Below are 57671 nucleotides of genomic sequence, written 5' to 3' on the forward strand. Positions count from 1 at the left end.
GCGCCCAGCACTGCGCTTCGCTTTCCGCGAGGGGCAATCACTTCCACACGATTCTCGCGAACCTGCTCCACAGCGCCGACGGTCCCGATCGTCGGATTCGCTCCGTCGGCGGGCAGGAACTGACCCGTACCGGTGACGGTCCAACTGCACTGGCTGTAGTCACCGATCCGCCCAGCCCCGGCCTCGAAAAGTGCATCCTGCACGGCCGATGCATTCTCCACCGGAACCATGACGACCCACTTGTCGAGCGGCTGCGTCGGCTTGGGTTCGATCGGGCGAAGCACGGTCAGGCCCAGAGCCTGCGCCAACGCGTCGGACACTCCGGGGTCGGCCGAGTCCGCATTGGTGTGCGCCGAGAACAGTGCGCATCCCGCCTTGATGAGCTTGTGAACCAACGCACCTTTGGGTGTGTGAGCACCGACGGTGTCCACCCCACGCAGCAGAAGTGGATGGTGAACGACCAGAAGGTCGGCACCGGAGGCGATGGCGTCGTCGACCACTGCCTCGGTCGGATCCACCGCGAAAACCACTCTCGTCACAGCGTCGGCCGGATCGCCGCAGACCAGACCGACCGAGTCCCACGATTCCGCCAGGGCCGGCGGATACGCGGATTCCAGCACGGCTATGACGTCCGCAAGGGTGGGGCCACTCACAAGATCTCCTTCATCGCTTCGATCAGTACCGCAACCTGCTCGGCTGGACGGACGGCCACGCGCAGCCGATCCGGGCCGAGTCCGGGAAAGGTGTCGCACCTGCGGACGGCGATTCCGCGGGCACGCAGGTGCTCTCGCATCGTGGCGCCGTCACGGACATCGATGAGCACGAACGGCCCCGCAGCGGGTTGGTGCACGGCAATCCCGATCTCGGTCAGTCGCCGCGACATGTCTCGGCGGTCCACGGCAATCGCGTCGGCTTTGATCCTCGACTGCTCGACGGCAAACGGTTCGCAGCACGCCGTGATGGCCTCGATCTGCAGACTGCCCAATGGCCAGTGGGCTCGGCCGTGACTGAGTCGAGCCAGAAGATCGGGAGAGCCGATCGCGTATCCACACCGCAATCCGGCGAGCGCCCACGTCTTGGTCAGGCTCCGAAGGACCATTACATCCGCCGACTCGACACCGGCGATGCTCTCCGTTTCGCCGGGGACCGCGTCGCCGAAGGCCTCGTCCACCACCAGGATCCGGCCCGGCTGACGCAATGCCAACACATCGGCCTTGGGGTGAAGCACGGACGTCGGGTTGGTCGGATTGCCCAGAACGACAAGGTCCGCGGATTCGGGTACCTGCGCGGTCCGAAGCTCGAAAGGCGGCTCCAGAATCACTTGAGTCACCGGCACACCGGCCTCTCGCAGTGCCAGTTCCGGCTCGGTGAACGACGGATGGATCAGCGCTGCCGAACGAGCGCCCAGGCGCGGCAGCATCGCGAATCCCTCGGCACCGCCCGAGAGCAACAACACCTCTTCGGGCCGGCGCCCGTGCCGCTGCGCGACCGTTTCGCGAGCCTTCAGTTCCGCTGCGGCCGACGGGTACGAACCAAGCGTCGCCAGCCCTGCGGCCAGCCGATCCCGCAACCACTTCGGCGGGCCGGAGCCTTGAACGTTGACGGCAAAATCGAGTAACCCGGGCTCCGCTTCGACATCGCCGTGATGTCGCAAGCTCTCCAGGTCAAACGTTCCGGTACTCACCCGGTCAGCCTACGGTCGAGCACCGTGCGCGGACATCACCCCTGCCGTCCGGGACAATGAGTGCCGTGACGACACCACCGCTCGACCGCTTTCCCGTAGTTCTGTTCGATCTGGACGGCACCATCACCGATTCCGCTCCCGGCATTCACGGCGGCTTCCGACACGCGTTGGCAACTGTCGGCCATCCGGAGCCGACGGAAGCGATGTTGGCATCGGTGATCGGCCCGCCGATGGTCGATACCTTCAGGTCACTCGGTATGGCCCCGGCGGACGTGGATCGGGCGATCGCCGCGTACATCGAGCGTTACGACGCGACCGGGTGGCAGGAGAACTCGGTGTACGAAGGCATGGACGTCGTCCTGGGTAAGGCTCGCGCGAGCGGCACCCGACTGGCCGTCGCCACCTCCAAGTCGGAGCGATTCGCCATTCGAATCCTCGAGCATTTCGGCCTGGCCGAGCACTTCGAGTTCATCGGCGGCGCGAGTGACGACGGAACTCGTCGGGCGAAACCCGATGTGATCGCGCATTCGCTGACCTCACTCGGGATCACTCCCGTCCTCGCATCCGACGGCGGAACCCCCGACGTTCTCATGATCGGCGACCGTGATCACGACGTGCTCGGCGCCGCGAAGTACGGCATCCCCACCGTCGTCGTCGAATGGGGCTACGGTTCCGCCGAGGAAGCGCGGCAAGCGTTTCGCTCCGTATCGTCGGCATCCGAACTGGGAGGACTTCTCGATGGCCGCCACTGAACCACTCCACGTGACTGAACCACTTCATGTGACGTTTGTGTGCACCGGCAATATCTGCCGGTCACCGATGGCCGAAAAGATCTTGCTCGCGCATCTGGACCGTGAAGGCCTCGCCGACCGAGTCCGTGTCAGCAGTGCAGGTACCGAGGGGTTTCACACCGGTAGCGAGGCCGACGAGCGGACCAACGTCGTGCTCCGAGCGGCCGGATATCCGACGGGCCACAGTGCCGCGCAGGTCAATGCAGATCATCTCGCGGCCGATCTGGTCGTCGCCCTCGACACCGGCCATGAACGTGAGCTTGCTCATCTCGGCGTGCCCACCGAGCGTCGGCGCCTACTGCGATCGTTCGACCCCGAGGCTGACGGAGAATCGGTTCCGGACCCGTACTACGGGGATCAGGAGGACTTCGAACTGGTGCGAGACCAGATCGAAGCAGCCATTCCCGACATACTCGACTGGATCCGCGAGCGGGCCTGAACCCGGAGCAAAATTCACTCCCGTTCGGGCAACGGATACCGTGGACGTGTGCGAAGACTGAAATTCCTGTTGCGGCCCGGTTGGTTGGTACTGGCAGCTGTGGTCGGGCTCTTCGCCTACCTGTGCTTCACCGTGCTCGCCCCATGGCAACTCGGCAAGAACACAAAGACCGAGCACCGCAATGATCTGATCTCGAACTCGATCAACGCGGAGACCGTGCCGATCGGTGACGTCATCGCCGATTCGACGATCGCACCGGACGACGAATGGCGAAACATCACCGCGGCAGGCACCTATCTGCCCGACGCCGACATCCTCGTTCGACTGCAGTCCATCGAGGGCGCACCGTCGTACGAGATCCTGACGCCTTTCCTTCTCGACGACGGCCGCACGATCCTCGTCAATCGCGGATACGTTCGGCCGATCAACGGCGCCGAGGCACCGCCCATCGCCGCGCCGCCGACCGATCCGGTCACTCTCAACGGTCGCGTGCGTCTGTCGGAAGGCACCGCGCCCGGCCGAGTTCCGATGTTCGAGGACGGCGCGAAACAGGTCTACTCGATCGACGCACAACCTATCGGCGAGTTCATCGGAACGGACCTGATCGACGCGTACATCCAACTCGAACCCGACCAGCCCGGCGGCCTGGGGACGATCCCTCTCCCCCAACTCGATGCAGGCCCCTATCTCTCGTACGGGTTCCAATGGCTGGCGTTCGGCATCATGGCGCCGCTCGGACTGGCCTACTTCATTCGCGCGGAGTGGCGCGAACGTCGCAAGGAGAAGGCAGCTCAAGCAGCTGTCGACGGCTTCGCAGCGGACGACGCCGCTACCGAGACGACCCCGGAAGCGCCGGTGTCCGCGCCTGCCTCACACCCCGCCGAACCGGCTCCTACCTTCAGCCGTCGCAAGAAGCCGGAGCCGGAATCAGTGCCGCTGACGGCGCAGGAAGCCAAACTTGCCGATCGATACGGCAATACCCGCTGAAATACCCGCTGACACCACAACTGCACTGATCTGCACCGCCGACGAAAGCCTCGACGCGCGGCGCAGATCGTTCGGCGTCGGCACAGTCCCGCGGCCGAGGACGGGACGCATCTCCACCCCGTGCGCGTACTCGGTCCGACCACCCAACGAAATGCCCAACGCCCCTGCCGCCGACGCTTCCGCGACGCCCGCATTGGGGCTTGGATGAGCCGCTGCGTCGCGTTTCCACGCTGCCAGTGATTCCTGAACCGAGCCGCCTACCACCGGTGCACACGCAGCCGTCAGCGCACCTGTCAGCCGAGCGGGGACGATGTTGACCAGGTCGTCGAACCTCGCCGCAGCCCACCCGAATCTGCGGTATTTCTCGGAGCGGTAGCCGATCATCGCGTCGAGGGTGTTGGCGGCGCGGTAGACGAACAGACCCGGCACGCCCGCAATTGCACCCCAGAACATTGCACCGACGCTTGCATCCGAGGTGTTTTCGGCGACCGACTCCAGCGCTGCACGCGTGAGGCCCTCCTCGCCCAGCACCGAGGGATCGCGTCCACACAGTGAAGGGAGAAGCTCGCGCGCTTTCGTCAGGTCACCATCGACCTGTGACGCCTCCAATCGAGCGGCCATGTCGATGCCGGTGCGTGCAAGCGACGTCCCGCCGAGCACAGCCCAGGTAGCCATCGCTGTCGTACCCGTGACGGCCACCCAACCGGCCCGGCGCGACGCTGTTTCGGCTGCGAGCCCAAGTCCTGCGGTGCCGGCCAAGAGCACGGCGACATGAAGTGTTCCGGCCGCGCGCGAGTCCCGGTAGGACATCTTCTGCAGCGCGATGGCCGCGGTTCCGAAGCCGGCAACCGGATGGAACCGCCCCGGATCGGCGAAGACCCGATCCGCGACGAAGCCGAGGAGAAGCCCGGCAGCTCGCGCATTGAATCGAGACTGGGACGAACGAACCGAAATCTGCACGAGCGTAGTTGTAGCAGCGACGCTCGTTCTCTGGCCAACCGTCACGTGTCTGCACGAGCCGATCTCTACCCGTCCCAGTCGATCGTCAGGTAGATCAAGCGGTGCATTCGGTTGATTTCCCAGACACGGGCAATCCCGGTCGCGAGTGCGTCGCTCTGGGAACGAACCCGGATCGTCTGCCCCGCGAACAACGCAACACTGAGACTGGGCATCTCGGCGATGTGTATGTGCGGACGGGTGGGATGCACGCGCGTCGGGTCGACGGCTACTTCGATCACAGAACTGGACATGCGTCCAGAATGGCGTATTGCGGACAATTCGTTGCCGAAAACGAAAAACCCCGATCTGCATCGACATGCAGATCGGGGTTTGAATTCTTCGGTGGGCGCGGAGGGTTTCGAACCCCCGACCGCTGGTGTGTAAAACCAGAGCTCTACCACTGAGCTACACGCCCGAACTCCCGGTGAGACCCTCACCGGGAGTGCTCTAAGACTCTAGCGCGGCAAGCGCATTTGCCCAAAGTCCGTGGTCACGGGCTTCTCCGGGGCCGTTCATCTCGGCAAAACGAATGATTCCGTCTTTGTCGATGACAAAGGTGCCACGATTCGCGAAGCCCAACTTGTCGTTGAACACCTCGTACTTCTGAGCGACCTCACCGTGCGGCCAGAAGTCCGACAGCAAGGGAAATGTGTATCCCTGCTCGGCCGACCAGATCTTGTGAGTCGGCGAAGCACCGACAGAAATCGCGAGAATGGCGGTGTCGTCGTTCTCGAACTTCGGAAGCTCGTCACGGACCTTGCAGAGTTCCCCCTGACAAGTCCCGGTGAAGGCCAACGGATAGAAGACCAGCAGAACGTTCTTCTTACCGCGGAAATCTGCGAGCGAAACTTCCTGGTTGTTCTGGTCCTTCAAGGTGAAATCCGGTGCCTGGGCACCAACTTCGAGAGGCATGTGCGATTCCTTGGGAAAGTGCGGAAAGGACCGGGTCAGCGCTTGTTGGCCGGACGAGCCTTCGGCTGAACCAGTCGACTTCCCGACCAGTCACCGAGGTTGGCTGCCGATGTCTGCGTCAGGCCGGCAGTCGGCGCCGATTCGGCGATCTCGCTGGGCTCGACGTGTCCGTCGAGACCGGTCTTGGGAGTGAGAACCCACACGAAGCCTTCGTCGGCGAGGGGCCCGATGGCATCCATGAGGGCGTCCACCAGGTCACCGTCCTCGTCGCGCCACCACAGCAGCACGACGTCGATGACCTCGTCGGAATCCTCGTCGAGCATTTCCCCGCCGATGGTTTCCTCAACCGCGGCACGAATGCCGTCGTCGGTATCCTCATCCCAGCCCAGTTCCTGCACCACCATGTCAGTGGTAATCCCGAGTTTCTGAGCGTAGTTCTGGGCATCCGCCGCGGCGACCACGGTGGGGTCCTCCTTTTGTTGATGGTGTGTGGCGACCCCGCACACCTACCGTTTGACGATCAATTAGGGAAAGCGAACATGGTCTGAGGCGTTAGCGCAAGCCGACCACGCCGAAAACTTTCACCAAAGATCGTCTTCTGACACACGGCGAACCTTACGCCTGCGGATTACCGCAGGTCACAGGGATCCACATTCATCGAAGATCGACTTGCGAATCGAATTGCTCGTATCGCTGATCGAATTGATTTCATCGGCCGAATGATCACTCTCGATCACGACAGCAGATGAACGTAGGTTCGCGGCCAATTCGGCGAACAGTCCGGAAAGTTGCGTCGGAAGTTCACTCGAGACCGAGTCGAACCACGAGGCCGTCTCCCTTGCCGAGGAAGCAGCAGCGCTTGCTTCGGCTCTCAGGTCGGTCTCACCATGATTTCCGGCGTCGACGTAGGCATTGAACGCAACCACGTCGTTTTTCGATCGAGAGACCGCTTCCTCACAGATCGCGAACGCCGCATCTGCCGCATCTGCCGCCGCTTTCGACGAGGACGCGGCGGCCATCGAAATACTCACCTCGGATTGGTATGCAGCCACGTGCGCTTCATTGGGTACTGCCGATCCGGTCACCGCCGCCGAACATCCCACGATCACCGACAGTCCCACTGCGATCGATCCGACCGAGACCCACGCCCCGACCCTGCCGTAATTGATTTCTTTGTTTATTTTTTCCCACCCCTTCATACGTTCCGATCGATCCCCCAAGCCTGTGACTACGGGGAACCATCACACCCCTGCGTCACGCCGAAAAACGCTACCCGAGAGTAACCAGAGGCGAGGTGTGCCGGACCGACCGGGATGGTGAAAGATGAGGTACGCGCCATATTCACGATGGAAGTGCGTCGGACCTAACAAGGCCTCGATCACCTATGTAAGGACGCCCCACCACGCGTCCCCAAACCAATGAGGAGCACACGTTGTCTGACCTGATCCAGGGTCCCGCGTCCGGGCAGAACGCCGATTCCGGCGCCGCCGGCGAGTCGGGTTCGCCCGCGTCGAATACGCCGGGGGGAACCGACGGTCGCGTTCGCGTCATTCGCGAAGGTGTTGCGTCGTACCTGCCGGACATCGATCCGGACGAGACCACCGAATGGCTCGAATCATTCGACGGACTTCTGGATCGATCCGGACCCACGCGTGCCCGCTACCTCATGCTCCGCATGCTCGAACGCGCCGGCGAGAAGCACGTCGCACTCCCCGCGCTCACTTCGACCGACTACGTCAACACGATTCCGACCGAAAACGAGCCGTGGTTCCCCGGCGACGAAGAGGTCGAGCGCCGCTATCGCGCCTGGATCCGTTGGAACGCCGCGATCATGGTCCACCGCGCTCAGCGACCGGGCGTCGGCGTCGGCGGTCACATCTCGACCTATGCATCCTCGGCAGCGTTGTACGAGGTCGGCTTCAACCACTTCTTCCGCGGCAAGGACCATCCCGGCGGCGGCGACCACATCTTCATCCAGGGTCACGCCTCCCCCGGCATCTACGCGCGCGCCTTCCTCGAGGGCCGGATCCCCGCGGAACAGCTCGACGGATTCCGCCAGGAGAAGTCGCACGCAGACTTCGGCGGCGCACTGCCGTCCTACCCGCACCCACGGCTGCTTCCCGACTTCTGGGAATTCCCGACGGTCTCGATGGGCCTCGGCCCGATGAACGCCATCTACCAGGCCCGGTTCAACCACTACCTCAACGACCGCGGCATCAAGGACACCACCGATCAACACGTGTGGGCGTTCCTCGGCGACGGCGAAATGGACGAGCCCGAGTCACGCGGCCTCGCTCACGTCGCGGCAACCGAGGGCCTCGACAACCTCACGTTCGTCGTGAACTGCAACCTCCAACGCCTCGACGGCCCGGTCCGCGGCAACGGAAAGATCATCCAGGAACTGGAATCGTTCTTCCGCGGTGCCGGCTGGAACGTCATCAAGGTCGTCTGGGGTCGCGAGTGGGATGCGCTGCTGCACGCCGATCGCGACGGCGCACTGGTCAACCTGATGAACGTGACGCCGGACGGTGACTACCAGACGTACAAGGCCAACGACGGCGCGTTCGTACGCGATCACTTCTTCGGACGTGACCCCCGCACCAAGGAACTGGTCAAGGACCTCACAGACCAGGAAATCTGGAACCTCAAGCGTGGCGGCCACGACTACCGCAAGGTCCACGCCGCCTACGCAGCGGCCATGGCACACAAGGGCCAGCCGACGGTCATCCTGGCGCACACCATCAAGGGCTACACCCTCGGTAAGCACTTCGAGGGCCGCAACGCCACACACCAGATGAAGAAGCTGACGCTGGACGATCTCAAGGCGTTCCGCGACATGCAGCACATCCCGATCTCGGATGCCGAGCTAGAGAAGGATCCGTACCTGCCTCCGTACTACCACCCAGGCGCGGACGCTCCCGAGATCAAGTACATGCTCGACCGTCGTAAAGCACTCGGCGGGTTCCTGCCTTCCCGTAACACCGATGCGGCGCCGCTCAAGCTCCCCGAGGACAAGACGTACGACGTCATCCGCAAGGGTTCGGGCAAGCAGGAAGTCGCCACCACCATGGCGATCGTGCGCATCCTCAAGGAACTGTTGCGCGACAAGGAGATCGGCAAGCGCATCGTACCGATCATCCCGGACGAGGCTCGCACGTTCGGTATGGACTCGTGGTTCCCGTCGCTGAAGATCTACAACCGCAACGGGCAGCTCTACACCTCCGTCGACGCCGAACTCATGCTCGCCTACAAGGAGAGCCCGATCGGCCAGATCCTGCACGAGGGCATCAACGAGGCCGGCTCGACGGCTTCGTTCACCGCAGTCGGCACGTCGTACGCCACCCACGGTGAACCGATGATTCCGCTGTACATCTTCTACTCGATGTTCGGTTTCCAGCGCACCGGCGACGGCCTGTGGGCGGCTGCCGACCAGATGGCTCGGGGATTCGTTCTCGGCGCCACCGCCGGTCGTACAACTCTGACCGGTGAAGGTCTCCAGCACGCCGACGGACACTCGCTGCTCCTGGCATCCACCAACCCCGCAGCTGTCACGTACGACGCCGCGTTCTCGTACGAGTTGGCGCACATCGTCAAGGACGGCTTGCGCCGCATGTACGGCGGCACCGAGGGCGTCGACGGTTTCGGTGGCGAGAACATCTTCTACTACCTGACCATCTACAACGAGCCGTACGTTCAGCCGGCGGAGCCCGAAGGTCTCGACGTCGAGGGCTTGCTCAAGGGCATCTACCTCTACAAGACGTCCGAAGCATCGGGCCCGAAGGCACAGATCCTCGTCTCCGGTGTCGCGATGCCCGAGGGGCTGCGCGCGCAGAAGCTGCTTGCCGACGAATGGGGCGTCTCGGCCGACGTCTGGTCGGTCACGTCCTGGGGTGAGCTGCGCCGCGAAGGCGTCGAGTGCGAACGTCAGGCGCTGCTCAATCCGTCCGAGGATGCTCCGGTTCCCTTCGTCACCACGGCGTTGTCCTCGGCCCAAGGCCCCGTCGTCGCGGCTTCGGACTGGATGCGGGCGGTCTCGGATCAAATCCGTCAGTGGGTTCCCGGCGACTACACCACGCTCGGCACGGACGGGTTCGGGTTCTCCGACACCCGCACTGCAGCGCGTCGCTACTTCAACGTCGATGCCGAGTCCATCGTCGTTGCCGTGCTGATCGGTTTGGCAAAGGAAGGATCGATCGAGCGGTCGAAGGCCGTCGAAGCAGCGAGCCGATACCGCATCGACGACGTGAATGCTGCTCCCGAGCAGACCGGGGACACCGGTAGCGCCTAAGTCGTAGGGCAACAGTCCCAGCGATCGAAAACAGACCTACGCCCATCGCCGCGGGTGTCATCTCGACATCCGCTGCGGCGATGGGCGTAGGTTTTTCTCATGCCCGAACCTGATCCCGAGAAACCCGAAGAGGGCGTACGCCGCACTCGACCACAGTCGTCCGGGTTGCAGGCTGTACTCGCCCGCCGTCGTCAGGTTCGCGATCCACTTCCAGAAGCCTTGCTCCGTCGCGTCAAACAGTTCTCCGGCCGGCTCTCCACCGAGGCCGTGACCGTGATGGAGGAGCAGCTTCCGTTCTTCGACAGTCTCGACGCTTCGCAACGCGCCGACGTTCAACTGTTGGTGCAGACGTCGGTGGTGAATTTCCTGGAATGGCTGCGGCAACTCGACTCGGAGATCAGCTTCGGATACGAGTCGTTTCCGGTCATCCCTCAGGATCTTGCTCGACAGCTCACGCTGCGCCAGACCGTCGACATGGTCCGGGTGGCGATGGAGTTCTTCGAGAAATGGCTGCCGGCTCTCGCCCGCAACGATCAGCAGCTGATCGCGCTGACAGAAGCCGTCCTGCGCTACGGGCGTGAACTCGGTTTCGCAGCAGCGACGGTGTACGCAAGCGCTGCCGAGTCGCGGGGTGCCCTGGACACGCGACTGGAAGCGCTCGTCGTCGACGCCGTCGTGCAGGGAGACACCGGCTCGGACATGCTCTCTCGCGCCGCCACCTTGAACTGGGATGCCACGGCTCCGGCCACCGTCATCGTCGGGTCTCCCCCGCCGGACGAGCGGGTCTCGGTTGCCGGCACCGTCCACGCGACTGCCGCCGCGCACGGGCGCGCTGTTCTCGCCGTGGTGCAGGGTCCGCGACTGGTGATGATCGTCAGCGGCGAGCTGAGCAGTAAGACGGAAGGCAGCCAATTCCTTCAAGACCTGCTCATGAGTTTCGCCGACGAGCCGGTGGTGATCGGCCCGACAACACCCTCGTTGAGCGCAGCGCACTTCAGTGCGTCCGAAGCTCTGGCGGGAATCAAGGCTGTTGCCGGGTGGCGCGGCGCACCTCGTCCCGTTTTCGCGACTGAACTGCTCCCGGAACGGGCACTACTGGGAGACGCCGCTGCCGTGAAGGCTCTTCGCGATTTCCTCGTCGCACCTTTAGCTGAATCCGGCACAGTCTTGACCGATACTTTAGACAGTTATCTCGACTGTGGAGGTGCGGTTGAGACTTGTGCACGTCTTCTGTTTGTTCATCCAAATACCGTTCGGTACCGCTTGAAGCGAATCGCCGAAGTTACCGGCCGGGATCCAACGAATCCACGCGACGCGTATGTACTACGGATCGCCGCTACCGTGGGCCGATTGACACAAATCGATCTCAAATCGAACAATTCGGTTACTTCAGTCACATCTTTAACATCCGGACAAACAAACCTGTAACCCCTGAGCGTCCAATTTCGATGGCCGAGCGCGACGTGGGATTTTGTGGGAACCCTACAAAACACTTCGCCAGAGTTCATCGCGACCGACATCTCGCAGGTCGCTCGCGGCGGTGTTCTCTTAATAAGTGATTTCGTTGCTCGCCCCGGGACAGGGCTCTCAGACACCCGGCATGCTCAGCCCCTGGCTGGCACTGCCCGGAGCACAAGACCGCCTCGAAGTGTGGTCGAAGGCAGCCGGCCTGGACCTCGTCCGACTCGGCACGACCGCGACCGCCGAAGAAATCACCGACACCTCGGTAACCCAGCCCCTCGTCGTTGCCGCTGCTCTGCTGGCATACGAGGAAATCGAATCACGTGGGCTCCTCGGCGCCGACGTCATCGCTGCCGGCCATTCGGTGGGTGAGCTTGCCGCTGCTGCGGTCGCCGGTGTTATCTCCGCTGACGACGCGGTCGCGCTTGCCGCCCTCCGTGGCGCCGAGATGGCCAAGGCTTGTTCGCTCGAGCCCACGGGCATGTCAGCCGTTCTCGGTGGAGACGAAGCCGAAGTGCTCGCACGAATCGAAGAACTCGGGCTGGAAGCAGCCAACCGCAATGCGGCCGGCCAGATCGTGGCGGCCGGACTGCTCACCGCGCTCGAAGAACTCGCAGCAAACGCACCCGAAAAGGCCCGAGTCCGCGCACTACCCGTCGCCGGAGCTTTCCACACCCGCTTCATGGCGCCGGCGCAGGACGCCGTCGCAGCTGCTGCCGCCAAGATCACCCCTTCCGATCCGACGCGCACGCTGCTTTCCAACTCGGATGGCGCACCCGTCTCCTCGGGCGCCGACGCCCTCACCAAGCTTGCCGCGCAGGTAACCCGCCCCGTTCGTTGGGACCTCTGCTCCGCGTCGTTGCGGACAGCAGAAGTCAGCGCGATCGTGGAACTCCCGCCGGCCGGAACCCTCGTCGGAATTGCCAAGCGTGAAATGCGTGGCACACCGACGGTGGCCCTCAAGAACCCGGAGGATATCTCCGCACTGTCCGAGCTGACCTAGCTCGGACGCCCACCCGGCCGATCAGCCCGAACGGCGGCCGGACGTTTCACCCCACCTCAATCGATCAAGAAGGGAGCCACACCAGTGGCCCACACTCAGGAAGAAATCATCGCGGAACTCGGCCAGATCGTGGAGGAGGTCACCGGTATCGAGCCTTCCGAGGTCACCGTTGACAAGTCCTTCGTGGACGACCTCGATATCGACTCCCTGTCCATGGTCGAGATCGCCGTTCAGACCGAAGACAAGTACGGCGTGAAGGTCCCCGACGAGGATCTTGCAGGTCTGCGCACCGTCGGCGACATCGTCGCGTACATCCAGAAGCTCGAAGCCGAAGGCGCCGAAGCCAAGAACGCAGAGTGAGCCGACCGTGACTTCCGCTTCTACCCGCAAAGGGAAATTCCCCGACATCGTCGTCACGAGCCTCGCGACGTCGACCTCGGTGGCTGGTGATGTGGATGGCACGTGGAAGGCGCTACTCGCCGGCGAAAGCGGCATCGGAATCCTCGATGACCCGTTCATCGACGAGTTCGACCTTCCCATTCGCATCGGCGGGCACCTGAAGGTTTCACCGGACGAGGGCTTGTCCCGCGTCGAAATTCGACGGATGAGCTGGGTGGAACGCCTTGCCCTCACGTTGAGTCGCACGGTCTGGAGCAACGCCGGCAGCCCTGAAGTCGATCAGGACCGCCTGGCCGTTGTCATCGGCACCGGACTCGGCGGCGGCGACACGCTCATCGACGCCGTCGACAAGCTCCGTGGCGGCGGATACCGCAAGGTGTCCCCGTTCTCGGTGCAGATGGTCATGCCCAACGGACCGGCCGCAACGGTCGGACTCGAACTCGGGGCCCGCGGTGGCGTCATCACTCCGGTGTCGGCATGTTCATCAGGTTCCGAGGCAATTGCTCACGCTCACCGCATGCTTGTCATGGGTGACGCGGACATGGTTGTGGCTGGTGGAGTCGAGAGCTTCATCGACGCCGTTCCGATCGCGAGCTTCGCCATGATGCGTGCGATGAGCACCAACAACGACAATCCGGCCGCAGCTTCACGTCCTTTCGACAAGGACCGCGACGGATTTGTCTTCGGCGAAGCCGGCGCCTTGATGATCCTCGAAACCGAGGAGCACGCAAAGGCACGCGGGGCAACGATTCACGCCCGCCTGCTTGGTTCCGGAATCACTTCGGACGGGTACCACATCGTGGCACCGCATCCGGAAGGCCTGGGCGCGGCGCGAGCCATGACCCGAGCAATCGAGATGGCCGGACTGACGAAGTCCGACATCAAGCACATCAACGCCCACGCCACTGCGACGCCGATCGGTGACATCGCAGAGGCAAAGGCAATCAACGCAGCGGTCGGCAATCACGCTGCGGTGTACGGCCCGAAATCCGCGCTGGGACACTCGATCGGCGCTGTCGGCGCCCTCGAATCAGTCCTCACGGTTCTGGCAGTGCGTGACGGGATCATCCCGCCCACGCTCAATGTTGACAGCCAGGATCCAGAAATCGATCTCGATGTCGTCAAGGGTGAACCCCGAACCGGCTCTTTCGATTTCGCACTGAACAACTCGTTCGGTTTCGGTGGGCACAATGTCGCGCTCGCCTTCGGTCGGGCCTAGCCCGAACCGCGGTTTGCACCTGTCCGCGGGTGTCGTTGCAACACAACGTCACCCGCGGACAACACCGACCTTTCGTTCCACCCAAGGCTCGTACTGAAGGAGGACGCGATGACCATCCTGGCCCCCGTGACAAAGTCCGAATCATCGACAGACCCGCGCGATCCTCTTGCGCGCCTGGAAAATCTGTTCGACCCCGGCACAACAGTGCCGCTCCACGCCCGTGACAAGTCCGGTGTGCTCGCCGCGTCCGGAAACATCGACGGCGTCCGCACCATCGCATACTGCTCCGACGCCACTGTCATGGGTGGCGCCATGGGCGTCGACGGTTGCAAACACCTCGTCAAAGCCATCGATACCGCTATCGAGGAAGAGTCCCCCATCGTGGGCCTCTGGCACTCCGGTGGCGCGCGTCTGGCTGAAGGCGTCGAGGCGCTCCACGCCGTCGGACTGGTCTTCGAGGCCATGGTCCGCGCGTCGGGTCTCATACCTCAAATTTCCGTCGTGCTCGGCTTTGCCGCTGGCGGAGCCGCGTATGGTCCAGCCCTCACCGATGTCGTGATCATGGCGCCGGAAGGCCGAGTGTTCGTCACCGGGCCGGACGTAGTTCGTAGTGTCACCGGCGAACAGGTCGACATGGTGTCACTCGGCGGTCCGGACACACACACCAAGAAGTCGGGTGTCGCGCACATCGCCGCACACGACGAGGCCGACGCATTGCACCGCGCGCGCCGCCTGGTCTCGATGATGTGCGAGCAGGGCGAATTCGATCAGCGGGCAGCGGAACTCGGCGACAGCGATCTGCGCGCCATGATGCCTGCCTCCGCGAAACGCGCGTACGACGTTCGTCCGATCGTTCACGAAATGCTCGACAACGTCGAAGGCGAGTCGAGTTTCGAAGAACTGCAAGGCAATTACGCTCGGAGCATCGTCACCGGTTTCGGCCGGATGGCCGGACGCACCGTTGGCGTCATTGCGAACAACCCACTGCGACTCGGGGGGTGCCTGAACTCCGAAAGTGCAGAGAAGGCCGCTCGATTCGTGCGACTGTGCAACGCATTCGGCGTGCCGCTCGTGGTCGTCGTCGATGTTCCCGGGTATTTGCCGGGCGTCTCGATGGAGTGGGAAGGCGTTGTCCGACGCGGAGCGAAGTTACTTCACGCCTTCGCCGAGGCAACGGTCCCCCGCGTCACCGTCGTCACTCGAAAGATCTACGGCGGCGCCTACATCGCGATGAACTCGCGAGCACTGGGAGCCACTGCCGTATTCGCTTGGCCCAACTCCGAAGTAGCCGTGATGGGTGCGAAGGCTGCTGTCGGCATCCTGCACAAGCGGGCCCTCGCAGCTGCACCGGACGACGAGCGTGAAGCATTGCACGACCGTCTCGCCGCCGAACACGAGGCGATCGCAGGCGGCGTCGACCGCGCTGTCGAAATCGGCGTCGTCGACGAGGAAATCGACCCGGCGAAGACTCGCAGCATCGTGACCGCTGCCCTCGCGTCTGCACCATCTGTCCGCGCGCGGCACAAGAACATTCCGCTCTGACAACCCGGGACAGCAAGGTGGGCCTCGCCGATACGGCGGGGCCCACCTTTGTCATTCGAGTCTTTGTCGTTCAAGCCGCGAGAGCGCTCAGGGTTCAGGATGGACCTCGGTCAGCTGACACGCCTTCGCAGCCATGTCACTTCGGCACCTTCGCCTGAACTCCGGAAGGGTTCGAGTTCCTCGTCCCACGGTGCGCCTATCGCCCGATCGATCTCCGCGGCGATGTCTCCACCGGAATTCATGATGGACCGCAGTTTCATCTCCCCTACGACGACATCACCGTTCGCACTGGTGGATCCGCGCCACAGGCCCAGACCGGGCACATGGCTGTACCGTTCGCCGTCGACGCCGTGGCTCGGGTCCTCGGTGACCTCGAACCGCAACATCGGCCACGCGCGTAGCGAGTCGACCAGGCGGGCACAGGTTCCGACGGGACCCGTCCAGTCCGTCGTCGCACGCAGAAGCCCGTCGTAGGCAGGCTGTGAGGTCCATCTGAGCTTGGCAGGGCTGTCCAACGTGGCGGACAAAGCCCAATCCACGTGCGGGCACAGCGCCGCGGGCGACGAGTGGATGTAAACCACACCAGTCGTCACGTCCGCGAATTGATTCATTTCGCGCACTCGAGCCTCCTGCTTCGACGAGGGACGTCTTCCCCAACGACCTCTGTCGAGTTCGTGCAGCACGCTCGATTGAACAGTGTGCCTTGTGTTACCCGTGTTGCGCCAGTGGAAGGAGAGAAAATTGTGCTCTACCGCGAAACTTCACCGACCACGCCATCCGACAATTCGGTCCACAAAGGCTTGGCCCAATCACCGAAATCGCGATCGGTAAGCACGACGCACGCAGTATCGATCGTGGGATCGACCCACAGGAACGTCCCGGACTGGCCGAAATGACCGAAGGTAGCGGCCGAGTTCTCGAGACCCGTCCAATGCGGACGCTTGTCGCCCCGAATTTCGAATCCGAGCCCCCAGTCGTTGGGGCGCTGAGAGCCGTAGCCCGGAAGAATTCCGTTGAGCCCCGGGAACTGCACAGTTGTCGCCTCTGCGAACGTCTGCGCCGAGACCAGAGTCGGCGAGAGCAGTTCAGCCGCGAACTTGGCCAAGTCGTCTGCCGATGCCTGCGCACCGTGACCGGCCGGACCGACAAGAGCCGCGCTGGTCATCGCCAATGGCGCGAACACCGCCTCGGCCAGATAGTCGGCAAATTCGATCTCGGTCTCCCGGGAAACCAACTCGGCAAGCACCTCGAACCCCGCACTCGAGTAGATCCGCTTCGACGCCACCGGCGCCTGAACAACACGTTCGGCGAATGCCAATCCCGAAGCATGTGCGAGGAGATGACGAACGGTCGACCCCTCAGGCCCGGCCGGCCCATCCAACTCGACCGCCCCCTCCTCCACTGCCACGAGAATCGCGTAGGCGCACAACAGTTTTGTCACCGAAGCCAGGGGGAAAACATGTGCCTGGTCGCCACTGAAACCACGAATGCGGTCGCCCTCACCGGGATTCTTCCCGGAGAGGACGACCGCTGCCGCATTGTCGACCGGCCACTGCTGGATTACGTCGAGACTGTGAGTACTGGGCACCCGATCAGACTACTGGCACAAGAGTTGCGCTTCCGATCACCAGTCAGCTTCGGTGTAGCGGATGACGCCGCGGATGTTCTTGCCATCCAACATGTCCTGGTAGCCGTCGTTCACGCCTTCGAGCGTGTAGGTCCGAGTCACCATGTCGTCGAGGTTCAGCTTGCCTGCCTTGTACATCGCGAGGAGGTTCGGCACGTCCTGGCGAGCGTTGCCACCGCCGAAAATGTTGCCCTGAAGGTCCTTCTGAAGCATCGACATCAGGAACAGGTTCAGCTTCACATCCATGTCCGTCAGGTGCCCCATTGCGGTGACGACACAACGGCCGGCCTTTGCCGTCAGAATCATCGCTTCTTCGACGTACTCACCCCTCATTTCGCCGACGGTGATGATCGTCTTCTGCGCCATGCGGCCATACGTAGCGTCGATGATCGGCTGAATGGCAGCGGCAGCGCTTTCGAAAGCGTGCGTTGCGCCGAACTTCAGAGCCTGCTCACGCTTCCACGGCACGGGGTCGATGGCAAAGATGTACCGGGCGCCCGATGCAACTGCACCCTGTAGCGCACTGATACCGACGCCGCCGACACCCATGATCACAACGTCTTCGCCGGGCTTCACATCGGCGATGTGGGTTGCCGATCCCCAACCGGTCGGAACGCCGCAACCGACGAGTGCGGCAACCTCGAACGGAATGTCCTTGTCGATCTTCACCACTGACGACTGGTTCACGACCATGTAGGGCGAGAACGTCCCTAGCAGGCACATCGGGATCACGTTTTCGCCGCGAGCCTGGATCCGGTAAGTGCCGTCACTGATGGCCTGGCCGCTGAGGAGGCCCATCCCGAGGTCACACAGGTTCTGATGACCGGCCGAACACGCCGGACAGGTTCCACAAGCCGGAATGAAGGACAGAACGACGTGGTCGCCGACCTCCAGACCCTTGACCTCCGGGCCGAGCTTGGTGATGACGCCCGAACCCTCGTGCCCACCCATGACGGGGAACGACGGCATCGGGGTCGCGCCGGTGACGATGTGGTGATCGGAGTGGCACATTCCGGCCGCTTCCATGCGAATCTGAACTTCGCCGGCTACCGGCTCACCGATCTCGATCTCCTCGACGGACCACTTTTCATTGAGGCCCCACAGGATTGCACCCTTGGTCTTCACGTCACTTCACCCTTTCATTCGCACACCCGCATCTATCTCTGTGACCATAGCCACAAATCTGCGAAATTGGAACGTGTTCTAACGAAAGATTTTGCACTGCAGGTCAGACGTCCAAATGACCTGGCACAACCGGCGCGGCAATGACGGAATAATGACCCACTGAGTGGGACAGGCCACACGGGCACCCGAAAGTAGAGCCGCCCCGAAAGCACGCAACCATTCGACTCCACCTCCCACCAATCGGTCGGACACAGAGCAGCGGGTCTGAAACAGGCCTGGGCATGTTCTGGTGCATCTGAGGTTTGGCCCCTCAGGTTTTGAAGGTGGTGTTCGCCGGCCGTGGGTGCTGCTGCGGGTCGATCGAGGGCGGCGGAATGAACCAGGGTCTATTGTCGACACCGATCCGAATCGCCCACTTCCCGACGAACCCGGATTTCCGGTGCATCAACCGATGATGTGAACGGCACAGCAGGACCAGATTGTTCATCACCGTCGGGCCACCGTTCGCCCAGTGCCGGATATGGTGCGCATCCGTCCACGCCGGTACACATGTGCAACCCGGGAACGCGCAGCCTCTGTCGCGGGCAATCAACGCAGTCCGTTGTTCGGCGGTCACCAACCTCTTCCCTGGTATCGCATCGAGCGGCGCGCCGTGACCGTCGAGCAGCACGTTGGACAGGAAACAGTCACACCCGAGAAGCCTGCTCTGCGACACCGACAGCGGTCCCAGCCACGGCATGTGCCCGACATCAAGATCAGACACAGCCACTCCACCACCATCAGTTGGTGTGGCGGCGCAGTCCCGATGCTCCGCCAGATCCCGAGCGTTGATGTGCACATTCACGTGCGGACGCTGACCACCATCGGTACCGGTCTTGGCGCAGTCCAGGTAACGCCGGATCAGTTCGGTGAACCCGTCCGCGGTGCGTTTCGCCGCCGACCGAGAATCCGGCGTCCCATCCGGTGCTGGGGTTGGCATCGTCAGCTTCGACAACGCCGACAGCAACATCTCACCGGTGAGGGCATCGAAATCGCCGCGCACCACCACTCGACCGTTCAATGTCGAGGCGATCCGCAACTCGTTCCGGTCGATGTCTTCGGCGGGCGGGATCTCATCCGATTCGAACAACCTCTCCAACGTCGCGATCACGTTCCGCACCTTCGTCGTCGTCGCCTCCACACCCGACGCAGCAGCCAACAACAAATCGATACACTTCGGGAGTGCCTCCTCCGGCATGCCTTTAGGTGGTGACTCGCAGAACGCCACGATCAACACCGCGTGCTCGAAGGAGCAGTCCCCGCCATCGAACCGAGCCGCCACCGCCGGAAACGGCCGCAAAGCTGCACCCAGGGCGGCGATCTTCTTCCCGTCCCGAACCTGCAGCATCGTGTTCGCCGCCAACCACGCACCCACACCGCGGCTGGCAATCACCTGATCATCCGGGCGCAACGACAACTCGTCCACCACGGCCACTCGAACCGCCTCGAGGCGCAGAATCTCCACACTCGCCTCGACAGCAGCAGCACGCAACTCAGCAGCAGTCAACTGCCACAACCGTCCGCGCAACCCCACCGCAGAACCAGACACCACATCCGACAACAAGACACTCATTGAATCCCCCGATCCCCTCCCCAAACAATACTCGAACACCCGTTCGAGTCAAGAGTTTCTCGAGTCAATCCACCGAGCGTCCCGGAATCACCGCACCGCATTGATAGGCGAGAACCACCAGTTGCGCGCGGTCGCGGACATCCAGTTTTGTCATCGCCCGGTTCACGTGCGTTTTTGCCGTGACCGCGCTGATCACCAATTCCGCAGCGATTTCGTCGTTGGACATCCCGAGGGCAACGAGGGTTACCACTTCGAGTTCGCGTGGGGTCAACTGACCGAAAATCCCAGAAGTCGAGTCGGCCCGCGACGGAGTGGAAAGGAACCGAGAAATCAACGCGCTGGTCGCAATCGGCGACAGCAAAGAGTTCCCACCTGCGACCGTCCGAACAGCATCGAGTAGATCCTCGGCTCGGATTCCTTTGCCGATGAAGCCGCTGGCTCCCGCCCGGATCGCCTGTGCCACATGCTCATCCACTTCGAAGGTGGTAAGAATCAACACGTGCACGTCGGTCAAATCCGGATGATCGGCAATCATGGCGGTCGCTTCGACTCCGCTGGTGCCTGGCATTCGAATGTCCATCAATACAACGTCGGGTCGATGCTCGAGCGCCGCCTGGAATGCCTGCTCTCCGTCTGCCGCCTCGGCGACCACCTCCATGTCCTCTTCCGAACCGATCAGCAGCGCAAGCGTTTGACGGAAGAGCGCCTGATCGTCTGCCACTACCACCCGAATACTCACGACTCCTCACGCTCCGAACCCCTGGACACCGAGACAAGCGGTAGTTGGGCGTCCACACGAAATCCCCCGTCGGCGCGGAATCCTGCTGAGACCTCGCCTCCCATCGCCTGTGCCCTCTCCTTCATTCCCAGCAGTCCGTACCCGGGTGGTGACGTCGAAGGCACTGCCGTTCCGGCGTTTTCGACCGACAGCATCAGAACCTCGGCTTCGTATGACAACGACACGGTGACGGCTCCTGGCAGCGCATGCTTGCTCGCATTCACGAGTGCCTCCTGGATAATTCGGTACGCTGTGAGATCTACTGCGGGCCCGAGTGGGCGCAGCGAACCCACAGCGCGCACATCGATTTCCATTCCTGCACTGACGAATTGATCCACCAGTGCCGGTAGATCCGAAAGCCCCGGAGCCGGCTTCATCGAGCGATCACCGTCCTGAGCATCACGGAGAACTCCGACCGTGGCCCGAATTTCATCGAGTGCCGCCTTGGACGTTTCCTCCACTCCGCGTAGTGCAGTCGTCGCCTTCTCCGGGTCTTTCCCGATCAAGTGCGACGCGACCCCGACTTGCAGGTTGACCAAGGCAATGTGGTGCGCGACAACGTCGTGCAGGTCTCGCGCAATCCGCATCCTTTCTTCGACGACGCGGTGTCGGGCCTCGTCCTCGCGCATTCTTTCCGCTTGCACCGCGCGCGCCTCGACGGACTCCAGATAGGCTCGGCGAGAACGGACCTCGGCGCCGGCAAAACTTGCCATCAGCAACCAAGCCAACAACCCCAGTGCCTCCTGCAGGAGATTGTTCCCCACTCCCAGGAAGATCGTGACGAGCATCAGCGAGCTGACTGTGCTCGCCGCTGCGAAGAAGGTCCTCCGGCGGTCACTCGTGCTGGCAACGTAGTAGAGGCACACCATCGCTGCGGAACCTGTGCCGGCATTCGGCGGCGCTGACAGTGCAATCATCAATACGCCGAGGAGTACTGCCACCGCCAGTGCCGAGAACGGATAGCGCCTTCGGAACACGATGGTTGCCGCTGCGATCGCTGTTACAAGCACTCCCACAACCGTGACCTCGCGGGTGTCATTGCCGTCGAGCGCGATGCGGTGCGCCGTCCACGTGGCAAGGAGCACGAGAATCGCCAGTGCCAGGTCGATGGTGCGCGGGTGTTCCGCACACCATCGACCCCACGTCGATGTCGAAGTCATCGATCTACCGTATCCGGGTCACACCGACAACTTGTCGCTCGTGGGTTCACTGGATTCCTTCGAATCTGCGAGCAGCGCAGTCAACTGCTCCCCCTCGACATCGACGTTCGGGACCAACCGGTCCAGCCATGAGGGGAACCACCATGCCCTCGAGCCCAACAGGGACATGACGGCCGGTACGACGGTCATACGAATCACGAAGGCGTCGAACAGAACCGCGAACGAGAGTCCGAGTCCGATCTGCATGATGAAGGCGTCGCCGCCGAAGATGAAGCCCGCGAAAACGGCGATCATGATCAGCGCCGCGGCCGTGACCACTCGCGCGCCCTGGTCGAAGCCCTTCACGACTGCTTCATCCGGTCCGTCACCGTGGACGAACGCTTCACGCATTCTGGTCACCAGGAACACCTGGTAGTCCATCGCCAACCCGAAGACGATGCCAATCATGAAGATGGGCAACATCGCCACAACTGATCCGGTTTGACCTTCGATTCCGAGAATGCCGGCGAACCAACCCCACTGGAAGATCGCGACCAGCACACCGAACGTCGCACCGATCGAGAGCAGAAATCCGAGAGTTGCCTTGAGTGGTACCAAGATCGAGCGGAACACCAACATCAGGAGGATGAAGGCGAGGCCGACGACCAATGCGAGGTAGGGAACCAGGGCGTCGGCCAGGCGATCCGAAACGTCGATCGTCAACGCTGTCTGACCGGTGACCGACATCGTGGCTCCGGTCTCGTCGGTCAGTGATCCGGCGACCTCACGTATATCTGCGACGAGCGCCTTTGTTGCCTCGGTTTCCGGGCCACTCGAGGGAACCACCGTGATGACTGCTGTATCGCCGGCCTGATTGAGTGCTGGCGGCGTCACTGCCGCTACGTCGGGCAGAGCACCGAGCTTTTCCTGGGCGCCGCTCAATGCCGCTGCCGGATCTGCGGCGTCGGCAACGTCGACGACCACCATGAGCGGACCGCTGAACCCGGCACCGAACCCCTCGGATAGTCGGTCGGTAGCCCTGGCGGAAGTTGTGTCGGGCACTGGTGGGCTCGCCAAACTCAGGTTGATTCCGAATGTGGGGATCGCCAGCAATCCCAGCCCGAGGACTGACGCGAGCAAAACCGGAACTCGACGCCGGATCACGAACTTGGCCCATCGCGAGCCCGCCCCCTCCGACTGTTTCCGGTGTGTCAGTTCACCGCCGGACGCCAGCAGTCGACGATCAGACCGACTCATGACGCGCGACCCTGCAAATCCGAGTGTGGCGGGCAGCAGCGTCAGTGAAATCACCACTGCAACAGCAACTGCGAATGCTGCAGCCAGACCCATGCTCGTCAGGAACGGGATGTTCACGACGAACAGTCCTGCCAATGCGATGAGCACCGTCAACCCCGCGAACACTACGGCCGAACCCGCAGTCCCCGCTGCGCGGCCCGCAGCAATTTCTGGATCATGTCCGTCACGTAGTTCGGAGCGGTAGCGCGAGACGATGAAGAGCGAATAGTCGATCGCCACGGCGAGCCCCAGCATCATTGCCAGGACGGTTGTGCTCGAACCTAATTCGATGAAACCAGTTGCGATTGTGATCGTGCAGATCGCGATGCCGATGCCGATCAACGCGCTGATCAAGGGAAGCCCCGCCGCAACCAAGGAACCGAAGGTGACGGTCAGCACCACCGCGGCGATCGCGACTCCGATCACCTCTCCCATCGATTCGGCGCTGCTTTCCATCAGCACGTTGCCGGCAACATCGACTGCCAGCCCTGAATCCGCGGCGTCGTGGACGGCGGACTCGAGCAGTTCTTTCGAACTGTCCGGTAAGTCCATCGAGTCGGCGGTATAGGAGACCTGCATGTATCCGATCGTCCCAGTCGGCGACACTCCGCCGGAGGCATACGGATCCGATACCGCTGCAATCTCAGGATCCTTCCCGAGCGCAGAGACCAAGTCACTGACGGATTGTCGAATCGCCGGATCGGTGAGCGTCGTGCCCGCCGGAGATTCGAAGACGATGCGAGCACTGGCTCCGTCGGTGGACGATTGCGGAAATCTTTCAGCCAGAAGATCTTGCGCCGCTTGTGATTCGGTGCCCGGAATCGACAACGTATTGACGGTCGGACCGGACAGCGTTGCTGCGCCTACTCCGCCCGCCACCAGCAGGACGACCCAGAAGCCCACCATTGCCCAACGGCGCCGAAACGCGAGTCGCGAGAGTTTGTACAGGAATATCGACATGCGTGTCACTGTGCCGATACACGACCCCGTCGCACATCGTGCACAGGTAGGCAGTTCGACGTACTGCGCTCGCAGTAGGGCGGTGGTCCCCAGTGCTAGACGGGCAGGCCCAACTCCCTTGACCACGGCGGATCCGCCCCGAGACGTGACACGGTGACGGCTGCCGCGCGTGCGGCAAAGGTCAACGCGGCCGACCAATCTGCCTCGGAGAACCCGCGCACAACAGCGACGTCGAGTGCATCGTGACGATCAAGGTAGGCCAACAGGGCTCCGTGAACGGTATCGCCCGCACCGATCGTGTCCGCGACGTCGACCGCGGGCGCCGGCACCGAAACATCGAGTTCCTTGGTGATCAACCGCAACCCGTCACCACCACGGGTGAGCAGTACGGCGCCGACGCCTTCGTCGAGCCACTCGGCGCCGTCGACCGAACCCAACCACTTCGCGTCGTCGTCGCTCACTTTGAGAATATCGATGGCGGGCAACCACGAACGAAACCGTCGTCGATACGCGTCCGGGTCGGAGATCACCGCCGGACGAATGTTGGGGTCGACCATGGTGAGTCGACCGCGGGCGTGTGCTTCGTGCAGCAAAGCTTCGTAGGCCGAGGCCCCGGGCTCGAGCACCAGCGACAGCGTTCCGAACGAGAATGCCCGGGCAGAGGGAAGTTTCGGCAGCGCGAACTGTCGATCCGCCGTTCCCTCGAGGTAGAAGGAATACCGCGCACCTCCGTCCGCTGCAAGGTTCACGACGGCCAGAGTTGTCGGCTCGGGCCCACGTTCGACCCCAGTTGTGTCGACATTGGACGCGGCCAGCGAGTCGATCATCCGATCTCCGAAAGCGTCGGTGGACAAGCGAGAGACGAATCCCACGTCGGATCCGAGTCGACCCAGTGCAATCGCAACGTTGAACGGTCCACCGCCCAACTTGGGTGAGAAGTTCTCCCCCACCGGAACCAGATCAACCAGTCCCTCACCACACACCACGACGGATCGTTCGCGTGTATCACTCATCGGTAGACCCTAACCTTCTCACCAGTCGAAGATGGATGTGACCTGCTCGGCACGAACGAGTTCGGGTGCCGAGCAGGTCACGAATGCGATGGGATTCAGCTACCCACACGCTCGCCCGTAGCCGGGTCGAAGAGGTGAACGAGGCCGTCCACCCGCTCGAAGCCCAGCGTCTGGCCGTACTGCAGCTTCGATCGCCCGCCGGTGCGTGCGACGAGCGAAATCGGATCGGATTCCGTGCCGGGTACGTGCGCGTAGATGTACGACTCGTTGCCCAGTTCCTCCACCAGGTCGATCTGAGCTGCGATTCCGTCTCCAGCGGCAACCACCTGGAATTGCTCGGGTCGAATTCCTACTGTGACCGAGTCCAGACCGGCCGCGGCGATTGCCGCCATCTGCTCGCGGTCCAGCGGAACCTCGACGTCACCGAAACGCACCCCACCCGAACTGACCGGCGCCGTTACCAAGTTCATACCTGGAGATCCGATGAAACCGGCAACAAAAGCATTGGCCGGCCGATCGTAAAGTTCGGTCGGAGAGGCGAATTGTTGCAACTTGCCGCCCTTGAGCACTGCCACTCGATCACCCATCGTCATCGCTTCCACCTGATCGTGCGTGACGTAGACGGTGGTGGTTCCGAGACGACGCTGCAACGCCGCGATCTGCGTGCGGGTCTGGACGCGTAGCTTTGCGTCGAGGTTGGAGAGCGGCTCGTCCATGCAGAACACTTGCGGTTCACGAACGATAGCTCGGCCCATGGCAACTCGCTGCCGTTGACCACCGGAAAGCTTGGCCGGCTTGCGGTCGAGATAGTCAGTCAGGTCAAGCAGTTTAGCCGCTTCGGCCACTTTCTTCTTACGCTCCTCGACGGGCACACCGCGCATCTTCAACGCGAACCCCATATTTTCCCCGACGGTTTTGTTGGGGTACAGCGCGTAATTCTGGAAGACCATTGCGATGTCGCGATCCTTGGACGGGACATCGGTCATGTCCTTGCCGTTGATGGTGATCGCGCCGGAATCGATGTCCTCGAGCCCTGCCAACATGCGCAGGGCCGTGGACTTTCCGGAACCTGACGGACCGACGAGCACGATGAACTCCCCGTCGTTGATGTCGAGATCGAGTGAATCGACAGCGAGGGTCCCGGCACCTTCGTAGATGCAAGACGCTTTCTGGTACGAGATTTCAGCCATGACGAACTCCTGAGAGGGTGAGGAGAATTATTTGATTGCACCGAAGGACAGGCCGCGCACCAGTTTGTTCTGGGCGAACCAACCGGCCAGGATGACGGGCAATGCCGCCATGGTCGCTGCCGCGGAGAGCCGAGCCCAGTACAGGCCCTCGCCGGTGATGAACCCGACCAGGAAGACCGGAATCGTCTGTGCTTGAACAGCTGTCAGGTTGACGGCGAAGAAGAATTCGTTCCACGAGAAGATCACGCAGATCAGCGCAGTCGCAGCAATTCCGGGCGAGATCAGCGGGAGGATCACCTCGCGAACCGAGGTCCACAAACTCGCGCCGTCCATGCTGGCAGCTTCGAGAAGTTCGCCGGGGACTTCGAGAAAGAACGAACGCATCATCCACACTGCGATCGGCAGATTCATCGATGTGTACAAGATGACCAGCGCCCAGATGTTGTCGAGCAATCCGATGTCGTTGACGATCACGTACAGCGGCACGATTGCAGCGACGACTGGGAGCATCTTGGTACTGATGAAAAAGAACAGAACGTCCTGAGTCTTGGCTACCGGGCGAAGCGACAATGCAAACGCAGCCGGAACACCCAGTAGCAGAACAAGAATCGTCGACATGGCCGTCGCAAATGCGGAGTTTGCCAGCGTCGTGCCGAGACCGGAGTCGAGGACGGCACGGAACTGTTCGAGGGTGGGAGTGAAGAACAGCTTCGGCGGATCCGTGTAGGCGTCTGCCTCGGTCTTGAACGCGGTCAGGACCATCCAGAAGACCGGGAAGAAGAATCCGAGAGCGGCGATCCACGCCACGACCGACCACGGACTGAACTTACTGCTCTTCTTTTTCTTGACGACGGGTTTGTCGGTCGTCGCGCTTGTCGTCTCTACGGCAGTCATCACGCCGCCTCCTCGTTGCCGGTGAAGCTCTTGAAGATCAATCGGAGCGCAAGTGTCGACACGATGATCGTCGCGATCACTGTCACGACACCCATCGCCGCAGCTTGACCTACGTCGAAGCCGAGGAACGCGCGCTGGTAGATGTAGAACGGCAGGTTCGAGCTGGCCACGGCGGGCCCACCCGAGGTCATCATGTACACCGCGTCAAAGGTGTTCACGAGGTAGATCGCACCCAGAACTGCACCGAGTTCGATGAAGCGGCGCAGGTGCGGCAACGTCAGTTCGCGGAACATCGCAAACGGCTTGGCTCCGTCCACTCGTGCGGCTTCGAGAATGTCTCGGGGCATGGACTGCAAACCGGCCAGAATGAGCAGCATCATGAAGGGCGTCCACTGCCAGATCAGATTGATCATGACGGCGGCGAGCGGAAACTTACTGACCCAGTCGACCTGGCCGACGCCGAAAGGCTGGAGGACAAAGTTCACGATACCGAACACCGGGTCGAACATTGTTGTCTTCCACAGCAATGCGCCGGCGACGGGAGTGATGAGAAACGGCGTGATCAGCAGTGTCCGCACGATCCCCCGACCGAGGAATGCGCGGTCGAGTAGCAGCGCCAGCGCGAGTCCGAGGATCACGGAAACGATGACGGTTCCCACGATCATGATGACCGTGTTGACCGCGACTTCCCGAAACTGACTGTCCTTGAAAACCTCTATGTAGTTGTCGAACCCGTTGAAGTGCCGCGATCCCGGCCGGACTAGGTTCCACGACTGCGTCGAGTAGTAGAGGGTGAACAGAAACGGAATCTGGGTGACGACGATCGAGAAGATCAACGCCGGCAACAGGGGACCTCTACGACGCCAACCCTCGGCGCGGGAGATCTTCTTTTCGACCCGGACCGGTGGCGCGTCGTCCACCGTAGTTCTGGGCTCGGCAACCGTAGTCATCGGTTCTCCTGATAGGTCTTGCCGACCACCTCGGCATACTGCTGGGATTGTTCGAGTGCTTCTTTCACGCTCTTCTGACCCGCGATGGCCGCACTGATCTGCTGGCTGACGCGAGTGCCCAGGTCCTGAAACTCAGGGATGGTGAGGAACTGGACGCCGGTGTACGGAACCGGTTGCACTGTCGGGTTTTTCGGATCTGCATTGTTGATCGATTCGAGGGTGATCGGACCGAATGCCTGTGCGGCCTCTTGATATTCCGGAATCTCGTAGGTCGATAGGCGACTTCCCGGAGGAACTCTCGACCAGCCGAGTTCGGTTCCGACCTTCTGGATGTAGTCCTTGTTCGTCATCCAGGAAATGAACTTCCAGGCGTCATCTTTGTTCTTTGCCGACTCCGGGATTCCGAGCGCCCACGTGTAGAGCCAACCAGGATCGGACTTCTCGACCTTCGGGGCCTTCGCATATCCGATGTTGCCGACTACCTTCGACGACGCAGGGTCCTCGAGAACCGACACAGCCGACGTCGCGTCGTACCACATCGCCGTGTTGCCTTGCGCGAATTGTGTTGCACATTCACCGAATCCGCTTGTGGCAGGACCCGGCTGACCGTGCTCCTTGACCGTGTCCACGTAGAACTGAACCGCATCCTCGACCTGCGGACTGGTCAGCTGCGCATTCCAATTCTCGTCGTACCAGCGTCCACCGAAGGTGTTGATCACGGTGTTCAGCGGTGCGAGTACCTCACCCCAGCCAGGCTTTCCGCGCAAGCAGATTCCCGCCATCTTGGCGTCCGGGTTGTCGAACTGTGCTGCCCAACCTGCAACTTCTTGCCACGTCGGGTCTTCGGGAACTGTAATCCCCGCCTGATCGAACAGATCCTTGCGGTACATCAGGAACGACGACTCCCCGTAGAAGGGGACCGCGTACATACTGTCCTCGTACGACAGAGAAGTCTTGATCGACGGTACGAAGTCGTCCTCGTCGTAACCGGGCGTCGTGTCTGCATAGTCGGACAGGTTCGTGAGCCAACCGTTGGCGGCCCACTGAGGTGTCTCGTAGTTGCTGATCATCACGACGTCGAACTCACCGCCGCCGGTTGCCGTCGACGCCGTGATCTTGGCGCGCGCCTGGTTCTCGGAAAGGCTGACGAATTTGAGGTCGATGCCAGGGTTCTCGGCTTCGAAAGCCGGCGCCAGTTTGATGGCGTCCTGCATCTGCGAGTTCGACACCATCGCGATGGTGACTGTTCGTTCGCCGGAACCACCGAGCGCACCAGCGCCCGCACATCCCGACACCAGGAGGCAGAGCGCCGCCGCGGCAGCGCCCCACACTCGTCTTCCTGTTTTCACGGATTACCTTCCTTCACACTTGCGTGTCAGTCGCGCGCTCGGACCGCGAAACTCGTGAGATCGCTAGCCTTCGAGCAGCCACTGGGCGCACTCGACGTCGGTGACGAGTACGTTTGCCAAACCTCCGCGCAATGCGCCCAGAACGGCCTGGCGTTTGTGTGTTCCTCCCGAAATCAGAATCGTCTGATCGCAGGATTTCACTGCGTCGAGCGATACGGAGACCGTTCGCTCAGGTAGTGGCCCCTCCACTGGATTGCCGTCGACCGAGTAGAAACGGCCGCCGATTTCACCGACAGCGCCTCGACTTTCCAACTCGTCCAGCATGGTCGAGTCGACGAAGCTACCGGCAAACAAGGTCGTCGCGGTCGAGACGGCACCGACTCCGAAAACCATGATGTCGGAATCAGTTCCGGCTTGCAGCGCCTTCGAGATCACCGAGTCGTTTCGCATCGACTCCACGGTCGCCGGGTCGGCATACAGCGGAGCGTTGAGACGAATAGGATTGGCCTGCAACTGTTGTGCACATCGGCCGATGGTGAAGTCGACACCGGTTTGGTAGTCGGTCACCGTCATGGAGCCGTCAAGTTGTACCACAGCCGAGCACTTCGCGGCCTTGTCCGGCAAAGATCCTGCTACCGCAACGGTTTCCGGACCCCAGGTAAACCCGAGAACGCTCGAAGGCTGCAGACGACGAACCAGAACTTCCGCTGCTCGTCGACCGAGTGCGTCGAAGTCCGGGTCGTCCGCATCCGAAATCGCTTCGGGGACGATCAACACTTCGGCCAACCCGAAGTGCTTCTCCAGCTTCGATTCCAACTCCGTGTTCACCGAACCTTCGAGCTCCGGCGGTACCAAAATCTCGACCCTGACCAAACCTTGCGTCCGCGCCCTGGCCAACAGTCGCCCGGCTGTCGGCCGCGAGACGCCCAATTTCGCTGCAATCTCCGCCTGAGTGGCGCCTTCGAGGTGATACATCGTCGCCGCCCGCAAGGCGAGCCGCACATCCTCGGAAGCGGGCAACTTCGACGACTTGAGTCCTGTGGGCTGAGCCGACTGGTTCACACGGTCTCCTTGTGCATCAGGTTCAAAGTTTCTCGATCGTGAGCAAATGCTCACTAGATGTTCTTATGCTCATTAAGCTAACATCTACGTTGTGACCCACACAACAGTTTCCGGAGAATCCGTCGATCTACCTGCGACAATTCGGGCAAATGTCCTCGTCGAGACCGGAAAGATGCAGATGGTCGAGAGACCACGACCGTCCCCGAAGGCGGGTGAAGTCCTCGTTCGCATCCATGCCGTGGGCGTGTGCGGGTCGGACGCGCACTACTTTCACGAAGGTCGCATCGGCCCTTACGTAGTCAACTCACCGCTCGTTCTCGGACACGAAGCATCGGGACGCATCGCCGCGGTCGGTGACGGCGTCGACCCAACACGCATCGGGCAGCGTGTCTCCATCGAGCCTCAGAAGCCCGATCCGACAAGTCCCGAATCCAAGGCAGGCAGATACAACCTCTGCCCTCATATGGAGTTCTTCGCGACGCCGCCGATCGACGGTGCGCTGACCGACTACGTCACGATCGGTGCCGACTTCGCCCATCCCATCGCAGATTCCGTGTCCTACGAGGCAGCTGCGCTGTTCGAGCCACTCTCCGTAGGGATCGCCTCAGCCCAGAAGGCGGGGATCACTGCCGGCTCTCGGGTGTTGATCGCCGGCGCCGGCCCGGTAGGAATCGTGACGACGCAGGTGGCCAAGGCATTCGGCGCGACGGAAGTCATCGTCTCGGACATCGATGCGGCCCGACGTGATGTGGCACTGAAATTCGGCGCAACAACCGTCGTTGATCCACGTGAGAGCGACGTACGCTCGCTGGCCGTCGACGCATTCATCGACGCCTCGGGTGCCACGGCCGCGGTGATCGACGGGATTCACGCAGTTCGGCCCGCTGGGACCGTCGTTCTGGTCGGAATGGGTGCCGACGAGATACCGTTGCCGGTCCCGATCATTCAGAATCGCGAACTGATGCTGACCGGAGTGTTCCGGTACGCCAACACGTGGCCGATCGCCGCCGCATTGGTCGCTGCCGGGCGCGTCGATCTGGACTCGATGGTCACAGCACGCTTTTCACTCGAACAGTCGCAAGAGGCCCTGGTGGCCGATTGCATTCTCGGCAGCATCAAAGCCGTAGTCATCGTCGCCGAAGGAGACTAGTACTTTCATGGAACTCAATACGAAGACCCTGTTCGACTTCGATGCTGCACTCGAAGTGCCGAACTACGACCGGAGCAAAGTCACTACTGGCATAGTGCATTTCGGTGTCGGAGGCTTTCACCGTGCACACCAGGCCATGTACATCGATGATCTCCTGCGACGCGGTGAGGGCTTCGACTGGGGAATCTGCGGAGTGGGAGTGATGCCGTCGGACAAGCGGATGAAAGACGCTCTCCGCGCGCAGGACTGCCTCTACACGCTGGCGCTCAAGCATTCTGACGGAACCCTCGAGGCCCGGGTCATCGGGTCGATCGTCGAGTACCTGTTCGCTCCGGAGGATCCGGAGGCGGTGATCGAAAAGATGGCATCCGAATCGACGAAAATCGTATCTCTCACCATCACCGAGGGCGGATACAACATCTCGCACACTACGGGTGAGTTCGACGCGTCCGATCCCGCTGTAATGCACGATCTCGAGCCGGGAACACTCCCCCACACCACCTTCGGTCTGATTTGTGCGGCACTCGCACTCCGTCGCGACCGGGGCCTCGCCCCGTTCACGATCATGAGTTGCGACAACATCGAAGGCAACGGATCGGTCGCCAGGACGGCAGTCGGAGCGTTCGCCGCCCTGAAGGATCCCGAACTTGCGGAGTGGATCGACGAGAACGGCGCCTTCCCCAACTCCATGGTCGACCGGATCACACCCGTCACGACAGCCGAGGTGACCACCGAGATCGCCGAGACGTTTGGCGTGGAAGATCAGTGGCCGGTCGCGGCTGAGCCGTTCACCGCGTGGTTCCTCGAGGACGAGTTCACCTCAGGCAGGCCACCTCTGGAGAATGCCGGCGTCAATCTCGTGCCGGATGTTCGCCCGTACGAACTGATGAAACTGCGCCTTCTCAATGCCGGCCATCAAGGCATCGCGTACTTCGGCTACCTTGCCGGATACCGCCTGGTCCACGAGGCATGCCAGGACGAACTCTTGTCGGGGTTCCTGCTCGACTACATGAATCTCGAAGCGACGCCGACCCTTGACCCGGTACCCGGCGTCGACCTCGATCAGTACAAGAAGACCCTCATCGAAAGATTCTCGAACCCCCAGATCCGCGACACGATTGCACGTCTGTGTGCCGAGTCGTCCGATCGAATTCCCAAGTGGCTGTTGCCCGTCATCCGGAACCAACTCGACACCGGTGGGTCGATCAACCTGTCCACCGCAATTGTCGCTAGCTGGGCCCGCTACGCCGAGGGCACAGACGAGAACGGAGATCCCATCACCGTCGTCGATCAGCTGTCGGACACTCTGGTGCCGCTCGCCCAGAAACAGTCGAGCGACCCGTTGGCCTTCATCGGGTACCGCCAAGTGTTCGGCGATCTCGTGGACGATCGCCGATTTGTCGCTAGCTTCCGAAAGACCCTCGACTCATTGCACTCCGTCGGAGCCAGAAGAACCCTCGAGGAGGTGCGCGGGCTCTGACTACACCGAGACGTCGTGCAGGTGATGGATCGGATCGTGAATGAAGTAGGCCGCCAACGATTCGACGGTGAACGCCGATCCGTCACTGCGGAGACCCCGTCGTTGGCGGCTACCCTCTGGCACGGTTTCGAAGGCATTCGCGACCTCCGCCGCGGCGTCGGACAATTCCGATGCCACCTTTGCCGGATCTTGGTCGTTGTACCGCTCGGCCTCGGCTGTTGCGTCCTGATCCCAGTTCTCGAATCGCGGATCGTCGAATTCGAGCATCTGTTCCAACCGCACCTTGAAGATCCGGAACACGTCGCGTACGTGGGCGGAATACTCCAGCGCTGACCATGTTTCGCTGTCCGGCCGCTCCGTCACATTCTCGCGCTCCAGTACCTCGGCCCACGAGACGGCATTGCTACGCACAAGATCTGGAACATCCGCGAACGCCACAGCGGACGAATCAAACCCGCACTCGGCGCATGGGCGTTCGAGGACCCAGGTCCAGTTCTTTGTATCCGGGGTGATCGGCATGGATCGAGAATAGTCCGCCAGGGCGGGGTCAGTCTGCTTCGATTGGCCGATGAAGCGAATCATGATCGCTATTGCGACTCCATTCGTGCTGATGCTTACTTCGTGTGGCGGGGACGTGGGCGACGCGGAACCCCACGAACTCGCCTTCACATGCGACGACGCACATGCGTACCTCGAAGTTTTCGGGACGGTCGAGGCGGCGTTGGCCCGGCTACAGAGCCCTGGATGGAACGATGTCCCTGAACTCGTGGGTTCCGCCAGCGCCTGGGCAGCGTTCACACCACAACAGCAGACTGCGATAGTCAATTCACTTCATGCGGCTTCCCGAGGTGAATGTTGATCCGTATTTCGGTGCCGGTATCCGGCATCTGACTCCGTCGACAAGATTTGCCGGTCGATACTCGGATCGGCCGAAGAACTGGACATACTCCGACTGATTCCACGTCGCCGATCGATCGAATCCGCGATGACATGAGCGGACCGCACGACGACTGGAGAGGATTCGACGCTGAGGCGCGTGAGCGCACCAAGAAGCCTTCGAAGCAGCGGAATCGGGATCGTGCGACTGAGCAACGCCGGAGGCCTGATTCGCCGGTCGCACAACAGAATTACAAACGACGACGTAACTACGTCATTCCGTTCGTGACAAAATACTCGTTCGTCGGCGACGGACCGATCACTTCGATTTCCTCGACGGGTCTCGTCGCCCCTCACGTGAAGGGCGTCGAGTCGACATGTACCCCTTCCGAACGCAGTAAATGCTCGGCCGCACAAATCAACAGGGAAAGGGATTCGTACGAGAGTCCCTCGATCGCATGCATCAGCCTGTCAGGCGCCGGAATCGACCGGTCGACCGGCGAACCCTCGGATCTCCGCACAGAAAGCACGGTCGAGAGTTCTCGTTGATTCACCACCTGACCTGCGCTGTTCGCTCGCTCGAACATGGCATTCAGCCGCTGGACCAGTTCCTCACCTTCAGCTGATCGAATAGTGTTGCCGAACAGCCTGTTTCCATGATCGGCTTCGACACCAGGCCCGATCGAGTTCTTGATTGTCACAGTATGTTCTCCGTTACGTTGGTCTGTCAGGTTGATCAGGGGTGCGACCCGGCGCAATTCGCAGAGCCTTTATCCGTGCCGCCCAACGGCGTCGCGTCCATCGACAGCAGACGAATCTCCCCCGGCGCCCATCGGCTTCCGGTAGCGAGACCTTGAAGTTGCTGTTCACTTGCAGTTCGTCGTTACACTTTAACAATATTTGTAACGCATCGACAAGTGTTTTGTTCCGATTGCCCGGTTTTGCACCCGATCGAGGCAACTACTGAGCTCTCGCGGGCTGCGGATTCTGCAATTCACGAAGCTCGGCAAAATGGATCCGACGCAGACAAGGACGGCGAGACAGCCCTCGTTGGCTCTCATTTCCAGTGATCGAGCACGAAGTCCTCAATGGTGATGACCCAAGTCCGACAGCGCTTTTCAGACAGGGAAAGGGCCCCGCAGTTGCGGGGCCCACTATCGTTGCCGTTCCTTGCGTAGAGTCGTTTCCGACAGTCGGCTGCCGGTCAGCGCGTCAACATTTGGGTGCAGCCGAGCCGCGGGGGGGGGGGGACGGCTCGACTGCCTTGTACCTACACCGGTAGGCACGTCTAAAGCGTGACACTTCTGTACGTCGAGCACATACGCTGAAATACCCGGATAGGTACCTACTTTTCCTTCACGTCCGGCACGTCGCTCGCTCGGTTGCGCCCAATTGCACTGCGCTCCCGATACTTGTCGAGGATTGGGTATCCGGATCCGAGACTTTCACCTCGTCCGAGATCGACGATCGCGGTACGACATTTACTTGTGTAGCCACGAAGGATCAACTCAGCCGTACCCGCATGCGCGTTGCGTGCGATTCAATACCAACTACGTGTGGGCAACTGCACCAACTACCTGTGGGCAACTGCCCTGTTGATTGCACTCTGCGCACTTGTCGCCGTTGCGATCGTCGGCAGCATGACTTTCGACAAACGTCATTGGGTCTGACCTGCGGGCTCACGGCAACTGAACGTGGGGCGGGCGGGGCTCGAACCCGCGACCAATGGATTATGAGTCCACGGCTCTAACCGACTGAGCTACCGCCCCATCCGGATGCGATGCATCGCGGCGAATCCGAATGTTACCGGCACATCCGACGCGGATCACAATCGGGCAGGCGGTGACGCGTTGCACTCTTTCGAGTCGAGTCTTCCAAGGTTGGTCGGCACAGGCGCGATGAGCCGATACCGTGGGAGTGCACACCCCACGGAACAGGATCACCACATGAAGCTTGCACTGACCGAATTCAAGAACTCGAAGGCCACGATCCGGATCATCATGTCCGACGGCGCGAAGCTGAACGGCACCGTCACCGATTTCACCGAAGACACTCTCGTTCTCAATTCTCCGAATGGTGTCTACTACATCAACCCCAGCCACATCGTCCGACTGTTCGAGCCGTCGGATCGCGCAGCGAAGTAGGCGCACCGGCCGAACAGTTCGACGGTTCCGCCGAAAGCCCGACGCAGGTATTGCGTCGGGCTTTTCGCATCTCCGCCGCCATCATCTTCGCTTCGCGTTCACTGATGCTGATGCCGCCTATCCTCTGCGACATGGCGAACGACAGCGGACCACCTGAACTCGTGTTGTTCGACTTGGGTGGCGTGCTGTGTCGATTCGAGCCTGACCGTCGCGCCGCAGAACTGGCTGCGGCCATCGGCGTCACGGAAGACGAGATTCATGCCCTCGTGTTCGCGTCCGGGTTCGACCAGGAATGCGATCTCGGCATTCACTCCGAAACCGCGATCCTGGAACGCTTTCGACGGCTCGGGTTTCCTGGTGACCGCGACGAGCTACGCCGAGCCTGGGCCAAGGCCTTCATCCCGGACCGCGCGGTCATCGATCTCGCAATCGCGCTTCGAAGCGAGGGGGTCGTGGTCGCCACACTCTCCGACAACGGACCTGTTCTCTTGGCCGCCATCGAGAGTGTCGTAACTCCATCGGCAATCGACGAGCATGTTTTCTCCTGCATGCTCGGAGCTACCAAACCCGAACCTGCGGCCTTCCTGGCTGCGCTGGAGTTGCTCGATGCGCGTCCACAGCAGACCTTCTTCGTCGACGACAACCCGGTGAACGTCCTCAGCGCTCGACGGCTGGGAATTCGCGGCGAACAAGCAAACAAGGCGGCAGACGTCGAATCGACACTTCGATCGGTGGGTCTGCTGCGAGCGCACTAGGTCAGACAAAAACAAGGTCTGACCAAAACGCGGTCAGACCGAAACAAGAAAGCCCCCCACCCGATTTCTCAGGTGAGGGGCTTCGCTGCTCCCCCGGCTGGACTCGAACCAGCAACCGTCCGATTAACAGTCGGAAGCTCTGCCAATTGAGCTACAGGGGATTGTCTTGCTCGCTTCGCCCGTTCCGGCGTTGCCTGAGAAACTGTAGCGAATCCTTCACCGAAGTACCAAATCGCCTGCCCAGCGAGTCATCAGGCAGGATGGAGTCAGGACGATCGGTGCTGGAGGGAAGCAGGAATGATGCGTTTGTTGATCGGTGTTGCAGCTGGGTACGTCCTGGGAACCAAAGCGGGCCGCGCACGATACGAGCAGATCAGCCGGGCCGCGAAGGCGGTGGCCACCAGTCCGGCCACCAAGAAGGTGTTGGACGCGTCACGGCAGAAGCTGGCCGACTCACTGAGTACTCAGCCCAAGCTCGAGCCGATGAAGCCGATCAACGAGGAGACTACGATTCTGGTCCCCCACGACCAGTTGAAGAAAAACCGCTAGGTCAGACGCTTTGGTCGCCGACAGCCTGCTCACGCAGCTGTCGGCGATACTGCTCCAGCGCCACTAGGTCGCCGAACAGTGAGTTGTACTCCTCGGGGGCTGCAGCAGGTGAAACGCGCTGAAGCTTGGATTTGAGGTCGGCAACCTGCTCGCCCACCCACGCTTCCTGTAGTCGTGCGAGCACTCCGTTGATGTAGCGCGGAACCGTGTCTTCGTCACACGGCATCGGTTCGACGGCCAGCTCAGATACAACCGAGGCCACCGTCATGTCTTCGACGCCCTTGGTAACGACTTCGATCCACTCGGCGCCGCCGAGTCCCTTGCTCGTTCCACCGGCGTCAGCCATTGCCTGTCTGATGACAACGTAGGCGGGGTGGGTGAACGTCTCGGGCGGCAACGAGTCGAAGACACTGCCGGCGATGCCAGGGTGCTGCAATGCGGCCTTGAGGACAGCTCGCTGCGTCGAGAGCGCGGGATCGTTGGGCCGGGGCCTGGAGATTCCGATCGGCAGCGCAAGCGCATCGGCAGCAGGTTGGTCGACAACCTGACGACGCTTGGGCGCCGGTGACGATCCACGCGTCGACGCCCGTTTGCGAGCTTCGTCACGCACGCGTCGTCGAACCGACGGAAGATCGTCCCAACCGACCCATCCGCACAACAGATTCGCGTAGCTGTCGCGCAGAGTTGATTCCTTGATCTGCGCAACGACGGGCACGGTACGACGCAGTGCCTCGACACGACCTTCAGCGGTCTCCAGATCGTGTTCGGTGAGGATGGACTTCACCACGAACTCGAACATCGGAGTGCGCCGTGCCACGAGGTCGCGAACGGCGGCGTCACCAGACTTCAGTCGCAGATCGCACGGGTCCATTCCGTCGGGCGCGACGGCGACGAACGTCTGCCCGGCCATCTTTTGATCACCCTCGAACGCCTTCATCGCAGCGGCCTGCCCCGCGGCATCACCGTCGAAGGTGTAGATGATTTCACCGCGAAAGTAGCTGTCGTCCATCAGGAGTCGACGGAGCATCGCAAGGTGCTCCTCACCGAAGGCGGTTCCGCACGAAGCGACGGCGGTCTTGACGCCGGCCAAATGCATCGCCATGACGTCGGTGTAGCCCTCGACGACTACCGCCTGGTGTCCCTTGGCGATGTCGCGCTTGGCGAGGTCCAAGCCGAACAAGACCTGAGACTTCTTGTAGAGAATCGTTTCCGGCGTGTTGACGTACTTACCCGGCATGGTGTCGTCGTCGAAGAGCTTGCGGGCACCGAAGCCGATGACGTCACCGGCGACGCTGCGGATCGGCCACAGAAGTCGGCGATGGAACCGGTCGATCGGACCTCGCCGGCCTTCTTTGGACAGCCCGGCTGCTTCTAGTTCTTTGAACTCGAAACCTTTGGACATCAAGTGTTTTGTGAGAGTGTCCCAACCTTCTGGCGCGTATCCACACCCGAACTGCAGGGCCGCTGCACCGTCGAAGTTTCTCTCGGTGAGGTAGTCGCGAGCCGCCTGGGCATCGGGTTCGCGCAGACGAGCGGCGTAGAACTCCTGAGCCGCCGCGTTTGCTGCGATCAAGCGTGCACGGGTGCCGCGATCGCGCTGAACGGACGGTCCGCCGCCCTCGTACGAAATCGTGTAGCTGAGTCGATCCGCCAACTGCTCGACGGCCTCTACGAAGCTGATGTGATCCATCTTCTGCAGGAACGAGTACACGTCACCACCCTCACCGCAGCCGAAGCAGTGGTAGAGGCCGTGGTTGGGTCGCACATGGAACGACGGCGACTTCTCGTCGTGAAAGGGACACAGACCTTTGATCGAATCGCCACCGGCACGCTTGAGTGAAACGTATTCACCGACGATGTCCTCGATGCGAGTGCGTTCGCGAATGGCCGCGATGTCTCTGTCAGAAATTCGGCCCGCCACGTACATCAGTCTAGGCGGTCCCCCGGCACCTCCTGACAACGATATGTTGATGGCCGACTCTGCACCGCAGCGATGGGACCGACGATGACTGAAAACGCCTCGAGCTCGCACGAAGGGCGATCAGGAACCCGATTCGGCGTGTACGAGTTGCGTAGCCTCCTCGGCCGAGGCGGAATGGGTGAAGTGTACGAGGCGTACGACACCTCGAAGGATCGCCTGGTCGCTCTCAAGTTGCTCCATCGAGAGCTTGCGGCCGACCCGTCATTCCAAGCTCGTTTCCGCCGAGAATCTCGCACCACCGCCGCCCTGAACGAACCGCACGTGATCCCTGTGCACGACTGGGGCGAGATCGACGGAGTTCTCTTCATCGACATGCGATTGGTCGAAGGTCATACGTTGCGAGCCGAGTTGACCGAATTCGGCCGACTCACGCCTGTACGAGCCGTCGACATCGTCTCGCAAATCGCGTCGGCGTTGGACGCCGCCCATGCCCGCGGGCTCATCCATCGTGACGTCAAACCAGACAACATCATTCTCACGAACAACGGCTTCGCCTACCTCGTCGACTTCGGAATCGCATACTCACAGACGGACACGAAGATCACCACCGAGGGAAGCGCAGTCGGTTCGTATGCATACATGGCGCCGGAGCGGTTCGGAATCGAAACGCCGACGGCCGCAGCGGATGTCTATTCCCTGGCTTGTGTCCTCTACCAATCACTCACCGGAACAACACCTTTCAACACCACAAGCATCGAGCATCTGGTCAATTCGCACCTGAACGCTCCGCCGCCACGCCCCACACTGGCGGTTCCGTCGCTCCCGCAAGGCCTTGACGCCATCGTGGCTCGCGGCATGGCAAAGGATCCCGCACACCGCTATCCGACTACGGGAGCGCTCGCACTCCAAGCGCGGCAGGCCCTCTCGACGACCCACACCCCCGGTGCCGCCGGCGGATTGCAACCCACGATCGTCGGGCAGCCCACCTACACCACGGCGAATCCCGCTCACGGGAACTACACGCACATCGTGACAAAGACCAAGCGAAACCGAGCACCGATCGCGATCGGTGCGGCTGGAATTGCACTCGTTCTGGCCGCAGGAGGCACGGCGGCCTGGGTGACGCTGGGGAATTCGGGCCCCGAATCACTAACCGCTGTAGCAGCTTCCACCGCCACGTCGGCACCGGCACCCATTCAGGATCCGGTCAGAACGCCGATGCTCGAGCCGCTACCCACCGCCGGACAGCAGGCAACCACGACCACGCGGGCGCCGAACTCCGCCACGAAGAACGGCGATCTCGGGGTGAGCAAGCCGATCACCGTCCCCTCATGCAAAGGAACCGGAATCGTGGTGTTGGCCAATGCCACCGATCCGGCAACGTACGCCAGCGAGATCCAGAACTACCTCGACGCGTTCCCCGGCTCGAAATACCTACGCACAGACCAGTCCTGCCCGTCACTGCGTCAAGTCTCCGATTCGGGGACGGCGATCTACACGGTGTATCGCGAATCCGGGAACACCGAGTCGAAGATCTGCAAGGACGTTCGCGCAGCAGGTGGCGACGCTTACGGCAAGTGGCTCGATACCACTACCGACCCGTCGACGCGGATGACTTGCTGAGGGCGTAAGTGGCTCAGCCCCAGCTGGCCTGCGCGCCCAGGCTCGCTTTGTCCACCCGTTCCAGCCGACTCTCCGTGTACGACGCGATCTGATCCACCACCACCCGGACCCGGGCACCGTCGTCCGCGGCGCGTTCCCACGCGGGCAGCAGGATCGGATCGAGCCCGGCCGGCGCAGTTGCCAGCAGCCATTCCGCGACGCGATGAACACGATCACGCTGCCGATCCTGACGCGCCTTGTGTCCGGCGTCGGACATCACGTAGTACAGCGCCACGGTCTTGAGCAACGCCACCTCGGATGCGACGGCCTCGGGTATGTCGAGGTCGGCTTGATAGCGCGAGAGGGGTCGGTCACCGTGTGTCAGCCGGGTGCTGGCGATCGCCGCGGTGGCGAAGCGTCCCACCAATTCACTCGTCAGATTCTTCAATGCGACGGAACTCCCTAGCGTTCCGTCGAAACTTCCGACCCCGCGTACGACGGGGAGTTCGGACAGCCGTTGGGCGGCTTCGATCAGATCGTCGACTACCAATCCGCGAAACTCGGAGGCCCCGAGTTCTGCCAGTGCGCGCTGCTCGGACGGATCGGCAAGCGAGCGAAGGTCGATGCGGCCTGCGATCACCCCGTCCTCCACGTCGTGCACGGAATAGGCGATGTCATCGGCCCAGTCCATGACCTGAGCTTCCAGGCATTGCCGACGCTCGGGCGCTCCCTCGCGAACCCAGGCGAGCACCTCTGCGTCGTCGTCGTATGCCCCGAACTTCGCGCCGGGCTCAGGGCGGGTCCAGGGATACTTGATGGCTGCGTCGAGTGACGCCCTGGTGAGATTGAGGCCTGCGCTCAGACCGTCGGGGCGCAGGATCTTGGGTTCGAGGCTGGTCAAGATCCGCAGATTCTGCGCATTGCCCTCGAAACCTCCGCAGTCCTTGGCGACTTCGTCGAGGGCCTTCTCGCCGTTGTGACCGTACGGTGGGTGCCCGATGTCGTGCGCGAGACCGGCGAGGTCCACCAGGTCCGGATCGCAACCGAGTCCGTCGGCAATCCCTCGCCCGATCTGCGCAACCTCCATCGAGTGTGTCAACCGCGTACGAGGCGTGTCTCCGTCGCGCGGGCCGACAACCTGGGTCTTGTCGGCCAGCCGCCGCAAAGCCGCGGAGTGTTGGACGCGGGCCCGATCTCGCGAGAAGTCCGAACGATGCTGCGCCGCTGCGATCTGCGAACCCGGCAACCCCGCTCGCTTCGGCGCCTCGACAACACGACGTTCGAGGTCGTGTTCGGAGTAGGTGCCGCCTCCGTAGGTGGTGTGAGCTGTCATGGTCTCTATTGCCCTGCCGTGTAGGGGAAGTCTGCCGAGAAGTGCGTGAGCTGATACCAGAGCAGTGCGCCGGTTTCGCGAGCGATTCCGTGTAACTGGGATTCGCGGGTGAACACAGCCGGGCCTTGACGAGTAGGTGCGGTCCACGCCTGGAGTCCTGTGTCGCGGGCCATCGTCCGCGTTCGCAAGGAGTGCCACGGGTCACTGACCAGGACAGCGGAATTGATTCCCTGCGAGGACATCTCGGCGCTCACCGCGTCGATACTGAGCAGTGTGTCCGAACCGGTCTCCACCGCGGTGATCGCACTCGAAGGAATTCCGCGATCGGTCAGATACATCTTTCCCGACGCCGCTTCGGTGTACTCGTCACCTTCTTGTTTGCCGCCGACAGTGATGATCTGCGGCGCCACTCCGCGCTTGTACAGCTTGTACGCCTGCTCGAGTCGGGCCTCGAAGACGGACGACGGAGTGCCGGAATACTGAGCCGCGCCCAGAACGACTATCGCGTCGGCCGGCCGCGTGTCGTCGATGCGCGCCACCTGCCACACCCGGAACGCAGTACCCCCGACCAGAACCACGGCCATCAACACCGCACCGGCGATCAGACGGCGCGTCCAGCGAGCCAATCCTGCCCCGAAGCCGCCCGCCCGCGAGGGTGATGGGTCGTGGGGGCGGTTACCGAAAGCAGGTTTCACTCCCGCAATTCTGCCAGTTCGCAGCGATCACCTCCGATGCCGACGCGCCACAACGGATAGATTTGCGTCATGGCCCTCGCACCACACTTCGCGCAGTTGTCCTCGGTAGAGCAGAGTCGGACAACCACCCGACCCGTTCGGCGTCGGGGAAGCGCCGCCGCCGTCGCTGCGATTTTCGCTCTGCTGGCGCTCGTCTTCAGTCCTGCGCTCGCCTCGGCGGACGCCCCGATGGTGTTGCCGAATCACATCACCGACACCTCCGGGGTCCTCGATTCCGGGCAACGCAGCGATATACAAGCCGCGATCGATCAACTCGGCGAAGACCACCAGATCGATCTGTGGGTCGCGTTCGTCCCCGATTTCAACAACCTGGGTGGCCAGGCGTGGGCACAGCAGACAGCCACGAAGTCGACGCTGAGTACCAAGTCCGTCCTGCTTGCAGTTGCCACGGCGGAGCGTGCTTACTACCTCGATGTGCCCGCTGAGCTGAGCAACATCACGGATTCCGACATCGAATCGATCAATACCGACGCGGTGGAACCGGCTCTTGCCGAGGATGATTGGACCGGCGCGGCAATTGCCGCAGCCGGCGCACTCGGCGACGCGAACAACACGAGCGGCGGAATGGGAGTCGGAACACTCCTCATCGCGGGCGGCGCTGTGGTGGTCGGGACGGGCGGCGTGGTCCTGTACTCACGCAAGCGCAAGAACGACAAGAACAAGGCAAGCGTCGAAGCCGCGAAGAACATCTCCCCCGACGACATCGCCAGCCTCAACGCACTCCCGCTGCCGACGCTCGACGAACGCGCGAAGGAGATCCTCGTCGAGACGGACAACGCGATCGCCGGCAGCCAGGAGGAACTCGATCTGGCCCGCAGCGAGTTCGGAGATTCCGCCGTCGCACCCTTCTCGGCAGCATTCGACAAGGCCAAGGCCACCCTCGCCGAAGCCTTCGCGATCAGGCAGCGACTCGACGACGCCATCCCGGAAACTCCCGATCAACGCCGCCAGATGCTGATCGACATCATTTCCTCGTGCGGTCGAGCCGACCAAGAACTCGAAGCTCGCGTCGAGGAGTTCGACGGGCTTCGCGACCTTCTCATCAACGCCCCCGCCCGTCTCGATGCGTTGACGCAGAGTGTTGTTTCTCTCAGCGTGCGCTTGCCCGAATCCGAGGCGATTCTGACCAAATTGAAGGATCAATTCCCCGCGCCGACGCTGGCATCTGTCGTGAACAACGTCACGATGGCGAGTGAGCGCCTGACGCTCGCCGAGAAGTCGATCGAGGAAGGACGAGACGCGACGGCACTGCCGGCCGGTAAGCAAGGCGCTGCCGTCACTGCGATTCGCACCGCCGAAGCCGCCCTCGATCAGGCACGCAAGCTACTCGACGGCGTCGATCACGCCGCCGACGACATCCGAAACGCCATCGCGACACTTCCGTCCGCGATGGACGACGTCCAGCAGGGCATCACCGCTGCGGACGCTTACCTGGCGCAAGGCGGGCAGAAGTTGGCGGACGCGAAGGCCGCAGCCCAGGCAGCGTTGGCGAATGCTCAGACGTCGAAGGACAGCGATCCGCTGACAGCCTTCAACCAGATCGTCGCAGCCGACGCCCAACTCGACGCGCTTCTTGCCGACGCTCAGGAGCAGAAGCAGCAGCTCGAACGTGCACAGCAGCGCCTCGCCCAGGACATTCTGGCCGCACAGGCTCAGGTGACCGCTGCAGGCGACTTCCTCGGAACCAGGCGCGGCGCGATCGGGGCGGAGGCGCGCACTCGCTACGCCGAGGCTCAGCGGCACCTGCAGGCGGCCCAGCAATTGCAGGCCTCGGATCCGTCGAAGGCACTGCAACACGCCCAGGCCGCGACCACCTTGGCGACGCACTCACTTCGCGCCGCGCAGAACGACGTCAACACCTGGGAAGCAAACCAACGACCCCGCGGTGGCGGCGGCGATGCGACGGGAGCGATCCTCGGCGGCATCCTGATCAACAGCATTCTGCGAGGTGGCGGAGGGCCCCGCTCGTACGGCGGACCGAGCAGCAGCGGACGCTCCGGTCGCGGTGGCGGCGGCGGTGGTTTCGGCGGCGGGGGCGGCGGCCGAACCAGTCGAGGCGGCGGCGGCCGGTTCTGACGGATCCCGTCGAGGTAGTAAAATCCCTACTTTGTTCACGACCGCACTCGTCGTACGCTTCATCCGGCAAGTCGGGATCACAGATCATACGAAGGTGTTATGGAAAGCGTCGCCCCGCAGATAACCGTCGTTGTACCTACATACAACGAGCGTGAGAACCTGCCAAAGCTCGTCGATCGCCTCGCCGCGTTGAAGATCCCGAACCTGCACGTCCTCGTGGTGGATGACAACTCCCCCGACGGAACGGGCGAGGTTGCGGACAAGTTGGGTATCGACGGTCCCATCCCGGTCGGAGTGCTTCACCGCACGGTCAAGGACGGACTCGGCCGTGCTTACGTCGCGGGCATGAGCCGGGCTCTGGCAGAGAACGCAGACATCGTCATTCAGATGGACGCAGATCTCTCGCACCCGTCCGAAGCGATCCCCGCCATGATCGAGATCCTCACCACTACCGACGCGGCAGTCGTTCTCGGCTCCCGCTACGTCGAAGGCGGCGCAGTCGCCGGCGACTGGCCGTGGCACCGCAAGGCCTTGTCCGCCTGGGCGAACTTCTACGTCAACGCTATTCTGCGACTGCATGTCAAGGATGCGACCGCCGGCTTCAAGGCGTGGCATGCAAAGACCTTGCGCGACATCGACGTCGAATCGGTGCAGAGCAACGGCTACGCGTTCCAGGTCGAGATGAACTACCGAGTTGTTCAGCGCGGCATGAAGATCGCCGAAACGCCCATCCGCTTCGAGGAGCGCACCGAAGGCGTCTCCAAGATGAGTCTCTCGGTTCAGTTGGAGTCTGCACTGGTGCCGTGGAAGCTCAAGTTCGGCAAGAAGTCCCTGTGACCTCGGCGGCCGATCGAAAGTAGTCGGCCGTCTGCGTGTCCGACGGGTAGAACGATTCGATCGCAATCTCTGCGAGCGTGACGTCGCGCGGCGTACCGAACACGGTGGTGGTGCTGAACATCGCCAGTTCGGTATCGCCGACGCGTACACGCAACGGAACCAGCAGGGAATTCGCGCGGTCGTCGTGCCAGTCTCCGCCGCTCGGATAGGCGCGCAGCTCGTCGAGCAACGACGACAGCTGCGCATCCGCACTGACCTCCACTTCCCGAGCCAGCCTTGTGAGCAGGTGGGCCCGCCACTGCGCGAGGTTCACGATCCGCGGCGCCATGCCCTCAGGATGCAAGCTCAGACGCAATACGTTCACCGGTGGTTCCAGGAGGAAATCAGCGGCGCCCGCGGTCAAAATTCCCACGGCCTGGTTCCCGGCGACCATCTCCCACTGCTGATCGACCACCACGGCCGGATACGGGTCATGCGCGTCGATGATGCGATCGATGGCCTCACTCACCGCTGACATCGGCGCTTCTGCCAACGACTTCTGCGAGTACTCCGGCGCGTGGCCACTTGCCAGCAGAAGCGTGTTCTGTTGTCGTAGAGGAACATCCAGACATTCGGACAGGTGAAGAATCATGTCCCGGCTCGGCTTGGAGCGGCCGGTTTCAATGAAGCTCAGATGCCTGGTCGACACTCCTGCCGCGGCCGAGAGACCCAACTGAGTGAGCCTTCGCCGCTCCCGCCACCGCTTGAGTTCGGAGCCCACGTCCATCGTCTCGAAGGTCATTCTTTCAAGTTAGCGACCCGAGGTAGCCGAGGCCATGACCTCAGAGGTAATCGACCCGAAGCAGTTTCGGAGGAACAGTGGTCTCAGCCGGCGAGGCCGCCGGACATTCACCACCGGAAACTGATCAAGGGAGCGACCATGAGCGACTTCGACGCAATCGCCGACGCCTACATCGACATGTGGAACGAAACCGATACCACCGCCCGTAAAGCACGGGTCGAGCAATTGTTCGCACCCGGCGGTCGCTACACCGATCCGCTCGCGGACGTCACCGGACACGATCAGATCGACGCGATGATCAACGCTGTGCAGCAACAATTTCCGGGCATGCACTTCACCCTCGTCGGACCGGTGGACGCGCATCACCGACAGGCTCGATTCGGTTGGACTCTCGGCCCGTCGGGGGCCGAGTCACTGATCGACGGATTCGACGTACTCGAACGCGACGACGACGGCCGGGTGACGCTTGTCCTCGGGTTCCTCGACAAGGTGCCTTCGGCCTGAATCGGGACTACCACCGACAGCGTTCGTCACGAAGGCTGTCGGTGGTTCGTGGCATCATCGGTGCCGATGAACGCCGACGGATTTACCTGGTCCACACCGATTCCCGAGTCCGAGGGTGCTGAGTACGACGCTCACACGCTGACCGTCAACGGCCTTCCCACCGTCTATCGAACCGCCAAGACGACGCCGACCAAGCTCGGTCAGTTCGTCACACTGTGGCGCCGTTCCGCGGCCGGGCCCATCCGCCCCTTCGACATCGGCGACCGCGTGATGCTGTTCGTGGTGAAGGTATACGACGAAGAGCATTCGGGGCACTTCGTCTTTCCCGTCGAAACCCTCGTCGAACACGACATCGTCTCGACGAACTTCTCCGGCGGTAAGCGCGCTGTCCGGGTCTATGCGCCCTGGGTTACGCCGACCAGCGCGCAAGCAGTCAGAACTCAGCGCTGGCAGATTCGGCATTTCGGCGAGTTCCCTGATGTACTCAGCTCGACTGTGTTCAGCTCAACTGCGTTCAGCTCAACTGATACGTCGCGATGATGACGCCTGTTGTCGTAGGGACGCTGTCGGTGAGGGTGAACTGAGCGAGCGCAGCTCCGTCGGGGAACAATCTGCGCCCGGTTCCGAGAACCAGCGGATGTATCAGCAGAGTGTAGGTGTCGACGAGACGTCGCTCGGCCAAGGACGTGATCAAGTCGCCGCTGCCCAGAATCACCAGATCCGGGCCCTCACTTTCCTTGAGCGTGGCGACCGCGTCGGCGGCATCACCTTTCAACAAGGTCGAGTTCTTCCACGGCAGCGGTTCACCCAAAGTCCTTGACGCTACGTACTTCTGCGTGTTGTCGAGCACCTCGGTAAACGGATTGTCGGTCTGAAACGGCCAGTACGAGGCGAAGTTTTTGTAGGTTTTGCGTCCGAACAGCAACTCCGATTTCTTCGCCATCCCCTCCCCCATCTTCTGCGCCATGACGGAATCGTTGAAGGGTGCTGCCCACCCACCGTGCTCGAATCCGCCACGACGGTCCTCGTCCGGCCCACCAGGTGCCTGCATGACACCGTCGAGAGTCACGCTGTTGGTCACGCTGAGTTTTCTCATAACTTCGATCCTGCGCCTGAAGGACCATCGGGGAAAGAGAAAACGGGCGGTCCTTCTCGATTGAGAAGGACCGCCCGTCAGCTTCGAACGAGAATCAGGAGCCGATCAGCCGTGCGGCCAGGTAGCTTTCCACCTGATCGAGGGCGACGCGTTCCTGCGCCATGGAGTCACGCTCACGCACCGTCACAGCCTGGTCTTCGAGAGTGTCGAAGTCGACCGTGATGCAGAACGGTGTGCCGATCTCGTCCTGGCGACGGTAACGACGACCGATGGCGCCGGCGTCGTCGAACTCGACGTTCCAATTCTGACGCAGCTGCGCTGCAAGATCTTTGGCCTTCGGCGTCAGGTCCGCGTTACGCGAGAGCGGCAGAACGGCAGCCTTGACGGGAGCGAGTCGACGATCCAGGCGGAGCACTGTGCGCTTGTCGACGCCGCCCTTGGAGTTGGGCGCCTCGTCCTCGGTGTAGGCGTCGACCAGGAAGGCCATCAGCGAACGCGTGAGACCGGCCGCCGGCTCGATGACGTACGGCGTGTACCGCTCGCCCGTCGTCTGGTCGTAGTAGTTCAGCTCGGTGCCCGAGTGCTTGGAGTGCGTCGAGAGATCGAAGTCGGTACGGTTCGCGATACCTTCGAGCTCGCCCCATTCGCTGCCCTGGAAGTGGAAGCGGTACTCGATGTCGGTCGTGCCCTTCGAGTAGTGCGAAAGCTTTTCCGGCGCATGCTCGTACAGACGCAGGTTGTCCTTGTTGATACCGAGGCCGGTGTACCAGTCAAGGCGGTAGTCGATCCAGTACTGATGCCACTGCTCGTCCTCGCCCGGCTTGACGAAGAATTCCATCTCCATCTGCTCGAACTCACGGGTGCGGAAGATGAAGTTGCCGGGGGTGATCTCGTTGCGGAAGCTCTTGCCGATCTGGCCGATGCCGAACGGCGGCTTCTTACGCGAGGTGGTCAGCACGTTGGCGAAGTTCACGAAGATGCCCTGAGCGGTCTCGGGGCGAAGGTAGTGCATACCCTCTTCGCTCTCGACGGGGCCGAGGTACGTCTTGAGCATCATGTTGAAGTCGCGCGGCTCGGTCCACTGGCCGACGGTGCCGCAGTCGGGGCAACCGATGACATCCATCGAGACGTCGTCCGGGTTGTCGAGCTTCTTCTTCTCCGCGTACGCCTCCTGCAGGTGATCCTGACGGTGACGCTTGTGACAGTTGAGGCACTCGACGAGCGGGTCGTTGAAGACACCGACGTGACCGGACGCGACCCACACCTCGCGGGGCAGGATCACCGACGAGTCGAGGCCGACGACGTCCTCGCGGCTGGTGACCATGTTGCGCCACCACTGGCGCTTGATGTTCTCCTTGAGCTCGACACCCAATGGGCCGTAGTCCCATGCGGACTTGGTACCGCCGTAGATCTCACCGCACGGGTAGACCAGGCCTCGCCGCTTGGCGAGATTGACAACGGCTTCGATCTTGGACTTGGGTGCCACTCGATTGCTCTCCATCTGGGTAATAGATGCATGATTTTCGTGCGCTTTTCGCACCATCAGCCTATCTGGCGGCTGCCACGCACTTCCGTCCAAGGTTGACATGCATACTTGTGCATATCAAAATGAAAGTGATTTGCAATAATGTGGTGAGATGGCTATGCCCGGACATCATGATCTACCCCTCGAAGGAGCCTCGCTGTGAGCATTGCGGATACCGGCGATCTCCACAAAAGCCATGATCATTCCGACCTCGGACACACGCATGACCCGTTCGAAGCCGCACCGCCCGCGCCCGTGCCGCCCAAGGAAACCCTGGCGGCCGCCGGCGAAATTCTGCGGGCGCTCGCTGCACCCGTTCGGATCGCGATCGTGCTTCAGTTGCACGAGTCGGAGCGTTGCGTTCACGAACTCGTCGGAGCTCTCGGTGTCACTCAGCCACTCATCAGCCAGCATCTGCGCGTACTCAAAGCAGCGGGCGTCGTCCGCGGCGAGCGCAACGGACGAGAAGTTCTCTATCGACTCGTCGACGATCACCTCGCACACATCGTCGTCGACGCTGTCGCCCACGCCGAAGAAGGATGAGATTCCACCGCATGAACACCCCGGGCAGTACGACCTCGAAACGTGGACCGGCCACAGTCGGCGTTCGTTCCACGAAACAGCGCAGCGCCATCTCCGCCCTGCTCGACGACATCGACGAATTCAAGTCGGCACAGGAATTGCACGACGAACTGCGCAAGCGAGGTGAAGGCATCGGCCTGACCACCGTCTACCGCACGCTGCAGGCACTCTCCGACGCCGGAACCATCGACGTCCTACGCACCGACACAGGTGAGTCCGTCTACCGACGCTGCTCCTCCGGGCACCACCATCACCTGGTGTGCCGCAACTGCGGATTCACCGTCGAGGTCGAGGGCCCGACGGTCGAGCAGTGGTCACAGACCATCGCCGAGGACAACGGTTTCACCGAAGTGAGTCACACCGTCGAGATCTTCGGCACCTGCCGCGACTGCGCCGCCGCCTGAGAGCGTCAGGGAATCAAACCCTGCCGGGCGGTATCGGCACCGGTGAGCGCCAGTAGCAACATCGTGGTCAGTGCCTCGTCGTCCAGTCCGGCGGCAGGGAACGTGTAACGCAGGATGACGTCCGCCAGACTGCCGTGGCCGAACACCGCGATGGAGCCGAATTGGATGGTGCGATTCCGCTCGGCCACCTTGCGATGCAGTGCCGCGCTCACCGGTCGGTCCCATGCGAGAACGCACGTCATGGACAGCACGTCCAGACCCTCGGACAGATTCATCGCCTGGATGGAACACAGCGCGCCGGAGTATTGGAAACCCAGTGATCCGTCGGCAGCAACATCGACCGTCACGAAATGCGCCAGCGAGGCGGCCGCGCGTTCTTGTAGGCGGGCTGCTTCGTCGGTGGTGTCGGTCATGTTCTCCCCTGTCATTTGACGCCACCGAATCTACGGTCACGTGAGGCGTACTCGACGCAGGCGGCCCAAAGGTCGCGGCGGTCGAAATCGGGAAACAGCTTCTCCTGGTACACCATTTCGGCGTAGGCGGATTGCCAGATCAAGAAATTGGACGTCCGCTGTTCCCCCGACGGACGCAGGAAGAGATCGACGTCGGGCATGTCGGGTTCGTCGAGGTACTTGGCAACGGTCGCCTCGGTGATCTTGTCCGGATTGATCTCACCGGCCGCGACACGCTTCGCGATTTCCTTTACCGCATCGGCAATTTCGGCCCGGCCGCCGTAGTTCACACACATGGTCAAGTTCATGACGGTGTTGTTCTTGGTCAGTTCTTCGGCGATCTGGAGTTCCTTGATCACGCTGGCCCACAGGCGTGGCTTACGACCGGCCCAGCGAACACGCACACCCATTTCGTTCATCTCGTCGCGTCGACGGCGGATGACATCACGGTTGAAGCCCATCAGGAATCGAACCTCGTCGGGACTGCGCTTCCAGTTCTCGGTGGAGAAGGCGTAAGCGGAGAGCCACTCGACACCCATCTCGATGCACCCGCAGACGGTGTCCATCAGGACAGCTTCGCCGCGTTCGTGCCCGGCGGTTCGGGGCAGACCGCGCTCCTGCGCCCATCGTCCGTTGCCGTCCATCACCAAAGCGACGTGGCGCGGGATCAGTTCGGTCTGCAGGATCGGCGGGGTCGCCCCGGACGGATGTGGGTCCGGTGGTCGGATCACCCGGTCAGCAGCAGAATCAAGCGGAGTTCGCGGTTCGCGTCGTCGAATCACGTGTTCCATCCTGCCTCACGGGCAAGTCGACCTCGACGGCTGCATGCGGCCTCGAACGCTCGATCAGCGGCAACGTCCGCAATTGGCGCTCGAGATGCCACTGCAGGTGTGCCGCGACCAGTCCGCTGGCTTGCGTCCGCAGCGTCGCGGGCGCCGAATCGGTACCCTCCCACTCCCCTCGGAGCAGGGCTTCCATCAAGTCGAGCACTCCGGGCGACGGCGTCGCAGCACCCGCCGGGCGGCAATAGGTACACACGGCTCCGCCTGCGGCGACATGAAAGGCCCGGTGCGGTCCAGGAGCACTGCAGCGGGCGCACTCTTCGAGGGCAGGCGCCCAACCCGCATAGCCCATGGCTCTCAACAAGAACGCGTCGAGCACGAACTCGACCGGTCGTGCCTGCTCGGCAATCGCACGCAGCGCTCCCACCGTCAATCGCTGAAGCTGCGGGGCCGGCGCGCGTTCCTCGCCGGCCAACCGCTCGGCAGTTTCGAGTACGGCGCAGGCCGTGGTGTACCGGCTGTAGTCGTCGACGATGTCGGTGGCGAATGCGTCGACCGTCTGCACCTGAGTGATGATGTCGAGATTCTTGCCCGGAAGTAGTTGCACGTCGATGTGAGCAAACGGTTCGAGTCTGGCACCGAATTTGGAGGTGGTTCGGCGGACACCTTTGGCCACGGCACGTACCAACCCGAACTGACGGGTGAGCAACGTGACGATGTGGTCGGCTTCGCCCAGTTTGTGCAGGCGCAGCACCACTGCCGTGTCTCGATACAACCTCACTCGACCAGTGTCCCACGTTGTACCGACGACCGATCCCGATGCCGCGCCCGATGATCAAGTCGGAAACACGGCAGGTCCGTCCGGATAGACTGGCGCGATGCCGAGCGACGCAATTGCGCAACCTGTCACTGCAGAGTTGACCGGTCGCGAAGCGCGGTGGGAGCGACACAACTCCGAGCGTCAGAAACGGATACTCACCTCGGCGGTCGAACTGATCGAAGAGCGTGCGGCAGGTGCCGAGGTGTCCGTCCAGCAGATCGCCGATCGTGCCGGCCTCGCCAAGTCGGTGGTGTACCGCCAATTCAGCGGCCGAGACGACCTCGATCGACGAGTCCGAGCGTTTGTGCTCGGACAATTTGCGGCGGCCCTGGACGCGTCGATGAGCATTTCGGTAGGCACTCTCGACCAGATCCTGACCCGAACCATCAGCGCAGTCGCCGAGTGGATCACCGAGCATCCGCGGATTCACGAGTTCATGGGTACCGGCCCCACCGACTACGACGACGAGAGCATCGACGCGATCAGCAGTCTGAAGGCCACAATCGCCGACTCCGCCCGCACCACTATCACCGAAGTCGGTCGATCCGTGGGGATCGACTCCTCACCCTTCGATTCACTACCGTTCGCAGTGGTGACAATGGTCGAGGGCACGCTCACCCACTGGGTCCGAAGCACCGATCCGAAGCCGAGCCGCGAAGAGATCGTCGCCGACCTCGCGAAATACACCTGGTACATGTTCGACGGCGTTGCCCGCTCGAGCGGACTACAGATCGATCCCCATGTCGAATTGTCCACGCTCATAGCCGAGCTGGTGTCCTCCGACGGAGGAACTTCGCGGCCGGACTAGATCCGGGTCTTGTCGGAACGCTTCGGCTCGCCGCGGTAGCGGGCGTAGTCGCCGTCGATGCGCAGCCTTCGCCACGCACGCTTCGACACCGGATTCATCAATCCGAGTTCGTCTGCCAGGGCTCGCATTTCGCCGAAGTAGTTACCCAGGATGCGGCGTGAATGCGGGCTCCCCCAGAAGGCGCTCTTCATCACCTCGTCCGGGATTCCGAATTCTTCGGCGAATTCCTTTGGCGGTGACATGATTTCACCCGCAAGCCAACGCATCGCGCCGGGGAAGGCGACCGATGTGATGGCTCGACTCGTACGACTGAGTCTGGGGACGTGATTGCGCAGGAACTCGTGAGCAAACGAGATGTGTCTCGCTTCTTCGGCGATGTGGATCTCCATGGTGCGGAGCATCGCCGGCGGCGTGTCCTTACCCTCACGGATGAGATCCTTCTGGAAGTGGTCGATCGGTTCTTCACCAGCCAGAATGCCGATGAAGAAGATGACCGGGAACTTTGCTCCCAGCACTCCGATGATCGGCGACAGCCGCCGGAACATCGGACGCATACCCGGCACGTCGATGTCCATGCGATTGACGAGTTCCTGGAACATCTGGATGTGATTGCACTCTTCGGTCATCTCGTGCAGGCAGTACCGGAACTCAGGCGACTGGTTGGGTAGCGCCATGATGTATTGCAGCATTCCCCGGATCAAGATGCTCTCGAAGGCCGAACCCACCTTGGTCACGTTCGCCTGACGCCACATTCCCATGGCGATTCGACGCTCCAACGACTGATCCTGGTACCACTGCGTCGCCCCGAGGGGGTCCGACACGGACGAGAGCACCCATCTCGGATCATGCGGATCGATCGCGAACTCTGGTGAATCCCAGTCGATGTCGAGATAGGGATCGAAACTGCGGGCAACTGAGCCCTCGGACAAAGTCTGCAGTACCTGGTGGTACGGCTTTTCCACTTCGATCGACGCTGACCGAGCCATCGGTGTCTCCTCACGGCCAGTCCGTCGATTGCAGTCGACGGACTTGAATGAGGTCAAACATAATGGGACACCGCGTCCCACGCAACCCCCTCGGGGGCCTATTTCAGGCCCGACGCAGCGGGATGATCTCGCGAACCTTCTCGTCCCGGAGATACAGTCCCGCCCACATGACGATTCCGGTGTAGACGGCAAACAGGGTCGTGCTCAGCAGAGGCTGTTCAGCTCGAAGGTTGGTCAACACCGCTCCCCCCAGGTAACCGGTGAGCAGAATCGCGCCGAGTATCGACGTTCGCGGAATCACGTACAGCGCAAGGCAGATCAGTTGCACCACCCCAGCCGTCAATGCCAGCGAGTCCGGCAACCCAAGTTCAGCCGACGCATCCTTGACTGTCTGAAGGTTGAGAATGTGAATGATGCCGTCGAAGAGCATGAAAACGACGAACAGCCCACTCAGGACGTATCCGAGCTTGCGAGCCGTGGCCGAAGGTGTCGTCGTCGTGGCGTTACCGGAAACAGTTTTGTTGTGGACGGGCTGGGTGGTCATCGGAATCTCCTGGGGCGAAGGCGAGCGGCCGGTTGCCACTTCGCTTGCAATTACGACTCCCGAGCGATCGAAAACTCATCGCGCCGGCCGTTACAACGCACCCGGCGTTCAGGACGATTCACCTCACGTGGTCTGATGGACGGTGACACGGGGTGCCGAAAAAGTCGGCTGAGATCAGACCCGATGAACCTGACCAGTTAGCACTGGCGGAGGGATGTCGACATGACCGAACAGCAATTTCAGCGCGCACTCAGCCTGGACGAGCAGATCGTTCTGATCACCGGTGGCGCCCGCGGGCTCGGCGCCGCACTGAGCCGAGCATTCTCCCGCTCGGGCGCCCGCGTAATCGTGAACTACAACAAGAGCCGCGATGCCGCCGAGGCCCTGGTCGCCGAACTGGGTGAGGATCGCACCTTCGCAGTCCAGGCGGACGTGACGGACCGCAGTTCCGTCGACCAGTTGTTCTCCGCTGCACGCGAGAGATTCGACGCACCGATCTCGACCGTGGTCGACAATGCACTGGTCGACTTCTCGTTCAACGGCGATGCACGGCCGAACGCGGACACGATCACCTGGGCCGACTTCGACTCTCAACTACGCGGAGCTGTTGCCGGAACACTCAATACCACCCAGGCAGCGCTACCAGGCATGCGCGAACTCGGCTTCGGCCGAATCATCACTGTCGGAACCAATCTGGTCCAGAATCCGGTAGTTCCGTACCACGACTACACCGCTGCCAAGGCCGCACTGTTGGCACTGACACGGACGCTGTCCGCCGACCTCGGTCCGGACGGGATCACAGTCAACATGGTCTCGGGCGGCTTGCTCCGCACCACCGATGCGAGCGCCGCAACACCGGAAGCCGTGTTCGACATGATCGCGGCAAGCACTCCCCTGCGCCGAGTCACCACGCCGGACGAATTTGCCGACGCTGCACTCTTTTTCGCCTCCCCATGGTCGCGGGCCGTGACCGGCCAGAACCTGGTTGTCGACGGCGGACTCGTCAAGAACTGATGGGCGCACAGCTGCGGATAGGTGCGTTCCTGCTCGGTTGCGGACATCACAGTGCGGCATGGCGTCATCGCGACTCACCGGTCGAAAGTCTCGGCGACATAACGTATTACGAGTCGCTCGCCCAGATCGCCGAACGCGGCAAGCTGGACGCCGTCTTCTTCGCCGACGGTCACAGTGTTCGCGAACCCGAGTCGGGTGCGTCGTGGTTTCTCGAGCCGATCACCGCATTGACTGCCATGGCACGAGCGACAGCGGACATCGGCCTGGTGACCACCATTTCCACCACTTTCTACACGCCGTTTCACGCGGCGCGACTGTTGGCCTCGCTCGACCACATCAGCGGCGGACGGGCCGGCTGGAACGTCGTGACCTCGATGTTCGACCAGGAGGCGCGCAACCACGGACTCGAGGCGATGCCCGATCATGCATCCCGATACGAACGAGCCGACGAATTTGTCGAAGTGGCCCTCGCATTGTGGGATTCATGGTCGGAAGACGCGCTGATTCTCGACCGGTCGGGGCGTTTTGCCGACGCAAACAGGATTTCTCGAATCGATCACGACGGCAAACATTTTCGGGTGGACGGGCCGTTGACGGTTCCGCGCTCCCCGCAAGGCCGGCCGGTGTTGTTCCAGGCCGGGGCGTCCGAGCAGGGCCGCGATCTGGCGGCGCGTCGCGCCGAGGCAATCTATTCGGTTGCCTACGACTTACCCAGCGCACAGGCCTACTACGCGGACGTGAAATCGAGAATCGAGCGAGCCGGCCGGGATTCGAGTTCGGTCGCCGTGATGCCGGGACTGGTCACCTACGTCGGCAGCACCGTCGCCGAGGCCAGGGCGAAGAAGGCCGAACTCGATCTCCTGCTGCCCACCGAACAGTCGATACGCCAACTCTCGTTGTTCACCGGACAGGATTGCGAGAACTGGGATCTCGACGGGCCCGTGCCCCCGTTGCCTCCACTCGAAGCGTTCACAGGGCCGCAGGGACGCTACGCCACTATTTTGCGGATCGTCGAGAAGGACGCACCGACTGTGCGGGAGCTCCTCGGGACGCTCGCTGCGGGTGGTGGTCACGCAACGATGATCGGAACACCGGAGTCGATTGCCGACGAGATGGGATCCTGGTTGAACGGCCGCGGTGCCGACGGTTTCAATCTGATGCCGCCGACCTATCCGC

56 protein-coding genes, 3 tRNA genes and 1 riboswitch (2 of these 60 only partly in view) are annotated in these 57671 nt (G+C 62.1%); of the genes, 24 read left to right on the plus strand and 35 right to left on the minus strand.

Annotated elements, in window-relative coordinates:
- Together KTR60_RS17290 and cobC are read right to left on the minus strand one after the other, a co-directional pair.
- Positions 1 to 653, minus strand: partial view of a Nif3-like dinuclear metal center hexameric protein gene (locus KTR60_RS17290; RefSeq protein WP_221742527.1) — the 5' portion only. Its footprint begins 481 nt before the window's first position; only the first 653 of its 1134 coding nucleotides appear in the window; the start codon lies at positions 651 to 653; its stop codon lies beyond the left edge, outside the window.
- Complete coding sequence (gene cobC, locus KTR60_RS17295; RefSeq protein ID WP_228401078.1) at positions 650 to 1684, minus strand: Rv2231c family pyridoxal phosphate-dependent protein CobC; 1035 nt, start codon at positions 1682 to 1684, stop codon at positions 650 to 652. Before cobC ends, KTR60_RS17290 begins: the two co-directional genes overlap by 4 nt.
- 56 nt (positions 1685 to 1740) lie before the next feature.
- Between cobC and KTR60_RS17300 the strand changes: the two genes are divergently transcribed.
- The 3 genes from KTR60_RS17300 to KTR60_RS17310 are packed head-to-tail and all read left to right on the plus strand — an operon-like array spanning position 1741 to position 3901.
- Positions 1741 to 2436 carry an HAD hydrolase-like protein gene (locus KTR60_RS17300; RefSeq protein ID WP_042445748.1) on the plus strand — a complete coding sequence of 232 codons (696 nt, stop codon included), beginning with the start codon at positions 1741 to 1743 and terminating at the stop codon, positions 2434 to 2436.
- Positions 2423 to 2914, plus strand: coding sequence for a low molecular weight protein-tyrosine-phosphatase (locus tag KTR60_RS17305; protein WP_007735468.1), 492 nt, complete (start codon positions 2423 to 2425; stop codon positions 2912 to 2914). The genes KTR60_RS17300 and KTR60_RS17305 overlap by 14 nt, the downstream gene beginning before the upstream one ends.
- Before the next feature lie 48 nt (positions 2915 to 2962).
- Positions 2963 to 3901: an SURF1 family protein gene (locus tag KTR60_RS17310; RefSeq protein ID WP_228401079.1), complete on the plus strand. Its 939-nt coding sequence runs from the start codon at positions 2963 to 2965 to the stop codon at positions 3899 to 3901.
- On the opposite strand, the gene KTR60_RS17315 is transcribed toward KTR60_RS17310, so the two are convergent.
- The 6 genes from KTR60_RS17315 to KTR60_RS17340 all read right to left on the minus strand — a co-directional run bounded on the left by KTR60_RS17315 (position 3842) and on the right by KTR60_RS17340 (position 7011).
- Positions 3842 to 4861: a cobalamin biosynthesis protein gene (locus KTR60_RS17315; protein WP_228401080.1), complete on the minus strand. Its 1020-nt coding sequence runs from the start codon at positions 4859 to 4861 to the stop codon at positions 3842 to 3844. The genes KTR60_RS17310 and KTR60_RS17315 overlap by 60 nt on opposite strands.
- Positions 4862 to 4926: 65 nt before the next feature.
- Entirely contained in the window at positions 4927 to 5151 is a 225-nt protein-coding gene (locus tag KTR60_RS17320; protein WP_050656439.1) for a hypothetical protein, read from the minus strand.
- A gap of 92 nt (positions 5152 to 5243) precedes the next feature.
- Positions 5244 to 5315, minus strand: a tRNA-Val gene (locus KTR60_RS17325).
- Between the two features lie 32 nt (positions 5316 to 5347).
- The gene (locus tag KTR60_RS17330; protein WP_003941619.1) at positions 5348 to 5812 is read right to left on the minus strand and encodes a peroxiredoxin; all 465 of its coding nucleotides are present in this window, start codon (positions 5810 to 5812) and stop codon (positions 5348 to 5350) included.
- Between the two features lie 35 nt (positions 5813 to 5847).
- Positions 5848 to 6273: a DUF3052 domain-containing protein gene (locus KTR60_RS17335; RefSeq protein WP_003941575.1), complete on the minus strand. Its 426-nt coding sequence runs from the start codon at positions 6271 to 6273 to the stop codon at positions 5848 to 5850.
- A 177-nt stretch (positions 6274 to 6450) separates the two neighbouring features.
- Complete coding sequence (locus tag KTR60_RS17340) at positions 6451 to 7011, minus strand: hypothetical protein (RefSeq protein ID WP_228401081.1); 561 nt, start codon at positions 7009 to 7011, stop codon at positions 6451 to 6453.
- 233 nt (positions 7012 to 7244) lie between these two features.
- Between KTR60_RS17340 and aceE the strand changes: the two genes are divergently transcribed.
- The 6 genes from aceE (at position 7245) to KTR60_RS17370 (ending at position 15724) form a co-directional block, all read left to right on the plus strand.
- On the plus strand, positions 7245 to 10100 hold the full coding sequence (gene aceE, locus KTR60_RS17345; RefSeq protein WP_042445740.1) for a pyruvate dehydrogenase (acetyl-transferring), homodimeric type: 2856 nt from the start codon (positions 7245 to 7247) through the stop codon (positions 10098 to 10100).
- Between the two features lie 99 nt (positions 10101 to 10199).
- Positions 10200 to 11528: a PucR family transcriptional regulator gene (locus KTR60_RS17350; protein ID WP_003941635.1), complete on the plus strand. Its 1329-nt coding sequence runs from the start codon at positions 10200 to 10202 to the stop codon at positions 11526 to 11528.
- Positions 11529 to 11655: 127 nt separating this feature from the next.
- Positions 11656 to 12564: an ACP S-malonyltransferase gene (locus tag KTR60_RS17355; protein ID WP_003941630.1), complete on the plus strand. Its 909-nt coding sequence runs from the start codon at positions 11656 to 11658 to the stop codon at positions 12562 to 12564.
- Between the two features lie 84 nt (positions 12565 to 12648).
- Complete coding sequence (gene acpM, locus KTR60_RS17360; RefSeq protein WP_003941649.1) at positions 12649 to 12924, plus strand: meromycolate extension acyl carrier protein AcpM; 276 nt, start codon at positions 12649 to 12651, stop codon at positions 12922 to 12924.
- A 7-nt stretch (positions 12925 to 12931) separates the two neighbouring features.
- Positions 12932 to 14182 carry a KasA/KasB family beta-ketoacyl-ACP synthase gene (locus KTR60_RS17365; protein WP_003941591.1) on the plus strand — a complete coding sequence of 417 codons (1251 nt, stop codon included), beginning with the start codon at positions 12932 to 12934 and terminating at the stop codon, positions 14180 to 14182.
- 108 nt (positions 14183 to 14290) lie between these two features.
- Positions 14291 to 15724: an acyl-CoA carboxylase subunit beta gene (locus tag KTR60_RS17370; protein ID WP_003941597.1), complete on the plus strand. Its 1434-nt coding sequence runs from the start codon at positions 14291 to 14293 to the stop codon at positions 15722 to 15724.
- Between the two features lie 110 nt (positions 15725 to 15834).
- Here KTR60_RS17370 and KTR60_RS17375 read toward each other — a convergent pair whose 3' ends face one another.
- The 13 genes from KTR60_RS17375 to KTR60_RS17435 all read right to left on the minus strand — a co-directional run bounded on the left by KTR60_RS17375 (position 15835) and on the right by KTR60_RS17435 (position 30719).
- Positions 15835 to 16344 carry a DUF3145 domain-containing protein gene (locus tag KTR60_RS17375; RefSeq protein WP_003941617.1) on the minus strand — a complete coding sequence of 170 codons (510 nt, stop codon included), beginning with the start codon at positions 16342 to 16344 and terminating at the stop codon, positions 15835 to 15837.
- Between the two features lie 128 nt (positions 16345 to 16472).
- The gene (locus KTR60_RS17380) at positions 16473 to 17312 is read right to left on the minus strand and encodes a serine hydrolase domain-containing protein (protein ID WP_007735479.1); all 840 of its coding nucleotides are present in this window, start codon (positions 17310 to 17312) and stop codon (positions 16473 to 16475) included.
- A gap of 36 nt (positions 17313 to 17348) precedes the next feature.
- Positions 17349 to 18476, minus strand: coding sequence for an NDMA-dependent alcohol dehydrogenase (locus tag KTR60_RS17385; RefSeq protein ID WP_054826084.1), 1128 nt, complete (start codon positions 18474 to 18476; stop codon positions 17349 to 17351).
- 310 nt (positions 18477 to 18786) lie between these two features.
- Entirely contained in the window at positions 18787 to 20088 is a 1302-nt protein-coding gene (locus KTR60_RS17390) for an HNH endonuclease signature motif containing protein (RefSeq protein ID WP_228401082.1), read from the minus strand.
- A gap of 64 nt (positions 20089 to 20152) precedes the next feature.
- Complete coding sequence (locus KTR60_RS17395) at positions 20153 to 20827, minus strand: response regulator transcription factor (protein ID WP_228401083.1); 675 nt, start codon at positions 20825 to 20827, stop codon at positions 20153 to 20155.
- A complete protein-coding gene (locus KTR60_RS17400) occupies positions 20824 to 22026 on the minus strand; it encodes a sensor histidine kinase (RefSeq protein WP_058039428.1) in 1203 nt (400 codons plus the stop codon). Before KTR60_RS17400 ends, KTR60_RS17395 begins: the two co-directional genes overlap by 4 nt.
- A gap of 18 nt (positions 22027 to 22044) precedes the next feature.
- Entirely contained in the window at positions 22045 to 24261 is a 2217-nt protein-coding gene (locus tag KTR60_RS17405) for an MMPL family transporter (RefSeq protein WP_228401084.1), read from the minus strand.
- A 95-nt stretch (positions 24262 to 24356) separates the two neighbouring features.
- Complete coding sequence (locus KTR60_RS17410; RefSeq protein WP_228401085.1) at positions 24357 to 25274, minus strand: carbohydrate kinase family protein; 918 nt, start codon at positions 25272 to 25274, stop codon at positions 24357 to 24359.
- Positions 25275 to 25369: 95 nt separating this feature from the next.
- On the minus strand, positions 25370 to 26464 hold the full coding sequence (locus KTR60_RS17415) for an ABC transporter ATP-binding protein (protein ID WP_204855946.1): 1095 nt from the start codon (positions 26462 to 26464) through the stop codon (positions 25370 to 25372).
- Between the two features lie 27 nt (positions 26465 to 26491).
- The gene (locus KTR60_RS17420; RefSeq protein WP_050657016.1) at positions 26492 to 27358 is read right to left on the minus strand and encodes a carbohydrate ABC transporter permease; all 867 of its coding nucleotides are present in this window, start codon (positions 27356 to 27358) and stop codon (positions 26492 to 26494) included.
- Complete coding sequence (locus KTR60_RS17425) at positions 27358 to 28308, minus strand: carbohydrate ABC transporter permease (protein ID WP_228401086.1); 951 nt, start codon at positions 28306 to 28308, stop codon at positions 27358 to 27360. The genes KTR60_RS17420 and KTR60_RS17425 overlap by 1 nt, the downstream gene beginning before the upstream one ends.
- Entirely contained in the window at positions 28305 to 29657 is a 1353-nt protein-coding gene (locus tag KTR60_RS17430) for an ABC transporter substrate-binding protein (RefSeq protein WP_030536581.1), read from the minus strand. Before KTR60_RS17430 ends, KTR60_RS17425 begins: the two co-directional genes overlap by 4 nt.
- Before the next feature lie 63 nt (positions 29658 to 29720).
- The gene (locus KTR60_RS17435; protein ID WP_054781980.1) at positions 29721 to 30719 is read right to left on the minus strand and encodes a sugar-binding transcriptional regulator; all 999 of its coding nucleotides are present in this window, start codon (positions 30717 to 30719) and stop codon (positions 29721 to 29723) included.
- 139 nt (positions 30720 to 30858) lie between these two features.
- On the opposite strand from KTR60_RS17435, the gene KTR60_RS17440 reads away from it, so the two are divergent.
- Positions 30859 to 31869 carry an NAD(P)-dependent alcohol dehydrogenase gene (locus KTR60_RS17440; RefSeq protein ID WP_228402289.1) on the plus strand — a complete coding sequence of 337 codons (1011 nt, stop codon included), beginning with the start codon at positions 30859 to 30861 and terminating at the stop codon, positions 31867 to 31869.
- Between the two features lie 7 nt (positions 31870 to 31876).
- Complete coding sequence (locus KTR60_RS17445; protein ID WP_064113217.1) at positions 31877 to 33349, plus strand: mannitol dehydrogenase family protein; 1473 nt, start codon at positions 31877 to 31879, stop codon at positions 33347 to 33349.
- Here KTR60_RS17445 and KTR60_RS17450 read toward each other — a convergent pair whose 3' ends face one another.
- Complete coding sequence (locus tag KTR60_RS17450) at positions 33350 to 33868, minus strand: DinB family protein (protein WP_030536585.1); 519 nt, start codon at positions 33866 to 33868, stop codon at positions 33350 to 33352.
- A gap of 2052 nt (positions 33869 to 35920) precedes the next feature.
- Positions 35921 to 35994, minus strand: a tRNA-Ile gene (locus KTR60_RS17455).
- Between the two features lie 177 nt (positions 35995 to 36171).
- Between KTR60_RS17455 and KTR60_RS17460 the strand changes: the two genes are divergently transcribed.
- A complete protein-coding gene (locus KTR60_RS17460; RefSeq protein ID WP_223304512.1) occupies positions 36172 to 36369 on the plus strand; it encodes a hypothetical protein in 198 nt (65 codons plus the stop codon).
- 131 nt (positions 36370 to 36500) lie between these two features.
- Positions 36501 to 37124, plus strand: coding sequence for an HAD-IA family hydrolase (locus KTR60_RS17465; protein ID WP_228401087.1), 624 nt, complete (start codon positions 36501 to 36503; stop codon positions 37122 to 37124).
- Positions 37125 to 37212: 88 nt separating this feature from the next.
- Here KTR60_RS17465 and KTR60_RS17470 read toward each other — a convergent pair.
- Positions 37213 to 37285, minus strand: a tRNA-Asn gene (locus tag KTR60_RS17470).
- 136 nt (positions 37286 to 37421) lie between these two features.
- Between KTR60_RS17470 and KTR60_RS17475 the strand changes: the two genes are divergently transcribed.
- A complete protein-coding gene (locus KTR60_RS17475; RefSeq protein WP_003941570.1) occupies positions 37422 to 37673 on the plus strand; it encodes a hypothetical protein in 252 nt (83 codons plus the stop codon).
- 1 nt (position 37674) lies between these two features.
- On the opposite strand, the gene dnaG is transcribed toward KTR60_RS17475, so the two are convergent.
- Positions 37675 to 39594: a DNA primase gene (gene dnaG, locus KTR60_RS17480; protein ID WP_030536590.1), complete on the minus strand. Its 1920-nt coding sequence runs from the start codon at positions 39592 to 39594 to the stop codon at positions 37675 to 37677.
- Between the two features lie 84 nt (positions 39595 to 39678).
- Between dnaG and KTR60_RS17485 the strand changes: the two genes are divergently transcribed.
- Positions 39679 to 41217 (plus strand): serine/threonine-protein kinase, encoded by a 1539-nt coding sequence (locus tag KTR60_RS17485; RefSeq protein ID WP_372455481.1) that lies wholly within the window; start codon positions 39679 to 39681, stop codon positions 41215 to 41217.
- A gap of 13 nt (positions 41218 to 41230) precedes the next feature.
- Here the strand turns inward: KTR60_RS17485 and KTR60_RS17490 are convergent, their stop codons facing one another.
- Both KTR60_RS17490 and KTR60_RS17495 read right to left on the minus strand, forming a co-directional pair.
- Entirely contained in the window at positions 41231 to 42529 is a 1299-nt protein-coding gene (locus KTR60_RS17490; protein ID WP_003941643.1) for a deoxyguanosinetriphosphate triphosphohydrolase, read from the minus strand.
- A 5-nt stretch (positions 42530 to 42534) separates the two neighbouring features.
- Complete coding sequence (locus KTR60_RS17495) at positions 42535 to 43113, minus strand: YdcF family protein (protein WP_128638009.1); 579 nt, start codon at positions 43111 to 43113, stop codon at positions 42535 to 42537.
- 180 nt (positions 43114 to 43293) lie between these two features.
- Between KTR60_RS17495 and KTR60_RS17500 the strand changes: the two genes are divergently transcribed.
- The gene (locus KTR60_RS17500; RefSeq protein WP_064113212.1) at positions 43294 to 45360 is read left to right on the plus strand and encodes a TPM domain-containing protein; all 2067 of its coding nucleotides are present in this window, start codon (positions 43294 to 43296) and stop codon (positions 45358 to 45360) included.
- 99 nt (positions 45361 to 45459) lie between these two features.
- Entirely contained in the window at positions 45460 to 46197 is a 738-nt protein-coding gene (locus KTR60_RS17505) for a polyprenol monophosphomannose synthase (protein WP_003944487.1), read from the plus strand.
- Here the strand turns inward: KTR60_RS17505 and KTR60_RS17510 are convergent.
- Entirely contained in the window at positions 46172 to 46978 is an 807-nt protein-coding gene (locus KTR60_RS17510; protein ID WP_054827649.1) for a helix-turn-helix domain-containing protein, read from the minus strand. The genes KTR60_RS17505 and KTR60_RS17510 overlap by 26 nt on opposite strands.
- A 138-nt stretch (positions 46979 to 47116) precedes the next feature.
- Here KTR60_RS17510 and KTR60_RS17515 point away from each other — a divergent pair, with 138 nt between their 5' ends.
- Both KTR60_RS17515 and KTR60_RS17520 read left to right on the plus strand, forming a co-directional pair.
- Positions 47117 to 47482, plus strand: coding sequence for a nuclear transport factor 2 family protein (locus KTR60_RS17515; protein WP_054826187.1), 366 nt, complete (start codon positions 47117 to 47119; stop codon positions 47480 to 47482).
- Positions 47483 to 47530: 48 nt separating this feature from the next.
- On the plus strand, positions 47531 to 48022 hold the full coding sequence (locus KTR60_RS17520) for a MepB family protein (protein WP_193595203.1): 492 nt from the start codon (positions 47531 to 47533) through the stop codon (positions 48020 to 48022).
- Here KTR60_RS17520 and KTR60_RS17525 read toward each other — a convergent pair.
- Both KTR60_RS17525 and KTR60_RS17530 read right to left on the minus strand, forming a co-directional pair.
- Positions 47997 to 48578: a dihydrofolate reductase family protein gene (locus tag KTR60_RS17525; RefSeq protein ID WP_228401088.1), complete on the minus strand. Its 582-nt coding sequence runs from the start codon at positions 48576 to 48578 to the stop codon at positions 47997 to 47999. The two genes, KTR60_RS17520 and KTR60_RS17525, sit on opposite strands and share 26 nt — an antisense overlap.
- A gap of 94 nt (positions 48579 to 48672) precedes the next feature.
- Positions 48673 to 50064, minus strand: coding sequence for a glycine--tRNA ligase (locus KTR60_RS17530; protein ID WP_003944491.1), 1392 nt, complete (start codon positions 50062 to 50064; stop codon positions 48673 to 48675).
- Positions 50065 to 50262: 198 nt separating this feature from the next.
- Between KTR60_RS17530 and KTR60_RS17535 the strand changes: the two genes are divergently transcribed.
- Positions 50263 to 50646 (plus strand): ArsR/SmtB family transcription factor, encoded by a 384-nt coding sequence (locus KTR60_RS17535; protein WP_003944457.1) that lies wholly within the window; start codon positions 50263 to 50265, stop codon positions 50644 to 50646.
- A gap of 11 nt (positions 50647 to 50657) precedes the next feature.
- Positions 50658 to 51089, plus strand: coding sequence for a Fur family transcriptional regulator (locus KTR60_RS17540; RefSeq protein WP_003944514.1), 432 nt, complete (start codon positions 50658 to 50660; stop codon positions 51087 to 51089).
- 5 nt (positions 51090 to 51094) lie between these two features.
- Here KTR60_RS17540 and KTR60_RS17545 read toward each other — a convergent pair whose 3' ends face one another.
- The 3 genes from KTR60_RS17545 to recO are packed head-to-tail and all read right to left on the minus strand — an operon-like array spanning position 51095 to position 53104.
- Entirely contained in the window at positions 51095 to 51517 is a 423-nt protein-coding gene (locus KTR60_RS17545) for a YbjN domain-containing protein (protein ID WP_019749000.1), read from the minus strand.
- Complete coding sequence (locus KTR60_RS17550; RefSeq protein WP_228401089.1) at positions 51514 to 52332, minus strand: isoprenyl transferase; 819 nt, start codon at positions 52330 to 52332, stop codon at positions 51514 to 51516. Before KTR60_RS17550 ends, KTR60_RS17545 begins: the two co-directional genes overlap by 4 nt.
- Positions 52289 to 53104, minus strand: coding sequence for a DNA repair protein RecO (gene recO / locus KTR60_RS17555; RefSeq protein ID WP_029255636.1), 816 nt, complete (start codon positions 53102 to 53104; stop codon positions 52289 to 52291). Before recO ends, KTR60_RS17550 begins: the two co-directional genes overlap by 44 nt.
- Positions 53105 to 53201: 97 nt before the next feature.
- On the opposite strand from recO, the gene KTR60_RS17560 reads away from it, so the two are divergent.
- Complete coding sequence (locus tag KTR60_RS17560) at positions 53202 to 53951, plus strand: TetR/AcrR family transcriptional regulator (RefSeq protein WP_007731095.1); 750 nt, start codon at positions 53202 to 53204, stop codon at positions 53949 to 53951.
- Here KTR60_RS17560 and KTR60_RS17565 read toward each other — a convergent pair.
- Together KTR60_RS17565 and KTR60_RS17570 are read right to left on the minus strand one after the other, a co-directional pair.
- Positions 53948 to 54937 (minus strand): AurF N-oxygenase family protein, encoded by a 990-nt coding sequence (locus KTR60_RS17565; RefSeq protein WP_228401090.1) that lies wholly within the window; start codon positions 54935 to 54937, stop codon positions 53948 to 53950. The two genes, KTR60_RS17560 and KTR60_RS17565, sit on opposite strands and share 4 nt — an antisense overlap.
- Positions 54938 to 55040: 103 nt before the next feature.
- The gene (locus tag KTR60_RS17570; RefSeq protein ID WP_228401091.1) at positions 55041 to 55481 is read right to left on the minus strand and encodes a DoxX family protein; all 441 of its coding nucleotides are present in this window, start codon (positions 55479 to 55481) and stop codon (positions 55041 to 55043) included.
- Positions 55482 to 55619: 138 nt separating this feature from the next.
- A riboswitch (TPP riboswitch) is annotated at positions 55620 to 55713 on the plus strand.
- Here KTR60_RS17570 and KTR60_RS17575 point away from each other — a divergent pair.
- Both KTR60_RS17575 and KTR60_RS17580 read left to right on the plus strand, forming a co-directional pair.
- Positions 55704 to 56495 carry a 3-oxoacyl-ACP reductase gene (locus KTR60_RS17575; RefSeq protein ID WP_064074774.1) on the plus strand — a complete coding sequence of 264 codons (792 nt, stop codon included), beginning with the start codon at positions 55704 to 55706 and terminating at the stop codon, positions 56493 to 56495. Its footprint overlaps the riboswitch before it by 10 nt.
- Positions 56495 to 57671: the 5' portion of an LLM class flavin-dependent oxidoreductase gene (locus KTR60_RS17580; RefSeq protein ID WP_065456295.1), read on the plus strand. The gene runs 104 nt beyond the window's last position; only the first 1177 of its 1281 coding nucleotides appear in the window; it begins with the start codon at positions 56495 to 56497; its stop codon lies off the right edge, out of view. Before KTR60_RS17575 ends, KTR60_RS17580 begins: the two co-directional genes overlap by 1 nt.

The sequence above is a fragment of the Rhodococcus sp. C1 genome (assembly GCF_020809065.1).
Taxonomy (GTDB): domain Bacteria; phylum Actinomycetota; class Actinomycetes; order Mycobacteriales; family Mycobacteriaceae; genus Rhodococcus_F; species Rhodococcus_F qingshengii.

What these genes read in the sequence shown, in the direction of transcription:
- KTR60_RS17300 (WP_042445748.1), top strand. Translation starts at nt 1,741, where the DNA reads ATGAGTGCCGTGACGACACCACCGCTCGACCGCTTTCCCGTAGTTCTG.
- KTR60_RS17305 (WP_007735468.1), top strand. Translation starts at nt 2,423, where the DNA reads ATGGCCGCCACTGAACCACTCCACGTGACTGAACCACTTCATGTGACG.
- KTR60_RS17320 (WP_050656439.1), bottom strand. Translation starts at nt 5,151, where the DNA reads ATGTCCAGTTCTGTGATCGAAGTAGCCGTCGACCCGACGCGCGTGCAT.
- KTR60_RS17330 (WP_003941619.1), bottom strand. Translation starts at nt 5,812, where the DNA reads ATGCCTCTCGAAGTTGGTGCCCAGGCACCGGATTTCACCTTGAAGGAC.
- KTR60_RS17340 (WP_228401081.1), bottom strand. Translation starts at nt 7,011, where the DNA reads ATGAAGGGGTGGGAAAAAATAAACAAAGAAATCAATTACGGCAGGGTC.
- KTR60_RS17350 (WP_003941635.1), top strand. Translation starts at nt 10,200, where the DNA reads ATGCCCGAACCTGATCCCGAGAAACCCGAAGAGGGCGTACGCCGCACT.
- KTR60_RS17370 (WP_003941597.1), top strand. Translation starts at nt 14,291, where the DNA reads ATGACCATCCTGGCCCCCGTGACAAAGTCCGAATCATCGACAGACCCG.
- KTR60_RS17390 (WP_228401082.1), bottom strand. Translation starts at nt 20,088, where the DNA reads ATGAGTGTCTTGTTGTCGGATGTGGTGTCTGGTTCTGCGGTGGGGTTG.
- KTR60_RS17400 (WP_058039428.1), bottom strand. Translation starts at nt 22,026, where the DNA reads ATGACTTCGACATCGACGTGGGGTCGATGGTGTGCGGAACACCCGCGC.
- KTR60_RS17405 (WP_228401084.1), bottom strand. Translation starts at nt 24,261, where the DNA reads ATGTCGATATTCCTGTACAAACTCTCGCGACTCGCGTTTCGGCGCCGT.
- KTR60_RS17410 (WP_228401085.1), bottom strand. Translation starts at nt 25,274, where the DNA reads ATGAGTGATACACGCGAACGATCCGTCGTGGTGTGTGGTGAGGGACTG.
- KTR60_RS17415 (WP_204855946.1), bottom strand. Translation starts at nt 26,464, where the DNA reads ATGGCTGAAATCTCGTACCAGAAAGCGTCTTGCATCTACGAAGGTGCC.
- KTR60_RS17420 (WP_050657016.1), bottom strand. Translation starts at nt 27,358, where the DNA reads ATGACTGCCGTAGAGACGACAAGCGCGACGACCGACAAACCCGTCGTC.
- KTR60_RS17425 (WP_228401086.1), bottom strand. Translation starts at nt 28,308, where the DNA reads ATGACTACGGTTGCCGAGCCCAGAACTACGGTGGACGACGCGCCACCG.
- KTR60_RS17445 (WP_064113217.1), top strand. Translation starts at nt 31,877, where the DNA reads ATGGAACTCAATACGAAGACCCTGTTCGACTTCGATGCTGCACTCGAA.
- KTR60_RS17450 (WP_030536585.1), bottom strand. Translation starts at nt 33,868, where the DNA reads ATGCCGATCACCCCGGATACAAAGAACTGGACCTGGGTCCTCGAACGC.
- KTR60_RS17460 (WP_223304512.1), top strand. Translation starts at nt 36,172, where the DNA reads ATGAAGCTTGCACTGACCGAATTCAAGAACTCGAAGGCCACGATCCGG.
- KTR60_RS17465 (WP_228401087.1), top strand. Translation starts at nt 36,501, where the DNA reads ATGGCGAACGACAGCGGACCACCTGAACTCGTGTTGTTCGACTTGGGT.
- KTR60_RS17475 (WP_003941570.1), top strand. Translation starts at nt 37,422, where the DNA reads ATGATGCGTTTGTTGATCGGTGTTGCAGCTGGGTACGTCCTGGGAACC.
- KTR60_RS17485 (WP_372455481.1), top strand. Translation starts at nt 39,679, where the DNA reads ATGACTGAAAACGCCTCGAGCTCGCACGAAGGGCGATCAGGAACCCGA.
- KTR60_RS17490 (WP_003941643.1), bottom strand. Translation starts at nt 42,529, where the DNA reads ATGACAGCTCACACCACCTACGGAGGCGGCACCTACTCCGAACACGAC.
- KTR60_RS17495 (WP_128638009.1), bottom strand. Translation starts at nt 43,113, where the DNA reads ATGGCCGTGGTTCTGGTCGGGGGTACTGCGTTCCGGGTGTGGCAGGTG.
- KTR60_RS17500 (WP_064113212.1), top strand. Translation starts at nt 43,294, where the DNA reads ATGGCCCTCGCACCACACTTCGCGCAGTTGTCCTCGGTAGAGCAGAGT.
- KTR60_RS17505 (WP_003944487.1), top strand. Translation starts at nt 45,460, where the DNA reads ATGGAAAGCGTCGCCCCGCAGATAACCGTCGTTGTACCTACATACAAC.
- KTR60_RS17510 (WP_054827649.1), bottom strand. Translation starts at nt 46,978, where the DNA reads ATGACCTTCGAGACGATGGACGTGGGCTCCGAACTCAAGCGGTGGCGG.
- KTR60_RS17515 (WP_054826187.1), top strand. Translation starts at nt 47,117, where the DNA reads ATGAGCGACTTCGACGCAATCGCCGACGCCTACATCGACATGTGGAAC.
- KTR60_RS17525 (WP_228401088.1), bottom strand. Translation starts at nt 48,578, where the DNA reads ATGAGAAAACTCAGCGTGACCAACAGCGTGACTCTCGACGGTGTCATG.
- KTR60_RS17540 (WP_003944514.1), top strand. Translation starts at nt 50,658, where the DNA reads ATGAACACCCCGGGCAGTACGACCTCGAAACGTGGACCGGCCACAGTC.
- KTR60_RS17545 (WP_019749000.1), bottom strand. Translation starts at nt 51,517, where the DNA reads ATGACAGGGGAGAACATGACCGACACCACCGACGAAGCAGCCCGCCTA.
- KTR60_RS17550 (WP_228401089.1), bottom strand. Translation starts at nt 52,332, where the DNA reads ATGGAACACGTGATTCGACGACGCGAACCGCGAACTCCGCTTGATTCT.
- KTR60_RS17560 (WP_007731095.1), top strand. Translation starts at nt 53,202, where the DNA reads ATGCCGAGCGACGCAATTGCGCAACCTGTCACTGCAGAGTTGACCGGT.
- KTR60_RS17565 (WP_228401090.1), bottom strand. Translation starts at nt 54,937, where the DNA reads ATGGCTCGGTCAGCGTCGATCGAAGTGGAAAAGCCGTACCACCAGGTA.
- KTR60_RS17570 (WP_228401091.1), bottom strand. Translation starts at nt 55,481, where the DNA reads ATGACCACCCAGCCCGTCCACAACAAAACTGTTTCCGGTAACGCCACG.
- KTR60_RS17575 (WP_064074774.1), top strand. Translation starts at nt 55,704, where the DNA reads ATGACCGAACAGCAATTTCAGCGCGCACTCAGCCTGGACGAGCAGATC.